At 58.5% G+C, this 57,671-nt stretch carries 51 protein-coding genes and 5 pseudogenes (1 of these 56 running past the window's edge); 31 read left to right on the top strand and 25 right to left on the bottom strand.

Annotated elements, in window-relative coordinates; all coding sequences use genetic code 11:
- The 6 genes from KW848_RS27775 to KW848_RS27750 form a co-directional block, all read left to right on the top strand.
- Positions 1-712, top strand: partial view of a glutamine synthetase family protein gene (locus KW848_RS27775; protein ID WP_218538705.1) — the 3' portion only. 620 nt of this gene lie to the left of the window's left edge; 712 of the gene's 1,332 nt are visible here — the last part of the coding sequence; the start codon falls outside the window, past its left edge; its stop codon occupies positions 710-712.
- Positions 696-1,448 carry an N-formylglutamate amidohydrolase gene (locus tag KW848_RS27770; RefSeq protein ID WP_218538704.1) on the top strand — a complete coding sequence of 251 codons (753 nt, stop codon included), beginning with the start codon at positions 696-698 and terminating at the stop codon, positions 1,446-1,448. Before KW848_RS27775 ends, KW848_RS27770 begins: the two co-directional genes overlap by 17 nt.
- 57 nt (positions 1,449-1,505) lie before the next feature.
- Positions 1,506-2,855, top strand: a complete 1,350-nt coding sequence (locus tag KW848_RS27765; RefSeq protein WP_218538703.1) for an APC family permease — start codon at positions 1,506-1,508, stop codon at positions 2,853-2,855.
- A 119-nt stretch (positions 2,856-2,974) separates the two neighbouring features.
- Positions 2,975-3,991, top strand: a complete 1,017-nt coding sequence (locus KW848_RS27760; RefSeq protein WP_111452080.1) for an arginine N-succinyltransferase — start codon at positions 2,975-2,977, stop codon at positions 3,989-3,991.
- A gap of 61 nt (positions 3,992-4,052) precedes the next feature.
- Positions 4,053-5,087 (top strand): arginine N-succinyltransferase, encoded by a 1,035-nt coding sequence (gene astA, locus KW848_RS27755; RefSeq protein WP_192407693.1) that lies wholly within the window; start codon positions 4,053-4,055, stop codon positions 5,085-5,087.
- Between the two features lie 130 nt (positions 5,088-5,217).
- Positions 5,218-6,087, top strand: coding sequence for an oxaloacetate decarboxylase (locus tag KW848_RS27750; protein WP_111452078.1), 870 nt, complete (start codon positions 5,218-5,220; stop codon positions 6,085-6,087).
- 150 nt (positions 6,088-6,237) lie between these two features.
- Here KW848_RS27750 and KW848_RS27745 read toward each other — a convergent pair whose 3' ends face one another.
- From KW848_RS27745 to KW848_RS27735, 3 genes are all read right to left on the bottom strand, one after another.
- Positions 6,238-6,540, bottom strand: a complete 303-nt coding sequence (locus KW848_RS27745; RefSeq protein WP_192407692.1) for a hypothetical protein — start codon at positions 6,538-6,540, stop codon at positions 6,238-6,240.
- A 403-nt stretch (positions 6,541-6,943) separates the two neighbouring features.
- Positions 6,944-8,185 (bottom strand): M20/M25/M40 family metallo-hydrolase, encoded by a 1,242-nt coding sequence (locus KW848_RS27740; RefSeq protein WP_218538702.1) that lies wholly within the window; start codon positions 8,183-8,185, stop codon positions 6,944-6,946.
- A gap of 208 nt (positions 8,186-8,393) precedes the next feature.
- On the bottom strand, positions 8,394-9,467 hold the full coding sequence (locus KW848_RS27735) for a diguanylate cyclase (RefSeq protein WP_218538701.1): 1,074 nt from the start codon (positions 9,465-9,467) through the stop codon (positions 8,394-8,396).
- A gap of 131 nt (positions 9,468-9,598) precedes the next feature.
- Here KW848_RS27735 and KW848_RS27730 point away from each other — a divergent pair.
- The 3 genes and pseudogenes from KW848_RS27730 to KW848_RS27720 all read left to right on the top strand — a co-directional run.
- Positions 9,599-9,961: pseudogene (locus KW848_RS27730) on the top strand (NAD(P)/FAD-dependent oxidoreductase); the annotation flags it as partial.
- A 22-nt stretch (positions 9,962-9,983) separates the two neighbouring features.
- The gene (locus KW848_RS27725; protein WP_111452074.1) at positions 9,984-10,940 is read left to right on the top strand and encodes an alpha/beta fold hydrolase; all 957 of its coding nucleotides are present in this window, start codon (positions 9,984-9,986) and stop codon (positions 10,938-10,940) included.
- Between the two features lie 110 nt (positions 10,941-11,050).
- The gene (locus KW848_RS27720) at positions 11,051-12,442 is read left to right on the top strand and encodes a VOC family protein (RefSeq protein WP_218538700.1); all 1,392 of its coding nucleotides are present in this window, start codon (positions 11,051-11,053) and stop codon (positions 12,440-12,442) included.
- A 153-nt stretch (positions 12,443-12,595) separates the two neighbouring features.
- Here KW848_RS27720 and KW848_RS27715 read toward each other — a convergent pair whose 3' ends face one another.
- Positions 12,596-13,273, bottom strand: coding sequence for a type 1 glutamine amidotransferase domain-containing protein (locus KW848_RS27715; protein WP_218538699.1), 678 nt, complete (start codon positions 13,271-13,273; stop codon positions 12,596-12,598).
- Between the two features lie 443 nt (positions 13,274-13,716).
- Between KW848_RS27715 and KW848_RS27710 the strand changes: the two genes are divergently transcribed.
- The 12 genes from KW848_RS27710 to KW848_RS27655 all read left to right on the top strand — a co-directional run bounded on the left by KW848_RS27710 (position 13,717) and on the right by KW848_RS27655 (position 25,508).
- Positions 13,717-14,232, top strand: coding sequence for an Hcp family type VI secretion system effector (locus tag KW848_RS27710; protein WP_054051032.1), 516 nt, complete (start codon positions 13,717-13,719; stop codon positions 14,230-14,232).
- Between the two features lie 131 nt (positions 14,233-14,363).
- Positions 14,364-16,406 (top strand): type VI secretion system tip protein TssI/VgrG, encoded by a 2,043-nt coding sequence (gene tssI / locus KW848_RS27705; RefSeq protein ID WP_218538698.1) that lies wholly within the window; start codon positions 14,364-14,366, stop codon positions 16,404-16,406.
- On the top strand, positions 16,396-17,136 hold the full coding sequence (locus tag KW848_RS27700; protein ID WP_218538697.1) for a DUF4123 domain-containing protein: 741 nt from the start codon (positions 16,396-16,398) through the stop codon (positions 17,134-17,136). Before tssI ends, KW848_RS27700 begins: the two co-directional genes overlap by 11 nt.
- Positions 17,133-22,028, top strand: a complete 4,896-nt coding sequence (locus tag KW848_RS27695; RefSeq protein ID WP_218538696.1) for a polymorphic toxin type 46 domain-containing protein — start codon at positions 17,133-17,135, stop codon at positions 22,026-22,028. The genes KW848_RS27700 and KW848_RS27695 overlap by 4 nt, the downstream gene beginning before the upstream one ends.
- Before the next feature lie 30 nt (positions 22,029-22,058).
- Positions 22,059-22,331, top strand: coding sequence for a hypothetical protein (locus KW848_RS27690; RefSeq protein WP_192407673.1), 273 nt, complete (start codon positions 22,059-22,061; stop codon positions 22,329-22,331).
- A gap of 35 nt (positions 22,332-22,366) precedes the next feature.
- Positions 22,367-22,726, top strand: coding sequence for a hypothetical protein (locus KW848_RS27685; RefSeq protein WP_218538755.1), 360 nt, complete (start codon positions 22,367-22,369; stop codon positions 22,724-22,726).
- 15 nt (positions 22,727-22,741) lie between these two features.
- Positions 22,742-23,059 carry an HNH endonuclease gene (locus KW848_RS27680; protein WP_223526298.1) on the top strand — a complete coding sequence of 106 codons (318 nt, stop codon included), beginning with the start codon at positions 22,742-22,744 and terminating at the stop codon, positions 23,057-23,059.
- Positions 23,060-23,073: 14 nt separating this feature from the next.
- Positions 23,074-23,409, top strand: a complete 336-nt coding sequence (locus tag KW848_RS27675) for a hypothetical protein (RefSeq protein WP_192407671.1) — start codon at positions 23,074-23,076, stop codon at positions 23,407-23,409.
- A gap of 108 nt (positions 23,410-23,517) precedes the next feature.
- Positions 23,518-23,988 carry a hypothetical protein gene (locus KW848_RS27670; protein WP_218538695.1) on the top strand — a complete coding sequence of 157 codons (471 nt, stop codon included), beginning with the start codon at positions 23,518-23,520 and terminating at the stop codon, positions 23,986-23,988.
- Positions 23,989-24,147: 159 nt separating this feature from the next.
- Positions 24,148-24,408, top strand: a complete 261-nt coding sequence (locus tag KW848_RS27665; protein ID WP_218538694.1) for a hypothetical protein — start codon at positions 24,148-24,150, stop codon at positions 24,406-24,408.
- Positions 24,409-24,505: 97 nt separating this feature from the next.
- Entirely contained in the window at positions 24,506-24,976 is a 471-nt protein-coding gene (locus tag KW848_RS27660) for a hypothetical protein (RefSeq protein WP_218538693.1), read from the top strand.
- Between the two features lie 61 nt (positions 24,977-25,037).
- Entirely contained in the window at positions 25,038-25,508 is a 471-nt protein-coding gene (locus tag KW848_RS27655; RefSeq protein ID WP_218538692.1) for a hypothetical protein, read from the top strand.
- Between the two features lie 445 nt (positions 25,509-25,953).
- On the opposite strand, the pseudogene KW848_RS31985 reads toward KW848_RS27655, so the two are convergent.
- The 14 genes and pseudogenes from KW848_RS31985 to KW848_RS27580 all read right to left on the bottom strand — a co-directional run.
- Positions 25,954-26,643: pseudogene (locus KW848_RS31985) on the bottom strand (VanW family protein); the annotation flags it as partial.
- Between the two features lie 317 nt (positions 26,644-26,960).
- Entirely contained in the window at positions 26,961-27,539 is a 579-nt protein-coding gene (locus tag KW848_RS27640; RefSeq protein ID WP_192407658.1) for a hypothetical protein, read from the bottom strand.
- Between the two features lie 120 nt (positions 27,540-27,659).
- Positions 27,660-27,902 carry a hypothetical protein gene (locus KW848_RS27635; RefSeq protein WP_111452063.1) on the bottom strand — a complete coding sequence of 81 codons (243 nt, stop codon included), beginning with the start codon at positions 27,900-27,902 and terminating at the stop codon, positions 27,660-27,662.
- 62 nt (positions 27,903-27,964) lie between these two features.
- The gene (locus KW848_RS27630) at positions 27,965-29,029 is read right to left on the bottom strand and encodes a lipocalin-like domain-containing protein (RefSeq protein ID WP_218538690.1); all 1,065 of its coding nucleotides are present in this window, start codon (positions 29,027-29,029) and stop codon (positions 27,965-27,967) included.
- Positions 29,019-31,490, bottom strand: coding sequence for an FtsX-like permease family protein (locus KW848_RS27625; RefSeq protein ID WP_218538689.1), 2,472 nt, complete (start codon positions 31,488-31,490; stop codon positions 29,019-29,021). Before KW848_RS27625 ends, KW848_RS27630 begins: the two co-directional genes overlap by 11 nt.
- A 1-nt stretch (position 31,491) precedes the next feature.
- Entirely contained in the window at positions 31,492-32,160 is a 669-nt protein-coding gene (locus tag KW848_RS27620; RefSeq protein WP_218538688.1) for an ABC transporter ATP-binding protein, read from the bottom strand.
- Between the two features lie 152 nt (positions 32,161-32,312).
- A complete protein-coding gene (locus KW848_RS27615; RefSeq protein ID WP_218538687.1) occupies positions 32,313-33,119 on the bottom strand; it encodes a bifunctional 2-polyprenyl-6-hydroxyphenol methylase/3-demethylubiquinol 3-O-methyltransferase UbiG in 807 nt (268 codons plus the stop codon).
- Between the two features lie 58 nt (positions 33,120-33,177).
- Positions 33,178-34,074 carry a LysR family transcriptional regulator gene (locus tag KW848_RS27610; protein WP_218538686.1) on the bottom strand — a complete coding sequence of 299 codons (897 nt, stop codon included), beginning with the start codon at positions 34,072-34,074 and terminating at the stop codon, positions 33,178-33,180.
- A 97-nt stretch (positions 34,075-34,171) separates the two neighbouring features.
- On the bottom strand, positions 34,172-34,798 hold the full coding sequence (gene ycaC, locus KW848_RS27605; RefSeq protein WP_008032694.1) for an isochorismate family cysteine hydrolase YcaC: 627 nt from the start codon (positions 34,796-34,798) through the stop codon (positions 34,172-34,174).
- A gap of 69 nt (positions 34,799-34,867) precedes the next feature.
- Complete coding sequence (locus KW848_RS27600) at positions 34,868-36,706, bottom strand: amidohydrolase (RefSeq protein ID WP_140684210.1); 1,839 nt, start codon at positions 36,704-36,706, stop codon at positions 34,868-34,870.
- Positions 36,706-37,296 (bottom strand): antibiotic biosynthesis monooxygenase, encoded by a 591-nt coding sequence (locus tag KW848_RS27595; RefSeq protein WP_218538685.1) that lies wholly within the window; start codon positions 37,294-37,296, stop codon positions 36,706-36,708. The genes KW848_RS27600 and KW848_RS27595 overlap by 1 nt, the downstream gene beginning before the upstream one ends.
- The gene (locus KW848_RS27590) at positions 37,289-37,705 is read right to left on the bottom strand and encodes a DoxX family protein (RefSeq protein ID WP_218538684.1); all 417 of its coding nucleotides are present in this window, start codon (positions 37,703-37,705) and stop codon (positions 37,289-37,291) included. Before KW848_RS27590 ends, KW848_RS27595 begins: the two co-directional genes overlap by 8 nt.
- 758 nt (positions 37,706-38,463) lie before the next feature.
- Positions 38,464-39,384: a LysR family transcriptional regulator gene (locus KW848_RS27585; protein ID WP_134104805.1), complete on the bottom strand. Its 921-nt coding sequence runs from the start codon at positions 39,382-39,384 to the stop codon at positions 38,464-38,466.
- 46 nt (positions 39,385-39,430) lie between these two features.
- Positions 39,431-40,414 carry an MBL fold metallo-hydrolase gene (locus KW848_RS27580; RefSeq protein WP_218538683.1) on the bottom strand — a complete coding sequence of 328 codons (984 nt, stop codon included), beginning with the start codon at positions 40,412-40,414 and terminating at the stop codon, positions 39,431-39,433.
- A 209-nt stretch (positions 40,415-40,623) separates the two neighbouring features.
- Here KW848_RS27580 and KW848_RS27575 point away from each other — a divergent pair, with 209 nt between their 5' ends.
- A complete protein-coding gene (locus KW848_RS27575) occupies positions 40,624-41,064 on the top strand; it encodes a helix-turn-helix domain-containing protein (protein ID WP_111452053.1) in 441 nt (146 codons plus the stop codon).
- 51 nt (positions 41,065-41,115) lie between these two features.
- Here KW848_RS27575 and KW848_RS27570 read toward each other — a convergent pair whose 3' ends face one another.
- Both KW848_RS27570 and KW848_RS27565 read right to left on the bottom strand, forming a co-directional pair.
- Positions 41,116-41,940: an alpha/beta fold hydrolase gene (locus KW848_RS27570; protein ID WP_218538682.1), complete on the bottom strand. Its 825-nt coding sequence runs from the start codon at positions 41,938-41,940 to the stop codon at positions 41,116-41,118.
- Positions 41,941-41,971: 31 nt separating this feature from the next.
- Positions 41,972-42,544: a flavodoxin family protein gene (locus KW848_RS27565; RefSeq protein WP_218538681.1), complete on the bottom strand. Its 573-nt coding sequence runs from the start codon at positions 42,542-42,544 to the stop codon at positions 41,972-41,974.
- A 412-nt stretch (positions 42,545-42,956) separates the two neighbouring features.
- Here KW848_RS27565 and KW848_RS27560 point away from each other — a divergent pair, with 412 nt between their 5' ends.
- A complete protein-coding gene (locus KW848_RS27560; protein ID WP_218538680.1) occupies positions 42,957-45,761 on the top strand; it encodes a winged helix-turn-helix domain-containing protein in 2,805 nt (934 codons plus the stop codon).
- Here the strand turns inward: KW848_RS27560 and KW848_RS27555 are convergent.
- The gene (locus KW848_RS27555) at positions 45,726-47,210 is read right to left on the bottom strand and encodes a winged helix-turn-helix domain-containing protein (RefSeq protein ID WP_218538679.1); all 1,485 of its coding nucleotides are present in this window, start codon (positions 47,208-47,210) and stop codon (positions 45,726-45,728) included. The genes KW848_RS27560 and KW848_RS27555 overlap by 36 nt on opposite strands.
- Positions 47,211-47,393: 183 nt before the next feature.
- Entirely contained in the window at positions 47,394-48,344 is a 951-nt protein-coding gene (locus KW848_RS27550) for a GlxA family transcriptional regulator (protein WP_192407636.1), read from the bottom strand.
- 362 nt (positions 48,345-48,706) lie between these two features.
- Between KW848_RS27550 and KW848_RS27545 the strand changes: the two genes are divergently transcribed.
- The 3 genes and pseudogenes from KW848_RS27545 (at position 48,707) to KW848_RS27535 (ending at position 50,887) form a co-directional block, all read left to right on the top strand.
- Positions 48,707-49,429 carry a pirin family protein gene (locus KW848_RS27545; protein WP_218538678.1) on the top strand — a complete coding sequence of 241 codons (723 nt, stop codon included), beginning with the start codon at positions 48,707-48,709 and terminating at the stop codon, positions 49,427-49,429.
- A 77-nt stretch (positions 49,430-49,506) separates the two neighbouring features.
- Positions 49,507-49,776: pseudogene (locus tag KW848_RS27540) on the top strand (YbfB/YjiJ family MFS transporter); the annotation flags it as partial.
- Positions 49,777-49,888: 112 nt separating this feature from the next.
- Entirely contained in the window at positions 49,889-50,887 is a 999-nt protein-coding gene (locus KW848_RS27535) for an NAD(P)H-quinone oxidoreductase (RefSeq protein WP_218538677.1), read from the top strand.
- On the opposite strand, the pseudogene KW848_RS27530 reads toward KW848_RS27535, so the two are convergent.
- Positions 50,888-51,118 (bottom strand): annotated as a pseudogene (locus KW848_RS27530) (2-deoxyribose-5-phosphate aldolase); the annotation flags it as partial. It abuts the gene before it with no gap.
- A 20-nt stretch (positions 51,119-51,138) separates the two neighbouring features.
- Here KW848_RS27530 and KW848_RS27525 point away from each other — a divergent pair.
- Positions 51,139-52,095: an alpha/beta hydrolase gene (locus KW848_RS27525; RefSeq protein ID WP_218538676.1), complete on the top strand. Its 957-nt coding sequence runs from the start codon at positions 51,139-51,141 to the stop codon at positions 52,093-52,095.
- 3 nt (positions 52,096-52,098) lie between these two features.
- Here KW848_RS27525 and KW848_RS27520 read toward each other — a convergent pair whose 3' ends face one another.
- Both KW848_RS27520 and KW848_RS27515 read right to left on the bottom strand, forming a co-directional pair.
- The gene (locus tag KW848_RS27520) at positions 52,099-53,913 is read right to left on the bottom strand and encodes an ABC transporter ATP-binding protein (protein ID WP_218538675.1); all 1,815 of its coding nucleotides are present in this window, start codon (positions 53,911-53,913) and stop codon (positions 52,099-52,101) included.
- Positions 53,910-54,929 (bottom strand): AraC family transcriptional regulator, encoded by a 1,020-nt coding sequence (locus KW848_RS27515; RefSeq protein ID WP_192407629.1) that lies wholly within the window; start codon positions 54,927-54,929, stop codon positions 53,910-53,912. Before KW848_RS27515 ends, KW848_RS27520 begins: the two co-directional genes overlap by 4 nt.
- Positions 54,930-55,094: 165 nt before the next feature.
- Here KW848_RS27515 and KW848_RS27510 point away from each other — a divergent pair, with 165 nt between their 5' ends.
- The 4 genes and pseudogenes from KW848_RS27510 to KW848_RS31980 form a co-directional block, all read left to right on the top strand.
- Positions 55,095-55,946 carry a 3-hydroxybutyryl-CoA dehydrogenase gene (locus KW848_RS27510; RefSeq protein WP_192407627.1) on the top strand — a complete coding sequence of 284 codons (852 nt, stop codon included), beginning with the start codon at positions 55,095-55,097 and terminating at the stop codon, positions 55,944-55,946.
- Positions 55,933-56,535, top strand: a complete 603-nt coding sequence (locus KW848_RS27505; protein ID WP_218538674.1) for a TetR/AcrR family transcriptional regulator — start codon at positions 55,933-55,935, stop codon at positions 56,533-56,535. Before KW848_RS27510 ends, KW848_RS27505 begins: the two co-directional genes overlap by 14 nt.
- 199 nt (positions 56,536-56,734) lie before the next feature.
- Positions 56,735-57,148 (top strand): VOC family protein, encoded by a 414-nt coding sequence (locus KW848_RS27500; RefSeq protein ID WP_134104782.1) that lies wholly within the window; start codon positions 56,735-56,737, stop codon positions 57,146-57,148.
- Between the two features lie 169 nt (positions 57,149-57,317).
- Positions 57,318-57,533, top strand: a pseudogene (locus tag KW848_RS31980) (hypothetical protein); the annotation flags it as partial.
- Positions 57,534-57,671 lie beyond the last annotated feature (138 nt).

Here is a 57,671-nt window from a genome sequence, read left to right as displayed (position 1 = left end):
AATCACCCGCGAGATCGCCCGGCAGATGGGCCTGGCGTTGAGCTTCGCGCCCAAGACCTCGGAGCATGCGGTGTGCAACGGCGTACACCTGCACGTCAGCCTGCTGGACCTGGCTGGCCAGCCAGTAATGTACGACGCCGGCACCACCAATGGCTTGTCGACCCTCGGCCAGCACTGGGCCGCCGGCATCCTGCATTACCTGCCCGCGCTTTGTGCGTTTACCGCGCCGACGCCGGTGTCCTACGAGCGTTTGCAGCCCCATCACTGGAGCGCGTCCTACGCGTGCCTCGGGCAACGCAACCGCGAAGCGGCGCTGCGAATCTGCCCGACGACAAGCCTTGGCGGCAAAACGGTGGCGTCGCAATACAACCTGGAATTTCGTGCCATGGACGCCACGTCCTCACCGCACCTGGCCATGGCCGCGCTGCTGATTGCCGGCCGGCTGGGCATCGAACAACGCCTGGCTTTAAACGCAATCACCGATGAAGTCCCCGACGCCCTGAACGAAGAACAACGCCAGGCGCGCGGCATCGTCGCCCTGCCCGCGTCCCTTGCCCAGGCCCTGGATTGCCTGCGCAACAGCGAGGCACTGATCGAGGCCCTGCCGAGCGCGTTGCTGGACACCTACTTCGCCCTTAAAGCCGAGGAACTGACGCTGACGGAACAGCTGTCGCCCGCCGAACGCTGTGAGCACTATGCGCGCCTGTACTGAATCGGCTGAGCTCGGTCTTTACACCGGGCCCGCGTACACCCTGAGTCGGGAAGACTCCGATCACCCGTTGATTCTGGTGTGCGAACACGCCAGCCGTTTTATTCCGGCCGGGTTAAATGACCTGGGCCTGAGTCACGAGGCAGCCCATGAGCACATCGCCTGGGACATCGGCGCCCTGGCGCTGGCCGAGGGCTTGTCCCGCGTATTGGGCGCAACCCTGTTGGCGGCCAATTATTCGCGCCTGTTGGTCGACCTCAACCGACCGCGCCAGGCCCCGGACAGCATTCCGGCGCAGAGCGAGATTTATCAGGTGCCGGGGAATCGGGACCTGGACGAAGCCACCCGCGAGCACCGTCGGCAATCCCTGTTCGAACCGTTTCACTCGCGTCTGACAGACTTGATCGATGTGCGTGTCGCTCAAGGACGCCCGGTGCGGGTGGTGGGGATTCACAGTTTCACGCCGGTCTATCACGGCCAGCCCCGCGTGCTTGAAGTTGGCGTGTTGTATAGAGAGGCCAAGGAATATGCCCAGCGTTTGATCGATGGCTTGAGTCAGCACCCACTGAAGGTTGCCGGTAATGAGCCGTACAAAATCAACCCGCTGGGCGACATGACCGTGCCGGTCCACGGTGATGCACGAGGCCTTGAATCAGTGTTGATCGAGGTGCGCAATGACCTGCTGCGCACGCCTGAAGGCGTCAATCGTTTTACCGACTACCTGGCGCCGCTGTTGTAAAACAATCGCTTCAAACTCGCAGCGTGTAGCTGTGTTCATATCAAGGAGAAGGGCTTCATGGAAATAGAAGAATTCGGCTACAAGCAAGAGTTGAAACGCAGCCTGTCACTGACCGACCTGGTGGTGTACGGGATGATCTTCATGATCCCCATCGCACCGTTCGGTGTTTATGGCTACGTCAACGCCGAGGCGCCAGGGCTGGTACCGCTGGCCTACATCATCGGCATGGTGGCGATGCTCTTCACGGCCCTGAGTTACGGCAGCATGGCTCGGGCCTTTCCGATTGCCGGTTCGGTTTATTCCTACGCGCAACGGGGCCTGAACCAGCACGTAGGGTTTATCGCCGGCTGGCTGATGCTCCTCGATTACCTGCTGATTCCGCCGCTGCTGTATGTGTACGCGGCCATGGCCCTGAATCATTTGTACCCGGACATTCCGAAGGTCGGTTTCATCCTGGCCTTCCTGGTCAGCGCGACCTTCGTCAACTTGCGGGGCATCACCTTCACCGCGCGAATGAACATCATCTTCCTGCTGGCGCAACTGGTGGTGCTGGGGATCTTCCTGTTCTACGCCTGGAACGCGCTGCACAGTGGTGGCGGTAACGGTCAGCTGACACTGGCGCCGTTGTACAACCCCGAGACATTCAACTTCGCCCTGCTGATGCAAGCGGTGTCGATTGCGGTGCTGTCGTTCCTCGGTTTCGATGCGATTTCCACCCTCGCCGAAGAGATCAAGGGTGACCCGGGCCGCAGCGTCGGCAAGGCCGCGCTGATCACGCTGGTGGTCATGGGCGTGATCTTCGTCGTGCAGACCTGGATTGCGACGGATCTGGCGGCCGGCATGGGTTTCAAATCGGCTGACACGGCTTTTTATGAAATCGCTGAACTCGCGGCCGGCAGCTGGCTGGCCACCCTGACCGCCGTGGCGACGGCGCTGGCCTGGGGTGTTGCGGTGGCAATCACCTCTCAAGCAGCGGTGTCTCGTCTACTGTTCGGCATGGCCCGGGACGGCAAGCTGCCAAAGGTGCTGGCCAAGGTTCATCCCAAACACAACACGCCGTACGTGAGCATCTACCTGGTGGCCGTGCTGTCGCTGGTGATCTGCTACCTGTTCATCAACTCGGTGGACACCCTCACCTCGCTGGTGAACTTCGGCGCACTGAGCGGTTTCATGTTGCTGCACCTGACGGTCATCAACTACTACTGGCGTCGGCAGAAATCCGGCCAGGTGATCCGTCACCTGATCTGCCCGGTGATCGGCTTCATCATCGTCGCGGCGATCATGTACAACATGGGCGTCGACGCACAGAAACTCGGCCTGATCTGGATTGCCCTGGGCCTGGCCTACCTGTTTGTACTCAACAAACTGGGCACCCGTGCGGTACTGCCCGACCCAAGCAATGGCTGACAAGAAATAGAGCGGCGTCTGACAAAAATTCAGGCGACCGCCGATTGAACGCGTGGAAACCGACAGTGATAGTCAGGTTCGGTGCCAACCACCGAACCCTTTGATACAGGAGTGCATCCATGCTGGTCTTACGCCCAGTCGAGTTAACCGACCTGCCCCAGTTGCAGCAACTGGCGCGCGACAGTCTGGTAGGCGTCACGTCCTTGCCGGACGACACCGAATGCCTGCGCGAGAAGATTCTCGACTCCTGCGCCTCATTCGAAAAAAACGTTGAGGGGCATGGCCCGGAGAACTACTTCTTCGTGCTGGAAGATCTGACCCGAGAACGCTTGGTGGGCTGCTCGGAGATCCTTGCCACCGCCGGTTTCAGCGAGCCGTTCTACAGTCTGCGCAACCGGCATTTCACCAGCGCCTCGCGGGAGCTGAACATCGAGCACGGCGTGCCCGCGCTGTCGTTGTGCCACGACCTCAGCGGCCATACCTTGCTGCGGGGTTTTCATATTGACGCAGCGCTGGTGCGCACACGGTTTTCAGAGTTGCTGTCCCGGGCGCGGCTATTGTTCATCGCCGCCCACTCACAGCGATTTTCCGAAGCCGTCATCACCGAGATCGTTGGCTTCAGCAGCGACGAAGGGCACTCGCCATTCTGGGATGCGGTGGGCAAGCATTTCTTCGACCTGCCCTATGTCGAGGCCGAACGACTTTGCGGCCTGGAAAGCCGAACCTTCCTCGCCGAACTGATGCCGCAATACCCGATCTACGTGCCGATGCTGCCCCAGGCGGCGCAGGACTGCATCGGCCGCATCCACCCCGATGGCCAGGAGGCGTTCGATATCCTCGAGCGCGAAGGCTTCGAAACCAACAGCTACATCGACCTGTTCGACGGCGGTCCGACGTTGTATGCGCGCACTCCCGGCATCCGTTCCATCGCCCAGAGCCAGACCGGCACGGCGAAACCGGGTGCGTCCATTGATGCCCGTGGCAGCTATCTGGTGAGCAACGATTCGCTGAAGGACTATCGCGCTATCGTCGCCGATCTGGATTACCAGGCCGGGCAACCTGTGGGGTTGAGCACCGAGATGTGCGCCGCCCTGAACGTGACCGAAGGCAGCCCGATCCGGCTGATCGCCCTGTGAGCATCACCCGGCCCCGCGCCCAACGACAACGCCCGAGCGGGCGTGCAGAAGGAGTTGCATCATGATTGTCCGCCCGGTTCACGTCACCGACCTGCCCGCCTTGCTGAACCTGGTGCACCAGGCCGGCCCCGGCTTCACCACCCTGCCGGCCAACGAGGAACGCCTGGCCCACCGGGTACGCTGGGCCCAACGAACCTTCGCCGAACAGGTCGAACGCGCCGATGCCGATTACCTCTTCGTGCTCGAAGACGACGATCAGCAACTGGTGGGCGTCAGTGCTCTGGTGGGCGCCGTGGGCCTGCGCGAGCCCTGGTACAACTACCGGGTCGGGCTCACGGTCAGTTCGTCACCGGACCTGGGTATCCGGCGACAGATTCCGACGTTGTTCCTGAACAATGAAATGACCGGTCAATCGGAGATTTGCTCGCTGTTTCTGCGACCCGATCAACGCCAGGGCAGTAACGGTCGATTGCTGTCGTTGGGGCGCTTGTTGTTTGTGGCCGAGTTTCCGCACCTGTTCGGCGACAAACTCATCGCCGAACTGCGTGGCAGCGCCGACGAACAAGGTTGTTCACCGTTCTGGGACAGCCTGGGCCGGCACTTCTTCAAGATGGATTTCAGCCACGCCGATCACTTGTCGGGGCTGGGCAGCAAGTCGTTCATCGCTGAACTGATGCCACGCCAACCGCTCTACACCTGCCTGCTCACCGAACAGGCCCAGGCCGTGATCGGCAAGGCGCACCCGAACACCGAACCGGCCCTGAAAATCCTCACCGCCGAAGGGTTTGCCCATAAGGGTTACATCGACATCTTCGACGCCGGCCCGGTGATTGAAGCCCCGGTCTCGAATATCCGCACCGTGCGCGACAGCCAACCGCTGGTGCTGGCCATCGGCACACCCGACGAGGAGGCCCCGGTGTGGCTGATCCACAACCGTCGCCTGGAAAACTGCCGCATCACCGCCGCCCAGGCCAGACAGGTGGGCAACAGCCTGATCGTCGACCGCCTCACCGCCAAACGCCTGCAACTGCAACCCGGCAACTCGGTGCGCGCTGTGCCACTGCTCAATCAACAGCAGCAGGCTGTTGCGGCGTGACCGACGGTTGCCCATCCGCCTCTGCAAATTCGTCATCATCCTTCCCCCGCTCGCGTGATAGCCTTTTGTTCCTTCGGCGTTGACACTTTTGCTCAAGCCCTTCCATTCCCATTTCAGTGGTGGAACTCATATGTCCAGGCTTTCTCATCAAGATTTACGCCGTAACTTTCGCGAGCTGTTCGCCTCCAACACCTGCTATCACACGGCGTCGGTCTTCGACCCGATGTCGGCCCGCATTGCCGCTGATCTGGGTTTTGAAGTGGGGATCCTGGGCGGTTCAGTCGCATCGTTGCAGGTACTGGGCGCCCCCGACTTTGCCTTGATCACCCTCAGCGAGTTTGCCGAGCAGGCCACTCGCATTGGTCGTGTTGCCCAACTGCCGGTCATCGCCGACGCCGACCATGGCTACGGCAACGCGCTGAACGTCATGCGCACCATCGTCGAACTCGAACGCGCCGGTGTGGCCGCCCTGACCATCGAAGACACGTTGCTGCCCGCCCAGTTCGGCCGCAAGTCCACCGACCTGATCGGGGTGGCGGAAGGCGCCGGCAAGATTCGTGCGGCACTGGAAGCCCGGGTCGATTCGGAAATGGCAATCATCGCCCGCACCAACGCCGGGATCCTGCCGGTGCAGGAAGTCATCAGCCGTACCTGTCATTACCAGCAGGCCGGTGCGGACGGGATTTGCATGGTGGGCGTGCGAGACTTCGACCACCTCGAACAAATCGCCGAGCACCTGAGCGTGCCGCTGATGCTGGTCACCTACGGCAACCCGTTGCTTCGCGACGACAAACGCCTGGCCGAACTGGGCGTGCGGGTCACCATCGATGGTCACGGCGCGTACTTCGCCGCGATCAAGGCCACGTATGACAGCCTGCGGGAACAACGGCAGTTCTTTACTCAGGCGTCGGACCTGAATGCGACCGAGTTGACTCATACCTATACGCAGCCTGAGGAATACATCCGTTGGGCGGAAGAGTTTATGAGCGTGAAGGAGTAGCGGTTCAGCAGATGTCGAAGTAGTGACTGCAATGGCCCCTTCGCGAGCAAGCCCGCTCCCACAGGGATTTGGGGTGAACACAAGATTCGTGAACACCACCAATCCAATGTGGGAGCGAGCCTGCTCGCGATAGCGTCAGATGCCACACCACTAAACTACGGTCTTGAACTCCCGCTCCCGCTGCAACGCCCGCGCCTGAACCACATTCAGCATCGCGCAGCCTTCGCGCATCAGCAGATGAACCGCCCGGGTAACGCGTGTCAAATCACAATCGGAAATGTCCTTGAGGTTCAGGCTGGTCAAGGTGTCCGCCAGATCGCGAACCACGGTGAAGCGATGCGCAGCGCACGCGGCGATGTCGCTGAGTTCTTTGTGAGTGTTGATGAAGAGCACCGGGGTTTCGGCGTCGTAGGTGTCGATGGGGAGGTAACGAGGCATGACTTGGTCGAACATTGATGTAACTCCAGGTTGAGCTACCACCGTTCGCGGCCAAGCGAATGTAAGGTGGCAGCCGTGTGCGGGTTGGCCGACCGGTACCTGAAAGACCCGGCACACCCGAGAGTGTCCCGCGCACAGCCGCCATAAAACGTTTTGGCGCTGTTGCGTTTCAGATAATCGACCGGCCAAGGTCGTTCGCGGTGTTTTCCGCGAGCCCGAACTATAGGGGTCGAAGCCGAAACGCGGCAACAGGGTACGTCGTAGGAAACGTCTTGGAAAGTTGTGCGCCACAAGTTGATCGTTCCCACGCTCTGCGTGGGAATGCAGCCCGGGACGCTCCGCGTCCCATCCAAAGCCGAACGCGGAGCGTCCGTTGAGGCATTCCCACGCGGGAGCGTGGGAACGATCAGCGGTGAGATTAGCGTTTGGCCAACTCCATAATCATCCGCGACAACAAGTAAATCCGCGGCGCCACGCTCTCTACCTCCGCGTATTCCTCTGGCGTATGAATATTCCCGCCAACAATCCCGAACCCATCCAGCGTCGGCGTACCCACCCCCGCTGACAGACTGGCATCCGCCGCCCCACCGCTGCCTTCTTCCGTCAACTTACGGCCAATCTCCCCGTAAATCCCCTGAGCCATGGCCATCAACCGATCCGATTCCGGCGTTTGCGGCATCGGCGGCAATCCGCGCTGAAGGGTGGTGGTGACTTCGGTGTCAGTAATCAGCTTGTCTTTCGAAACCCGCGCCAGGTCCTTCTCGATCCGGTCAAACTCTTCCGGCACCGCCGCCCGCACGTCTGCCTTGGCGGTGGCTTGATCCGGAATGACATTGGTGCGGTCGCCGGCCTTGAGTACGGTGAAGTTGATGGTGGTTTTCTTCTCTGCGTCGCCCAGTTTGCCGAGCTGCAAAATCTGGTGCGCCGCTTCCATGGCGGCGTTGCGTCCCAGCTCCGGCGCGACACCGGCATGAGCCGCCTTACCCTTGACCTCGACCACGGCGGTGGCACTGCCTTTGCGCCACACCACCAGGCCATCCGCCGGACGGCCCGGTTCGAGGTTGAGGGTGACGTCGTGGGCCTTGGCGGTTTTCTTGATCAGGTCGGTGGCGATGTCCGAGCCGGTTTCTTCGCTGGCGTCGAGCAGGAAGGTGATTTGCGCGTAGTCCTTGAAGTCGAGGTTTTTCAGGACTTTCAGCGCATAGATCCCGGCAACGATGCCGCCCTTGTCATCCATCACGCCCGGCCCGTAGGCGCGGCCGTCCTTGATGTGGAACGGACGCTCGGCGGCCGAACCTTCCTTGAAGACGGTGTCCATGTGCGCCATCAGCAGGATTTTCGCCTTGCCGGTGCCTTTCAGGGTCGCGATCACATGGCTGCTTTTGTCCGGGGTATTGGGCACAAGCTCGATGGTCGCGCCGAGTTTTTTCAGTTCGTCGATGGCGATGTCACTGACTTTCGTCAGGCCCGGTTCATAGCCGGAACCGGAGTCGATGTTCACCAAACGCTCCAGTAACTTCAGGGCTTCGCCCTTGTACTGTTCGGAATCGGCGAGGACTTGTTTGTGCGGTTCAGCGAAAACGGCGGGAGCGAAAGCGCCGAGGGCGAAGGTCAGGCCAAGGCTGGTGGCCAGCAGGGAGCGAGGGAGTTTGAACGTCATGAATCGATCCTTGTTTCGTGTCGGGAGGTGAAAAACACCCTACCTGACTACGGCGCAAGGCTCTAGACCGAATGCGACACTGAGCGTTCGGCTTTGGACCGAGTTGAAGCCATCGCGGGCAAGCCTTGCTCCTACAGGTCAACGTGATTTTGTAGGAGCCGAGCTTGCTCGCGATGGCGGAATGTCAGGCGACATTACTGGTGATGGATCACACCGAATCAAGTAATGGGTGATGCGGTTTGCTATCGCTGCAACAGATGACGCGGTTGCGACCGCTGGCTTTGGCTTCGTAGAGCGCCTGGTCGGCGTCGTTGAGCCACAGGGTCGCGTCGGTGTGGGCCGGGTTGAAGGCGGCCAGGCCGATGCTCAGGCTGACTGTCAGCGCCGGGCTCTGCTCGTAGCCCAAGGTGGCGAAGCGATCACGCAGGGCATCCATGGCGGCGGCAGCGCTCGTGAGCGGAAGGTCCGGGAGGATCACGCAGAATTCGTCGCCACCGTAGCGCCCGGCAACATCCGCCGCGCGCAGGTTCTGCTTGAGCATTTTGCTCAACTGGCGCAGCACGATGTCCCCGGCAACGTGGCCGTAGGTGTCGTTGATGGATTTGAAATGGTCGATGTCGATCAGCGCAATCGCCCCGCCCTGCTGCTGACGTTTGCAACGCTGGAATTCGATTTCCAGTTGATCCTTCCAGGCGCCGTGGTTCAGCAGGCCGGTGAGGCTGTCGGTGCGGCTCAGGGCCAGCAATTCACGCTTTTGTCGGCCGAGGGTGTGAGCCTGGCGGAAGCAGATCCAGCCCAATGCCAGCGGATACAAACACATCAAGGGCAAACAGGCATACATCTGCAGTTGGCTGGTTTGCGGGACGAAGGCGGGGGAGAAAATCAGCAGTCCGACGCCCATCCCGAGAACTTGCGCCACGGTTCCTGCCAACAGGAAACGCAAACCGCCAATGGCCACATTGTTCATCGCCATCATGGCCAGGGTCGTCGCGCCGGGCAGCGGATTGAAGTGCATGGCGGCGACCCAAAAGCCGCCGAGAAAGGCGTCCACCAGCAGGTTTCGGTGTTCGGCGTGATAAGGCACTGGCGCGCGGCGCGCCCATTGATAGGCCAGGTGCGGCCAGAGTACGGCGTTGAGCAGCATCGCCACCCAGACCCACGGTGCAGGGTTGAGTGGATACATCGCCGCGCTCACGAGAAACAGCCCCAAGGCTAAACCCAGGATTCGCGATGTATAGAGCCTCCTGGCCAGTGAAAGTCCTTTTCCTCCCGTTTTTCCCATAGAGGCCTCTGCGCCACTGAGACGGAACCTGAAAACACAAGGGGTCAAGTGTGGTGAGAGTCTATCAGGGAAGCGGCAAATAGCCATCACCGGCGGGCGGCCTGAATACCAAGGCATAGCCATGAGGCGGGCGAGCAATGTTTGGCATCAGCCTGCCGGACTTCCCCAACCTGTTTATCGTCACCGGCCCCAACACCGGCATCGGCCATACCTCGGCGCTGTTCATCATCGAGCCCCAGATGAACTACATTCTCGATTGCATCCGCACGTTAAAAGAACACGGTTTGCGCAGCATCGAAGTACGCCCCGAAGCAGAACGTACCTACACTGAAATGATCCACCGGGAGATGGAACGCACAGTATGGAAGTCCGGGGGCTGCCACAGTTGGTATCAAAGCAAGAGCGGTCATGTGATTGCGATGTTTCCGGGGTTCAGTTTCAGCTATCACCGGTTGACCAGGGCGCTGAAACCCGCTGATCACATTCTGTCCTGATCACGTAAAAGGAAGATGCCTGATGCTTTTGTTGGTTGTCGCAATCGCCGTTTTCGTGGCCTGGAGCTGGTTGAGTTACCCGGCCATCGGTCATTGGCTCTATGACTTGAACATGTCGGTAGAGGCGAAGCTGTATGGGCTGCACAAAATTGTCGTGCCGATCGCCGAAATGACTGTTTCGACCTGGCAAGGCGGGCCGTACGAAGCATCCAGCAGCGTGCTGATGCTCCACGGCTACAGCGCCGACAAAAATGTCTGGCTGCGTTTTGCCCGGCACTTTGTGGGCAATTATCGGGTGATCATCCCCGACATCGCCGGCCATGGCGAAACCGGCTTCAAGGCGGGCGGCGGCTACGACATTCCCTTGCAGGCCAAGCGAATGATCCAGTTGCTCGATGTCTGCGGCGTCGAAAAAGTCCATGTGATCGGCAACTCGATGGGCGGTTACATGGCAGCGTGGCTGGCGGCCACGTACCCGGATCGCATTGTTTCGGTGGCCCTGATCGACCCCGCAGGTGTCACCGCCCCCGAAGCCAGCGACCTGGAGCGGCATTTGGCCAAGGGCCACAACCCGTTCCTGATTCATTCACGGGAAGAATTCCAGCGCTTCTACGCCATGACCATGGCCGAACCGCCGTGGGTACCCAAGGTGGTGCTGGACGCCATCGCGCAACGCTATGAACAGAGTCGCGATGAGCTGGAAGAAATCTTCAGGGATTTACGCGCCAGCCCGCCGATGGAGCCGAAACTGCCCGACATCAAGTGCCAGGCGTTGTTGCTGTGGGGGCACAAGGACCGCTTGATCGATGTCAGCAGCGTGGCGATCTGGAGCAAAGGCATCGCCGATCTGCGAGTGGAAGTCTGGGACCACACCGGCCATATGCCGATGGTGGAACAACCGACGAACACGGCGCGGCTGTATCGGGAATTTTTGGCATCGCTGCGCTCGGAAAGCCCTCAGGATCAACGGCTGCACTGAACATGCAGTCCTTTGCAGAATGAAGTCCGTAAGATTCTTCGTTTGTCGGCGCCGCGCAAGGCTGCGATCTTTTCCCGCATCCTTTACGTCACCGCACCAGGAATTCTTTCATGAGTCACCCGAACTTCGTCAGCCCTGACCTGATCCGCCAACGCTTTTCCAAAGCGATGTCCGACATGTACCGCGAAGAAGTGCCGCTGTACGGCGCGCTGATGGAACTGGTGGAACAGACCAACCGTCACGTGCTTGCCAGCGATCCACACATCGCCCGACAGTTGAGCAGCACCGGTGAAATCCAGCGCCTGGACCTGGAGCGGCATGGCGCGATCCGTGTCGGCACCGCCGATGAACTGGCCACCCTCGCCCGGTTGTTTGCGGTAATGGGCATGCAACCGGTGGGTTATTACGACCTGACCCCGGCCGGCGTGCCGGTACACTCCACGGCTTTTCGCGCGGTGCATGAGGCGGCGTTGCAGGTCAGCCCGTTCCGGGTATTCACCTCCCTGCTGCGCCTGGAACTGATCGAAGACCTGGAACTGCGAGCGTTCGCTCAGTCGGTGCTGGATAAGCGTTCGATCTTCACGCCCACCGCGCTGACCCTCATCGAGCGCGCCGAAACCCAGGGCGGCCTTACCGAACAGGAGGCCCGGGACTTCGTCGAGCAGGCGCTGGAAACGTTCCGCTGGCATCACACCGCCACCGTGACCGCCGAGCAGTACCGCAAGCTCAGCGCCCAGCATCGCCTGATCGCCGACGTAGTGGCGTTCACCGGCCCGCATATCAACCACCTGACGCCGCGCACCCTGGACATCGACATCGTCCAGGCGCAAATGCCTGCCCACGGCATCACCCCCAAAGCGGTGATCGAAGGCCCGCCCCGCCGTCAGTGCCCGATCCTGCTGCGTCAGACCAGTTTCAAGGCGCTGGATGAGCCTGTCGCCTTCACCGATCAAACCCAGACTCACGGCAGCCACAGCGCCCGATTCGGCGAGATCGAGCAACGCGGCGCGGCGCTCACCCCCAAAGGCCGGGCGCTTTACGACCGATTGCTCAACGCTGCCCGGGATGAATTGAAAGACTTCCCCAATGAGGCCAATGCCGCACGTTACAACGCGCTGATGGCGCAGCACTTTGCAGAATTCCCTGACACCATTGAGGGCATGCGCCGAGAGGAACTGGCGTACTTTCGCTACTTCGTGACGGAAAAAGGGTTGGCAGCCGATGAGTTGAAATCGTGGTCGCTGGAGGATCTGCTCAACGGCGGGTATTTGCGGGTTGAACCGTTGGTGTACGAAGATTTCCTGCCAGTCAGCGCAGCGGGGATTTTTCAGTCGAACCTGGGGGATGCGGCGCAAACCCACTATGGCGTGCAATCGAACCGGCAGGTGTTCGAGAAAGCGTTGGGGCGATCGACGATTGATGAGTTGGCATTGTATGCCGAGACACAGCGACGCTCGATCGAGGAATGCCGCGAGGCAATGGGATTGTCGAGTCTGGCTTGACCTTGTGGCGAGGGAGCTTGCTCCCGCTTGAGTGCGCAGCACTCACAAAAATCTGCAATCGTTCGCAGAAATCGGGGCCGCTGCGCAGCCCAGCGGGAGCAAGCTCCCTCGCCACATGAAAGTGTCCGGCCAATATTTTGGCCGTTCAGGGATTTAAGCCAGCTTCGCCAACAATGCCTCAGCGGCCGCCTCGGACGACGCCGGATTCTGACCGGTAATCAGCAAACCATCAGTGAGCACATAACTCGCCCAGTCAGCCCCTTTGGAATAGACGCCACCCTTCTCCTTAAGCATGTCCTCCACCAAAAACGGCACAACCTTCGTCAGTTGCACAGCCTCTTCTTCAGTATTGGTAAAGCCCGTCACGCGCTTGCCTTTGACCAGCGGCTGGCCGTCCGCGCCCTTGACGTGACGCAGCACACCCGGTGCGTGGCAGACGGCCGCGACCGGTTTGCCTGCCTTGTAAAACGCCTCGATCAGAGCGATCGAGATTTTGTCTTCGGCTAAATCCCACAGCGGGCCATGGCCGCCGGGATAGAAAACCGCGTCGTAATCTTCAGCTCTCGCACTGCTCAGCAGAGCGGTAGACGCCAATGCGGACTGGGCGGCGGAGTCTTTGCGAAAGCGCTCGGTGGCTGCGGTTTGCGCGTCCGGCTCGTCGCTTTTTGGGTCCAGCGGTGGTTGACCACCCTTGGGTGAGGCCAGGGTTAACTGAGCGCCGGCGTCTTTAAAGGCAAAGTACGGTGCGGCAAACTCCTCCAGCCAAAAGCCGGTTTTCTTACCCGTGTCACCCAATTGATCGTGTGACGTTAGAACCATCAGGATTTTCATTTCGTTCTCCTTGAGTTCGCAGATGTTCATTCATCTCGGCGCTGAGTTTGACCTCCAGGCTGCAGCATTCGTTGCACCTGTCACCCTAGCGGTTCTGCTACCGTTTTTCGGCAAATCAGACGATGGGTCACCGAGTGATGGCTAACCGCCTTGATGCGCAAGAAGTTGCGCACTCATCGCTGCGAAAGCCCTTCCCGGGTGACTGATCGCCCGGCCTGTCTGGCCCCCAGCCAAGTGCGCAAGAAGTTGCGCAGTACTGCGCAACTTCTTGCGCACATTCACAGGCGATCGCCGTCGAACATTCTCCACGGGGTCGAAAAAATCTCTTAACCACATGATTTATATAGTGTTAACCGTTTCTGGCACGGACCTTGATAACAGTCAGGCACCCACCGGGCGATACCGCCTCCCGGGCACCCTAACTTTTAGCAAGGAGCACATCCATGGCTACACCAGCGTACATGTCCGTCACTGGCGAGAAACAAGGTCTGATCACTGCCGGCGCGTTCACCGCCGACTCGGTTGGCAACACCTACCAGGAAGGTCACGAAGACCAGGTCATGGTTCAGGCTTTCAGCCACGACGTGATCATCCCGCGTGACCCACAGTCCGGCCAACCGACCGGTCAGCGCGTTCACAAGCCAGTCGTGATCACCAAGGTCTACGACAAGGCTTCGCCACTGCTGCAAGCCGCGCTGACCTCCGGCGAGCGCATGAGCGAAATCGTTATCCAGTGGTACCGCACTTCGGCTCAAGGTACCCAAGAGCATTACTACACCACCAAACTGGAAGACGCGATCATCGTCGCCATCAACAACAAAATGCACAACTGCCAAGATCCGTCGAACTCGCACTTCACCCACCTGGAAGAAGTACAGTTCACCTACCGCAAAATCACCTGGACCCACGAAGTATCCGGTACTTCGGGTTCCGATGACTGGCGTCAGCCGGTCGCCTAAGTCAGGCCGACCGTCACAAGCATCGGCCAGCTCTGCTGGTCGATGTTGTTTCCGCCCTTCCAGAATTTTGCGTCTGCTGATTCCTTTTTCCGGTCTTGGCGAACGCCGCAGCACTGCACGAGGAACAAGGGATGTTCGCGCCGGCCAATCAAACTCACTTTGCCCTGACCATCGAAGGTCTTTCCAGCGACTTCCAGGTTTTTTCCCTGCAAGGTCGGGAAGCCATCAGCCAGCCTTTTGTGTTTGAGGTGGAGCTGGTCAGTGAACAGCCGTCCCTGGACCTCGAGACCCTGCTGCACAAACCGGCCTTTTTGCAGCTCTCACCTGACGGCAGCGGCATTCATGGCCAGATCTACCGCGCCGCCCAGGGTGATTCCGGCAAGCGCCTGACCCGCTACGCGGTGACCCTGCGCCCGCAACTGTCTTACCTGGCGCACCGCATCAACCAACGCATCTTCCAGAACCTTAACGTGCCGAAAATCATCGGCAGCGTCCTCGAAGAGCACGGCATCCAAAGCAATGCCTACGAATTCAAAGTCGGGGCGATTTATCCGGAGCGCATTTACTGCGTTCAGTACGACGAATCGGACCTGCAGTTCGTCCAGCGTCTGTGCGAGGAAGAAGGTATCCACTACCACTTTCAGCACAGCGCCACCGCCCACAAGCTGGTGTTCGGCGATGACCAGACGGTGTTCCCGAAACTCGCGCCCGTGGCCTACCAGCAAGACTCCGGCATGGTCGCCAACGACCCGGTGATCAAGCGTTTCGACCTGCGCCTGGAAACCCGCACCAGCCGCACCACCCGCCGCGACTACGACTTCGAAAAACCACGCCTGACGCTGGAAAGCGAAAACCGTGGCGACGCCCTGCCCGACCTCGAAGACTACGACTACCCCGGCCGCTTCATCGACCGCGAACGCGGCAAGCACTTGGCCAAACGCGCCCTCGAACGTCACCGCAGCGACTTCCAGCTCGCCGAAGGCAAAAGCGATCAGCCGTTGCTGGTCAGTGGCCACTTCCTGGCCCTGACCCAACACCCTAAAGCCAAATGGAACGACCTGTGGCTGCTCACCGAAATCCTCCACGAAGGCAAACAGCCGCAAGTGCTGGAAGAATCGGTCACCAGCAGCACCACCAACCTGAAAGACGATTTCCACCAGGGCTACCGCAACCGCTTCCAGGCCACCCCGTGGGACGTACCAAACCGTCCGCCCCTGACGCAAAAGAAGCCGCGCATCCTCGGCAGCCAGAGCGCCGTGGTCACCGGACCAAAAGGTGAAGAGATCCACTGCGACCAATACGGTCGCGTCAAAGTGCAATTCCACTGGGACCGCGAAGGCCAGGCCGACGACAAGACCAGCTGCTGGCTGCGCGTCTCCTCCGCCTGGGCCGGCGCCCACTACGGTGGCATTGCCATCCCGCGCATCGGCATGGAAGTGCTCGTCAGCTTCCTCGAAGGCGACCCCGACCAACCGCTGATCAGCGGCTGCCTGTACCACAAGGAAAACGTCGTCCCGTACGCCCTGCCGGCGAACAAGACCCGCAGCACCTTCAAAACCCTGAGCTCCCCCGGTGGCGGCGGTTACAACGAACTGCGTATCGAAGACAAAAAGGGCCAGGAACAAATCTTCCTGCACGCCCAACGCGACTGGGACGAAAACGTCGAGCACGACCAGAAAATCCGCGTCGGCAACGAACGCCACGACACCGTCGAGCAAAACAGCTACAGCGAATTCAAAGCCGAAGAACACCACACCGTCTACGCCGACCGCAAAGTCGAAACCCGCGCCAACGACCACCTCACCGTGGGCGTCAACCAGCACATCAAAGTCGGCACCGGCCAGTTCATCGAAGCCGGCCAGGAAATCCACCTGAGCAGCGGCATGAAAGTCGTGCTCGAAGCCGGCAGCGAACTGACCCTCAAGGGCGGCGGCAGCTTCATCAAGATTGATGGCAGCGGTGTGACGTTGAGCGGGCCGGTGATCAACATGAACTCCGGCGGGAGTCCCGGTAGCGGGACTGGCGCGGCACCGTTGATGCCCGGCGTGCTGAAACAGGCGGATGCGGACAAGGCCGGCGCGGTCCTGACCCCGGCGCAGATCAATACGCTCAAACGCAACGCGCCGTTCTGTGAAGAGTGCGAGAAATGCAAGGCAGGTGCTTGTGCGATCTGATCTTTTGACCCCGCAGAATTGGCTGGCTGAACGGCCGTTGCAGGTTAATGAACGACTTTATTTGATTGTCAGTGCGGCTAGCGATGCCGAGCCACTGAAGGCCTTCTACCAGCAGGAGATGGCGCCTGAACTGATCCCGATCTGGAGCGGCACGCCGTACGCCGATTGGCAGCCAGTGATGCCCTACCTCGCCGAATTGAAGTCCAACGCCGGTTTCCTTCAGTGGATTGCTGAAACCGACGCTCAGGATTGGGGCTGGCTGGCGGTGTCCACCAGCACGCCGGACGTGGTGTTCGAACATCTTCGCAGTTTGACTCAAGTGCATATGCCCGATGGCACCGAGGTGTTTTTTCGGTTCTGGGACGGGCGACATATTTTCCCGATTCTTGAAGGATTGGGTGCTGGCGCGGGTGAAATTTTGCCGGTGTTTGACCGCTACCTGATCAATGGCCAGACACTGGAAGTGGGACCGAGGGGAGTGCCACCGGCCAAAGCCTGGCCGTGGTGGGAGGTGCCGCAGAAGTTAGTCGACACGCTGGCGAAAAAAGACCACACCACCGTCGTCGACAACCTGATGCAGTGGCTGGGAGAGGACTGCCCGGAACTGTTCTTCGCCTTCCCCGAAAGCAACTTGCGCCACAAGGTCGAGCGCTTCGTGCGCCAACAATCCAATACAGAAGATATGGCAGAGCGTCTTGCTGCTGAGCTGACAAAGGAAGTCACGTCATGAATACCCCGATTGGTACCTTGGTCCTGCGCGTGCTGGACGCCAAAACCCCTGACGTGAATCTGATTCTCAAAGACTTCAAAAATTGCCTGAGTGATTACAAGGACTGGGCAGACGGTTTCCTGACCGGCTGGGCATTGGATGTCGACCAGACCTTCAAAGTCGGCAATGAAGTCAGCGTGACCAAACGCAAGACCAAAACCGGTAAGGTCGAGACCTATGCGACCTGCCCTCTGGTAGGCGACTTCACGCTGATCCACATGTTCGAGTCGGCGCGCTTCGTACCGATTGGCAACACGCCAGTGAAACTGGAACCCGTCACCAAAGGCACTTTCTACGACGACGTTACCGGCCCCGTCATTGAAACAACGATCGGCCCGAGCGGCATCCAGGTGATTAACGGCTGCAAGAAAGGCCAAATGTACCGCATCACCTTTTTCCCAAACGTATCCCAAAGCAATGTCAAAGCGTTGTACGACTCCTACCAGGGCGTGATCGGCAATCTCAATGGTTGGTTGCAAAGTGAATGGTCGGGCAAGTTTCAGCCTCAGTGGGCCAGTTACTCGGCTGCTGACCGTGCGGGCCGCTCTGTCATTCTGTTAAAACGAGCGATGGATGGCCTGGAAAAAGCGCTGCTCAGGCTGTGGGATGACATCAAAAGCCTGTTCGAACTGCTCGCACACCCAAAGGAAAACCTCGAAAAGCTGCGCAAGTACCTGTCGGATGTCGAGATCGACAAGCTCTATGCCGCGTCCAAGGAATCCATTGCTTCGGGTCTGTTGATCCTCAGTGACGAACCATTAATGTTCATTTACGTCTCGGCGATTGTGGCGTGGGTCGGCATGCTGCCACCGCAAGTCATCGTCGACGTGGTGACAGCCATTGCGTCGGAATTCCTGATCAACGTGGTGTTGGGTATTTGCCTCACTGGAGGTGCAGGTATTGCGGTGCGGGTGGGGACCAAAGCCCTGTCCACGGTCAAATCCGGTACAGCGATCAAGTACCTTGAAGAGCTGGCCGCGAAACTGATGACCCTGAGCGGCAAGCACAGCCTGCCAGCACACGCCGAAGTGTCGAAGCCGTTGATTGCCAGCGCCAAAAATGTGCCGATGAAGCCAGCCAAAACGGCGGCGATCAAAATCGACGAGGCTGCCGCCAACGGTTCTAAAAGTCAGGTGCCGAAAACCACGGATACGCCAAAGCAGGAAGTGAAAGACGCCTCTTCGTTTCCGCGTGGCAAGAAAGAAAAACAGACCACCCTCGCACCAAAGGAAAAGGTCGACGACGCTTCTACTCAGTCAAAAACACCTGACGACAAAAGCGCCACCTGTGCCAAGAAAACCTGCACCAATGGTTGCCCGGTATCAATGGTCACTGGCGAAGAACTGCTGACCCTGACCGACGGCGAACTCGGCGGTCTGCTGCCCTTCAGTTGGACACGCCTTTATCGCACCAGCGCCGCGGAAATCGACTGCGGCCTCGGCTACGGCTGGAGCCACGCCCTCGCGCAACGCGTCGACATCAACGGCGACGAGGTGATCTGGACCGACCACGAAAACCGCGTCACCACATTCCCGTTGCCAAGTGTGCAGCGCCCGGCGATCACCAACAGCCTGTCGGAAGCGGCGATTTTCCTCGGTGAGGATCCCTCCGAACTGATCCTCACCCAAGCCGGTGAACGCACCCAGTTCTACCATTTCCGCTACAACACCCAAGGCGCGACGCTGATTGCCATCAGTGACGATTATGGCAATCGCCTGCACATTACTCGTGACATCCACGGTCGAATCAAACGTGTCGATAACGGTGCCGGTCGCGCCCTCCTCGTGCGTTACGATCGAAAGCACATCGTCGCCATCGACTATCAACAGTTCAGCCCGGCAGACAATCTGGAAGATGCCTGGAGCACCATCCAGACGTTGGTCACCTATGGCTACGATGCCCAGCACCGTCTGATCGAAGCCAAAAACGCCGCTGGTGAAGCCGAGCGTTATGCCTACAACGACCAAAACGTCATTCTCGAGCGGCAACTGGCTGGTGGCGCCAGCTACTACTGGGAATGGGAAAAAGAAGGCAAGTCGGCACGCTGCATCCGTCACTGGGCAAGCTTCTCGCAGATGGACGCGCACTACGCTTGGGATGACAAGGGCAGCGTCACGGTTACCAACGCCGACGGCAGTGAAGAGGTCTACACCCACGACGATAAGGCTCGACTGGTCGCAAAAGTCGACCCGGATGGCGCCGAACACCTGAAGGCCTATGATGACAAGGGTCGCCTGATCGCCGAAAAAGACCCACTCGGCGCCGTCACCGAATACCAGTACAACGAAGCCGGCCGACTGGTCGCGGTTATTCCACCGGAAGATACACCGACTACCTACGAGTACTACCGTGGCTTCGTCCGCGTGGTGAACCGCGGTCCGGCGAGCTGGAAATACTGGCGCAACGACCAAGGCGACATCACCGAACAAATCGACCCGGACGGCAATTCGACCCATTACAGCTACAACCGCCAGGGCCGCCTGCTGGAAATCCGTCATCCCGACGGCAGCCGTCATCAGCTGGGTTGGAATAATCTCGGCCAACTGCTCGAAGAACAGCTGCCTGACGGTGGTCAGCGCAAGTACCGCTATGACGCGCTAGGTCGGCAAATCACTCGCCAGGACGAAAGCGGCGCGATCACTCAATACCAATGGGACGCGGCGAACCGTCTCGCGCAAATCACCCTGCCCGGTGGCGCAACCCGTGGATTCACCTACAACGCGTACGGCAAAGTCACCGCCGAACGTGATGAGCTAGGCCGCGTCACCCGCTTCGAATACGCCGATAACCTGCACCTGGTCAGCCGTCGCATCAACCCGGATGGCAGCCAGCTGCGCTATCGCTACGACAACTCGCGCCTGCTGCTCAGCGAGATCGAAAACCAACGTGGCGAGCACTACCACCTCAACTATTACCCTAATGGTCTCATCCAGCAGGAAACCGGTTTCGACGGTCGACGTACCGCCTACGAATACGACCTCAACGGCCAGTTGCTGAAAAAAACCGAGTTCGGCGACGACGGCAGTGAGCTGGTCACTGAGTACCAACGCGACACCGCTGGCCGCTTGCTGGTGAAAACCCTGGCCGATGGCGAGAAAATTCACTACAGCTATGACGCCCTCGGTCGCCTTGTGAACGTCGACGACGGCCACTGGCCCCTCGCCTACGAGTACGACCTGCAAGATCGCCTGATCACCGAGCACCAAGGCTGGGGCACCCTACGGTACGAGTACGACCAACTCGGCCAGCTCAGCCATTGCCGCCTACCTGACGGCAGCAAACTCGACTATCGCCACCAATCCGGCGGCCGCCTGAGCAGCATCGACCTCAATGGCTCGCGCCTGACCACCCACCAATTCAGAGCCGGTCGCGAACAGCAGCGTCAACAGGGTCTGTTGCTCAGCCAATACCAGTACGACGAACAAGGTCGATTGCAAGCTCACAGCGTCAGTCAGCAAGATCGCAACCTGTTCCAGCGCCGATATGCCTACGACGCCAACGGCAACCTCGCCGGCATCGATGACAGTCGCAAAGGTAATCGCAGCTTCCACTACGACCCGCTTGACCGCCTGATCAACGTCCGCGGCACCACCCCGGAAAGCTTTGCCCACGACCCAGCGGGCAACCTCCTGGGTCAAGGCGACCAGCCAACCACGAACCTGGCCAACGTAAAAGGCAACCGCCTGCTAATGCAAGGCGACCGCCATTACGACTACGACGCCTACGGAAATCAGATCCGCGAACGCCGCGGCACCGGGCAAAAACTTGTCACCGAGTACCGTTACGATTGCCAACACCGCCTCATCGGGGTCAGCCTTCCCGGCGGTAGCGTCGCAAGCTATAAGTACGACGCCTTCGGCCGTCGAATCGCCAAAACCGTCGACGGCCAAACCACAGAGTTCCTGTGGCAAGGCGAACGCCTCATCGCCGAAAGCGCGAGCAATCTCTATCGCAGCTACATCTATGAGCCGGGTACCTTCCGTCCTTTGGCGATGCTCGATGGCGAAGGCCCACTCAAAGCCGAGCCGTTCTACTACCAACTCGACCACCTTGGCACCCCGCAGGAACTCACCGACTACAGCGGCGAGATCATGTGGTCGGCGAAATACCGCGCCTACGGTAACCTCGCCACCCTCGACATTGCTGAAATCGACAACCCGCTACGCTTCCAGGGTCAGTACTTCGATACGGAAACGGGCTTACATTACAACCGGCATCGCTATTACAATCCGTGTACTGGCCGCTTCTTGACGCCGGATCCGATCAAGCTCGCAGGTGGGTTAAATAACTACCAGTACGTGCCTAACCCTACGGGGTGGGTGGATCCGTTGGGTTTGAGCTGCGTTCCCAGCAACTGCCCAGATGACAGGCGAGCTGAACTTAATCAAAAGTACGGTCGGACAGGGGATATCAATAACGATATCAACGCTCGTGGAAGAAAAGAGACCGCTACAGAGTTCTATCGAACACAAGGTTTTGAAGAGACAAGCATTCCGGGCCACTTGAACGGTATCGATTTTAATCAACCAGTAAATGTAGAGACGTTGAATCGAGGAAAAACCGTTTATCAATTTCAATCACCCGGCGCTCCACAAGGCAACTACTACTCTCTGAACCCTGCTACAACCCCATCAGAGCTTGGCATTGGTCCACTAGGAGATAATCGTGCAGCGGGCACGGTAGAACTAAAACTACAAGGTATTTATCGAACGACCGAAAAAACGCGCGTATTGAAATCGACAGCCAAACCGATAGATGATACTTGGTCTGTGAAAGGTATCACGCAACCGTCATCAGGGGGCGGCACTCAAGTCTTTAGCAGCGCTAAAGGAAACTTCGAAAAAACCCAATAATTTATCTGATACACATCTAGGAGGTCACGAATGAAGCAATCCGATTTATATGACGTGGCAAGCCGTTGCGGCTGTACAGTAATGGTATTTTCGGACCATCCAGATTTTTTTTCTTCCTGGTCACTAAGCGTCAGAAAAGATGAAAAAAAATACATGATAGAACACGACGGCAGAGACGGCTGGTTAATGTTCTATCAAGAAAACGAACCAAATAAATTCAAAGAGATCGACAAGAGAATATCTCACGCGATGAACGATAACGAAAAACTGCAACAGTGCGAGATTTGGCTGGCAAGTATTTAACGAATTATGCCAAAAACAACGACTAGGAAAACAGGGTGACAGAGGAACTGAGCAACTCAGCAACTCAGCAACTCAGCAACTCAGCAACTCAGCAACTCAGCAACTCAGCAACTCAGCAACTCAGCAACTCAGCAACTCAGCTTACAAGAAAAGGTACAAGAAAAAGGGGACAGATTTATTTTCTACGCAACCACAAAAATAAATCCGTCCCCTTTTGGTCGAAGGAAAACCAAATGAACACCAAAAAAATAATTGAGCTTGGCGGAACAATCACATTTGATGATATATCCCACCTGAATCAACTTATTGACATATCAATGATTGTTAATTATTTAAGAAAAAGGGGACAGATTTATTTTCTACGTAATCTCGAAAATAAATCTGTCCCCTTTTAGTTAGAAAACCTGTATTTGAAGAGTGACAAGGTACAGTTCAACAGAGCTAACAAAGACTTGATCAAAAAACTGAATGACGATCCAGCGTTTCGAAAGAATATGTATCGACGAAACCCTGAGCTCAAAACCTGGGTCGACGATCCAAAGCGAAACATGGGCTCCAGCCCTACAGGTTACACTTGGCACCACAACGAAAAACCCGGATTGTTGCAGCTTGTCCATAGAGCGGACCATGCAGGTGAACACTCTGTATACCACCCAACTGGAAAAGGTGGGCGAGATATATGGGGTGGTGGTAGAGAAGGCCGAGAAGGGAAAATCAAAACAGAATAATTGGAGCACTAACTGTGCAATACAAACAAACCATCAAGCTTGCCGATCTAATCGATTTATTAAAAACACAGCAGAAAACTCTTACCTATTGTGTTTATGGAAAAGGATCATCGGACCAAGCGACCCTGGAAACCGACTGCGTGATTGATGAATACTCAGAGATCACCGATGACGACGAAGAGATTTTCCCAGAGAGCATTACTCAAAATAATCTCGAGTTTTGGTTTACCGATGAGCTTTTGGAAGATGTTACATTCAACGCACTGAAGCAAAAAAAATCTGCAACAAATGAGGAAATACTAAAAGCCATAAAACATTATAATGAGCGCGACAGCTTTATGGACCTATAAACAAACAAAGCAACAAACAAAGGGGACAGATTTATTTTTTCACGCAATCGCGGAAATAAATCTGCCCCCTTTGGGTTAAAGCCAATTTGAGGACTAGGAAAAACCTCAATGAAAACCAAATTTCAGATCGCACTAGAAAACAATGAGCCCTCGGAGTTTTTCAAGGGTCAAGGACAATATTTTTCCCGAGATCCTGATTGGGGAGATCACCTCTATATAAACAACTGGCAAGGTCAGTGCGGATATCTAAAATCTGAAGAAAACCCAAATAAAATACTACTTGACGTATTCAGCAAGTACTTAACATCACTACAGAGCCGCTACGAAGATGCGGATTCTTTGCTGTTAAATATAAGCTGTTACTATCTAATGCGAAATGATACATCGTTCATGTCCGAAGACAGCTTTGACTTAATAGCGAGCCTTAGTGAAAGAAACAAAAAAATAATCGGCGAGCTGTTCAGACTTCTACGTAGAGAGTACGCCAACCAAAATGCTGGCAAGCCTGTGATTAGCCTCGACCAATTCCTGTCTGAAATAAAGACAAATGGTTGCCAATTTGATCTAGAAAAACTGTAGCTGACATCAAGGAAAAAGTGGAAGAAAAACTAGGACAGATATATTTTCGAAACAGAAAAAGCAGGAAAGAGGGGACTAATTTATTTTCATAGAAAATAAATTAGTCTGCTCTTTTCTCGCCAAAACTAGGACATCACCGCTAAACTCATAGAAAAAATAATGGAATTCAATGATGTATTTTTCAGTAAAAGGGAACGATTCTCTGTCGGCATTGAAGAATCAGGGAAGCTCTACGTTTCGATACCCGTCAGTAACCGAATGATTGACTATGAAGAGTATTTCGAAATTGACAAGAGCACCTTTGATACATATATAAAAGACCCAGCTTCAGCACTGTCATTTGTCGAACGCTGCCGAAACCGAGAAGTAGACCATCTATTGATAATTCAGCCAGGAATTGATCGTGGCGTCGCTACCTAGAACCGACCAAAAAGGGACACCCATTAGCCTTGACTTGAGACTGGCTAATGGGTGTCCCTTTTGGGTTGAGCAAACTTGATGACTGGGAACACCTTCAATGATCAGCAATTTCGAAAAAGCGCTAAACAGAGATGAATTCCCGGAATACTTCAGAGGTAGTGGCATTTACTTTACGAAAGACCCCGACTGGGGAACCCAGCTACACGTCATTAATTGGCAAGGCCTTTGCGGGTTTCTCAAAACACAAAAAAATCCAGTTGCCACTCTGAAAAGCGCATTCGAAAAACACCTAAAAACCATCACAAACGGTATGGATGATGCAAACGACCTGCTGGAAAACATAGGATGTTACTACTACATGCGAAAAAAAATCCCAACCTTATCTGAAAACGGATTTGATCTGATTCGCGACTTATCAAACAATGAAAAACAAATAATTTCCAACTGCATGGAATTTCTGTATCAAGAGATTTATAAATCTAATAACGCACAGGATATTGAAACTTACAATCGACGCATAACAAAGCTTGCCAACGATGGTAGACCAAATAATTTCAGAAACCTGTAATCATAAAAATCGAACACCACAAGGCATTACGAATGTGGGTTAAAGGAGATTAAGAGGAACAATGAAAACCACGTTCGAAATCGCCTTAGATCAGCATGAGATTTCCGAATTTTTCAAAGGGAATGGCATCTATTTCGCAAGGGGGTCCGAATGGGGCGACCATCTATACATTAGCAACTGGCAGGAAATGTGCGGCGTACTCAAAATCCAAAACGCGCCACAGAGCCTACTGACAACTATATTTCAAGAATACGTTCGATACCTGGTTGAAAACTACGAAGATGCTGAAGGGCTATTCTCCAACATAGCAGCCTATTACATAGCAAGAAGCATGTTTCAATTTTTATCGGCCGACAACTACGACCTAATTGAGAGCCTTGAGACAAAAGACAAAGTAAACATAGGCCGCCTATTTAGACTCTTAAGAACAGAGTACGACAGAAAAAACAGAGACTTACCAAACTACTCATTCGATCAAGAAATTAAAAATTTAAAAAGAAACGGCTGCACCATCGAACTCGAGGATCTTTAGAAAAAAGGGAACAAGGGAACAAGGGAACAGACTTGTTTTCTACACAATCACGAGGAATCTGTCTCCTTTTAGTTCAGTTATGCCCCCTATTGGTCCTTCAACCAGCGCTTTCACCCCGGACAGGAGTCCACCGCATGCCTTACCTCAATCTGCAAAACGCTGTTCAACGTGCCGGGTTCACCGCCACGACGGTTACGATGAAAGCATTTCGATGTACGAACAACCTGCCTTCAAACGCGCGCGTCAGTATATAAGCGTGACAGGCAAGCATATTTATCTGACGTTCCCATTCACCAAGGATGAGGATTTCCCCAAGGTCTGGGAGGAATACCTGCTGATTCGGAGACGACAACTGGATGAGCATTATTTCCGGAACTGAACCGTCAATATTGTTGCAATACTGCCGCTACAATCTCAGCGAGCAGTTTTGACAGGCGTAACACGTTCAAGTCAGCAAACTTTCCTCAACCTCATACTTAACCACCACCCGATTCTTATAAAGCCGCTCGCTCTTCAACACCTGACTCTCCTGCCCCCTTGCTCCTGACCTCCCGCCATATCTCGTTCTCCCGAAAAACCCGCCCACCGTCTCGCACAAACCGATGCCTAAGTTGATAAACGTGATACCGAAACTCTCTCGCCTGATCGCACAACAACTCCCCCTCCAACTGTTGCTCGGCGACATTGAGCTTTAACTGAAAATGGCGATCGGTCGAGTTATGCAGCACCAGGTCAATGTAGTTGTAAAAGATCGCAGCCCCGGAGCCGAATGGCAGTACCCGCCCCTCGTCAGGAAAGGGATCGAAGCTGTGGTTTGACCGCTCAACCACCACCAAAGGTGAGTGAATCGCCATCCAGTGAATCAGGTTGCTCAGTTGGCAGATCCCGCCGCGATGCTGCTGCGGGCTTCACCAAATGACAGCTCCATGCCTTCGACATAACCACGTTTGCGGGTGGGCCGACCCACGAGGCGGCAAAATGAAAAATATTCGCCAGGACGGATGACGACGTCGTCGATCGAAGCAACGGCCAGTTTCAGGTTGATGACTTTGTTGTGCTGCAGGGCAAGATCGGAGTTGCCGAGTGTGCGGCTCAGTTTGGAGGTGTGCTTGAGGTAGCGGAATGGCAAACGGGAGGCGGTGTTCAGGGGAACAACGTATTGCTGCATGTGCGTACCGCACTTCGAGAAGGTGTTCGCCCAGTGTAATGGCCTGGCAATCCATGCACCGGTAAAGAGCCCTGACACTGGGCGAACGGGAAGTATTTTAATTGAAGTTTTCGAATATGTCCGCGTATATGAACATGAAATTTATCGAAACAACTTTCGATTAAATGTCGGGCCAAATACTATTTTACAGACCAGCAAACTCACCAGTTAGACCATTAAAATTGATTGTTCTTATACATAAAAATTGTACGAGAACAATCAACATATAGAGCTAATACTCAACTTCAGTGCTTGCTGGTCACTTTCAACATGTCGGTATAGGTCACAACGACACTCTGTCCAACTTTCAGGTCTTTCAATTTCGCTTGAACTTCGGGCCTTACGACGTCAACGGTCTTGGACTGGCCGGCGGGGTTTTTGAGGGTTACCCGATTGTTCTTCACGTCGATTTTGGTGATTTGCAGTTGGACCTGCACCTGACGGTAGGCTTCGCCGCCCGGGTTGTCGCTGCCGGGGGCTGCGCGGACTTCGCCAGCGCGTTCGACACTGCCTGGCAGGCCTTTGTCGATATCGGTGTCGAGGTAGGCAGCGACAGAGCGGGTAACCTTGATATCGACTTGGTCGCCGACTTTAAGTTTGCCGAGGTTTTTGGCCTTGTCGGTCAATTGCACATGGACCTGACGACCTTCCGGCCCCTCCAGGACGACCTGATGCTTGGCAGCATCGACCGAGACAACTTTGGTGGTGACCTGATCCGCCTCCACAACGGCAGACAGCGGGATGTCCGCAGCCATGGCGCTAAGACTGGCGGCAGACAGCAGGGTCGCAAGGGTGATGGCTTTGGTCAGTGCGTGAAGTTTCATAAGCGGTACATTCCCTGTGAATTGGAGGCAGCAACGAGCGCTGAACCACCGTCCAGCGTCCTCTGCGCAGATGAGCATAGACGCTGATGAGGGAGTGTTCGCAGTTTCTTGGAGAACGCCTCAAGCCTCGGGATCGTCAACCTCCTGGGCGACGTTCACGGCAGGCGAGTCTTTATGGGACTGATCGGCCCTGGCCTTCAAGGCTTGCCATTGTTCCAGGTCGATGGCGCCCTGCCCCAGCAAGTCGTCGGCCACTCGCAGCAGTTCGGCGTAATGGGCGTCGGGGGATTGTTGCCAGTAGGCCTGGTCTTCGAACAGACGCTGCCACGAATCAAGGTCGGGCGGTTTCAGGTCTTCACTCATGGCGGGCTCCTGTGAACGGGCTTCTAGAATTAGGAGGCCATCGCTCTGCCGAGAGTTCCGACTCAATACCCGGTCATTTCCAGATACCCCTGCCCACCCTGGCTGCCGCTCAATTGCACCGGTCCTTCCCAATAGGGAATGCGCAAAGCCATCCACGCATTGGGGTTGAGCGCGCTGATCGTGATGTCGAGGTGTTTGTCGGGGATTTTGATCGACCAGCGTATCGGCATCGAACGCCCGGCGACGTTGGCGGTGTCTTGCGGTGTGAGGCTGATGTCGGCGGCGTGCAGTCGCTGCGTCTGGCCCTGAGCGTCGATCCAGGTGCCGGTGAGGTAAGGCGCGCCGTCCTTCTGCCGCATGCGGTAGAGCATCACCTGCTCGCCGCTGTCCAGATGCAGGGAAAACCAGTCCCAGCCCGTCTGGTTGGCGGTCAGGGGCTGGCTGCTCCATTCCCGGTCGAGCCAGGCCGGGCCGCTGACTTGATAGGTTTTGCCGTCGATTTCCAGCGTGCCGCGAGCCTGAAAAAACGGCTGGCTGTAGTAGTACGACGCCTGCCCTTGTTCGGATTTCTGACTGAAGCCTTTGTCGCCCTGAAGCACCAAAGGACGCGTGGAGCTCAGCCGCAGTTGATAGCCAAAATGCTTGTCCCGGGCGCTGAGTTGAAGATCCGCCATAGGGTCGGAACCCTGACTGCTGAAACGCCAATCATCGATCCACGCGTTGAACGGTGCGAGGCTCACACCAGCCTGACCAACGCCACCACGGGCGTAGCGCTCGGCAGCGTGATGCACTGTCGCCGACGTCACGGCCGCATGGCCAAGCCAGATAATTTGATTACCCCAACCGGCCACTTCGGGCGTCGCTTTCAAGGCGCTGCGAAACAGCGTCCACTGCGCGCCGAACTCGCGCCCCTGATCGTCCTTGAGGTTGGCGGTGACGTACCACCATTCGATCCGAAAACCGTCATGAGGACCGTGATCCGCCGGAAAGCTGAACACCCGACCGGGCACCACCGGCGTAAACGCGGTGGCCTGATGACCCCGCCCCGCGAAGCCTTTCTCAACAGGCGCCGAGTTATCGCAGCCGCTCAATAATGCCAGTAGCAACACACCGACCTTAATCTTCATGAGCAAACGTCCTCAGCAGATCCGCCGGTTGCGTGCGGTACAGCGAATACAGCGGCCACGCCGACGCCAACAAAGTCGCCAACAGCGCCAGCCCCATCAACTGCAACAGCTGCAGCGGAAACACCCGCAATGGCAAGCGCCAGCCGAAGGCCTGAACGTTGATCACCGTGTCCAGGCACCACGCCAGCGCGATCCCCAACGGTAACGCCAGCACCAGGGTCAGCACCGCCAGCAACCAGGTCTGGCCAAGATTGAGCAGCATCAATTGCCGACGAGTCACGCCGAGCGCCCATAGGGGGGCAAGTTGCCCGAGGCGGCTCTGGCTTTGGGTCAACAGGCTGATGAACAGCGCCACGCCCGCCACGCAGAGGGTCAGGCTGTTCAGTGCGGCGGTCGCGGCAAAGGTGCGTTCGAACACTTGCGTGGACCAACCCTTGAGCCGGGCCTGGTCGACGATTCGGCTATCCTCCAGCGTAAAGCGGGTTTGCAGCGCGGTCAGGAAAGCGGGGATCAACGTCGGATCGATGCGCAGGTTGAAACGGCTCGGTGTCAGCTGCGGCCAGCCGCGCAGCAGATGCTTGACGTTGACCAGAATGTGGCCTTTTGGATTGCCGTAATCGGCGTAGATGCCGACGATCCGTGGCGACCATGCGCCGTTCGGAGTGGGAATCGTCAAGTGATCGCCAAGGCGCACCTTCAGCCGACGGGCGAGTTGCTCACTGAGCATCAGTGCGTCGTCCTTGGCCAGTCGGTCCCAAGGGTTGTCGCCCAAGGCTTCCAGCAGCGGCCAATGCTGGCGATACGTCGGGTGATCGATCACGCCGAAGACGTCCGCCGGCCAGCCTTGCAACTGGATCGATACTTGCCAGCTGGGCAGCACCGCCGTGAGTTCGGGTTGCTGCTTGAGCCAGGTTTGCAGTTCTCTGGCCTGGGCCGGATTTTGCGGATTAACGTACAGTTCGGCGGTCAGGCGTTGTTCGAGCCAATCGCTGAAGGTCTGACGAAAACCGGCCGTCATGCTCCCCGCTCCAATGTTCGCCGCCAGTGCCAACAACAGCGCCATCAGCGCCAGGCTCAGGGCCGGCAGTTGCTGACGGCAGTCGGCGAGAAACCATTGGCCGAGTACCGAGCGACTGCGATGCAGCACCCGGTTCAACACCCAGTTAAGCACCACGGGCAACGCCAGCGCAGCGCCGATCAACAGCGCCGCCATCAGCACAAAGCCGCTGCTCAGGCTGTCGCCAAAGATCAAGGCCAGCACTGCGATCACCGCGGCGATCACGGCAACCCAACCCTGACGCCGCAACCAGCGCGCGTGAGCCTGATGCCAGGCCTGCGGATCGGCCAAGGCCAGTAAAGGCAGGCGCGCAGCCCGCAACAAACTGTTGGCCCCCGCCAACAACGCGCCCAACAGACTCAGGCCGACGCCGCTGAGCCACCACCACGGACTGAGGCTCAACTGCCCCGCCACTTCGGCGCCGTACAACCCGCGCAGACTCGCGGCGACGTCCGGCAACAGCACGCTGGCCAGCAGGTAGCCGCTGGCGACGCCGACCAATCCGCCGATCAATGCCAACCCACCCAATTCAACCGCCAGACCGGCAATCAGCAACCGTGCACTGACGCCGCAGGCACGCAGGGTTCTGAGCAAGCCACGGCGTTGTTCCAGCGCCAGGCCGATCGCGGCGTGGACGATGAACAGGCCGACCACGAATGACAGAAACCCCAGCGCATCGAGGTTCAGGTGAAAGCTTTCGGTGAGGCGCGACAAATTGTTCTCTTCGCCACTGGTCTTGAGCTGCAGCTGTCCTTTGAATTGATCAGGCAGGGTCGCGGTGAAATCCTTCGGCAGCAGCAGGCGTGACAGCTGATCCGGCAAGCCGAGAATCTGCTGGGCGAAGCCAATGTCCACTAACAACACACCGGGGGCCATATCGGGTTGGGCATGCAGCGGCGGCAAGGCCTGACCACTCAATGTCAGCGGGCGTTCGCCCTCGTGCAGACCCAGAGTCTGCAACGTCTGCGGCGAAATCCAGGTACTGCCCGGCGGGCTGAAAAACTCGACAACCTGCTCAATCGGCAACGCCTGCCCAGCCACGGAAGAACCGGCTGGCAGCGACACCGGCTCGATGCCCATCAACTGCAAGCGCTGGTCGTCATGCCCCTTGAGCGTCACCCGACCTTGCAGGACTGGCGACACCGGCCAACCCGCCCGGCGCAGGTCGACAAACACTTGCTGGGAGAAGGTCGCGCCGCTGGGCGCACTGAGGCTGGCCTGGGGTTCGCCGCCAATCAACTGACTGGCCCGGGCATAGCTTTCGCGCGCCTGGCTGTTCAGCGCCTGCACGCCGGTCAGCAGGCTGGTGGCGAGCCAAAGTCCGGTCAGCACACTGAAAAATTGCACCGGGTGTTGCCGCCAATGACTGAGCAGCGCCCGCAGCGTTTCGCGAAAGACCCGCACCTCAGCGCTCGTCCGCGCCAGCCAGACGACCACCGTGGAGCACCACTTTTTCGGCCAGCCGCGCGGCAACCCGCGAGCTGTGGGTGACCATCAACAAGGTGGTAGGACTGTCGTCGAGCAACTCCAGCAACAACTTCAAGACTTCATCGCTGGTGGCTTCATCGAGGCTGCCGGTCGGTTCGTCAGCCAGCAGCAGTTTTGGCTGCGACGCCAGGGCACGGCCCAGCGCGACCCGTTGCTGCTGGCCACCGGACAGCTGTTCCGGATAACGCTGCAGCAAATCAGCCAAGCCCAGACGTTGCACCAGATGCGCCTGCCAGCGCGAATCATGGCGCCCCGCCAGTCGTGCCTGGAACGCCAGATTGTCCTCCACTCGCAAACTGCCGATCAGGTTGAACTGCTGAAACACCAGGCCGATTTCGGTCCGCCGCCAGTTCGCCAGTTGCCCTTCGCTCATCTGCTCCAGCCGATGTTCGCCGCTGCGGATGCTGCCGCGATCGACCTTGTCCAGCCCGGCAATCAGGTGCAGCAAAGTGCTTTTGCCACTGCCCGACTCCCCCATCAATGCCAGGCTGCTGCCGGGTTTCAAGGTGAGGTCGACACCTTGCAGAACCGCTAATGGGCCCTGGGGAGTGGCGTAGCTTTTGAAGACGCCTTGGACCGAAAGCATGGGGAAAACCGTTCGATGTGCGTGGAGCAAGGATAGCGGACGGTAGCGACACCGCGAATAGGCATCATCAAGGCCTGCATCGCTCGGAAAGCGATGTCCTGAGACCGAGTTGCGGCCATCGCGGGTTTAGCACATAGCTTTATGCCTGGAACCTATCGCTTCACCGCCACCCACGTAAAACACAACGGCAGCTGCACCGTCTGCTGCTCATACCGATCATAGAGTTCCTCGCGATTGGAATGCGGGTACTCCTTGAAGTGGCTGATCTGCAATCCCGCCTCGATGGCGCCGGTGAAGATGGCGCCCAGGGTGTGGACGAACCAGTAGGACGTCGAGGCCTGCTGTTCGATCTTGCCTTCGTAGACGATCGGCTGGTCCTGCACAAAAGGTTCGCTGCGAAAGTACGAGCTGTCCGGCCGATACGGATCGGCCGACTCGGGGTCGAACATTTCCAGGAAGGGGTGGGTTTCGTACACCACCAGGCTGCCGCCGGGCTTGAGGGTTTGTGCGACATGGCGGAAAAATTCAGCGATGTCCGGCATCCAGTTCAACACGCCGATGGTGATCAGGGCCACGTCGAAACGTCCATGAAGTTCTGTCGGCAAGTGATGGATGTCTGCCTCGATGAACTCAGGCGCATGGGGCGAGCGTGACGCCAGTTCCCGCGCCTGATCGAGGAACGCCTCGGACTGGTCGACGCCTGTGACGCTGCGGGCACCCAGCGCAAACAACGACAGGCTTTCGCGGCCGTTGTTGCAGCCCAGTTGCACCACGTCTTTGCCGTCGACACCGACCTGTTCCAGTAACCCTCGGAGGGTGTCGTCCAAGCAGCAAAAATCACTACAACCAACCGCCGTCAAACGGGACTGCCATTCGGGGGTGTCCTTGTGGTGTCGGGCGGAGTCATTCCAGGCATCGCGGTTGCTGGCGATGGCTTTTTCTTTTGTCGGCATTTCCATTGCGCGCTCCAGACTGGGGTCTTTCATTAATTGCGTGCTGACACTATAACCAACCGCGCTACAACCCACCCTCAGTCTGATCCAGCCGTTCACGCAAAAACTCGATCAACGCCTGCACCGGTCGCGATGCTTGACGGTGCTGCGGATAGACCGCCGACAACGTCAGCGGCTCGGAACGAAATGCTTCCAGCACCGGCACCAGCCTGCCGTCCTTCAACGCCGAACCCACAATGAAAATCGGCAAGTAAGTAATCCCCATGCCGGCGATCGCCGCGTCCCTGAGCAGTTCACCATTGTTCACCCGCATCCGCCCGGTGACATTGACCACCAACGGCTTGCCCTGCCCTTCGAAACGCCATTGCACCTGACGACCATGGCCGTAAGGCAGGCAGTCATGCGCGTGCAAGTCTTCGGGTTTGAGCGGCGTGCCGCGCTCGGCCAGGTAAGCCGGGCTGGCGCAGTACACCCGCTGGATGGAGCCGATGCGTCGGGCGATCAGCGTCGAATCCTCCAGAACGCCGATGCGCAGCGCCAGGTCATAACCCTCACTGAGCAAATCCACCGGTCGATCACTGAGATCGACCTCCACCGTGACATCGCGATAACGCTGCAAAAACACCGGCAGCAAACAGCCCAAACGCACCACTGCAAACGACAATGGCGCGCTTATGCGAATAGTGCCGCGGGGCTCAGTGGTCTGACCGGCGATGCCCTGCTCTACTTGCTCGACTTCGCCCAGCAGACGCAAGGCTGACTCGTAATAACTCTGCCCCAGTGGTGTCACGTCCAGTCGCCGAGTGGAGCGATTAAGCAGCCGCACACCCAGACGCTCTTCGAGTTGCATCAACCGCCGGCTGACGAACTGCTTGGACAGGCCCAATTGATCGGCCGCCGCGGTGAAGCTGCCGGAGTCCATGACCTGGCAAAAAATACGCATATCTTCGAACGGGTTCATTGTCACGCTCTGATTGACAGTCAGACACTGTATAGCCGCTTTTTGTCTCAAACGAAAATGCCCGCACATTGGCGGGCATTTTTCATTGTGGCGGGACTTACTTCGACGTCAGCACCGAGTAGCTGTTCATCAAATTGCGGTAGTTCGGAATGCGCGGCGACAGCAGGTTCGCCAGGCCTTCCATGTCGTTGCGCCAGTCGCCCTGCAGCTCGCAGGCCACCGAGAACCAGTTCACCAGTTGAGCACCGGCCGCCGCCATGCGCGCCCAGGCCGCTTGTTGCACGGTTTCGTTGAAGGTACCCGAGGCGTCGGTCACGACGAACACTTCAAACCCTTCAGCCAACGCCGACAGCGTCGGGAACGTCACGCAAACGTCGGTGACGACACCGGCGATGATCAGTTGCTTGCGGCCAGTGGCTTTAACGGCCTTGACGAAATCTTCGTTGTCCCACGCGTTGATCTGGCCTGGACGCGGGATGTACGGCGCGTCCGGGAACTGCTCTTTCAACTCGGGAACCATCGGGCCGTTCGGACCGTTTTCGAAGCTGGTGGTCAGGATGGTCGGCAGCTTGAAGAACTTGGCCACATCGCCCAGTGCCAGTACGTTGTTCTTGAATTCGTTCGGCGAGAAATCCTGGACCAGCGAGATCAGGCCCGTCTGGTGGTCGACCAACAGGACAACGGCGTCATCTTTGTTCAGGCGTTTGTACGGAACGTTGCTCATGTGAAACTCCTCGTTGGATGGGTGTTACATGCGGCGCCGACGTGCAGGGCCGGCGCTTTTCTGCGATCGTCAGAACGCGAAGCACGAGCAGCCGAACGCGCCCCAGAAACCCGCGAAATCGCTGACCGGCGCATTCGACAAACGCGCCTTTTCATGGCTATGGGAATGCACGCCGCACGGCCCGCTGCAATGGTGAACCTGCGCTTGCATCGGCGAGGTCGGACGCCAGTGCCCCGGCACTTTCACCACCGGCGACCAGTCCGGCAGCACCGGCACGCTGGCCGGTCCGAGTTTTTCAAAGTCACCGGCGGCGTACACCACCTTGCCGCCGACCACGGTCAACACCGACTCGATCCACTTGATCGCTTCTTCGTCGACGCTGAAAAAATCCGCGCTCAGGGCCGCGACGTCAGCCAGTTGGCCGACTTTGATCATGCCTTTCTTGCCCTGCTCGGAAGAGAACCAGGCGCTGCCGTGGGTGAACAGCTCCAGTGCGGTTTGACGAGACAAGCCCTCGGCATGCAATTCCAGGCCACCGACCGTACGGCCGCTGACCATCCAGTACAGCGAAGTCCAGGGGTTGTAGCTGGACACTCGCGTGGCATCGGTGCCGGCGCCGACCGGTACACCTTCGGCCAGCATGCGTTTGATCGGCGGGGTCGCTTCGGCGGCTTTGGCGCCGTAACGCTCGACGAAATATTCGCCTTGGAACGCCATGCGGTCCTGGATCGCGATGCCGCCACCCAGCGCCCTCACCCGCTCAATGTTCTGCGGGGTGATGGTTTCGGCATGGTCGAAAAACCATGGCAAACCGTTGAACGGAATGTCGCGGTTAACCTTCTCGAACACGTCGAGCATGCGGCTGATGGATTCGTTGTACGTGGCGTGCAAACGGAACGGCCAGCGCTGCTCGACCAAGTGGCGCACCACCGGCTCCAGCTCGTCTTCCATGGTTTGTGGCAGGTCCGGACGCGGTTCGAGGAAGTCCTCGAAATCCGCCGCTGAAAACACCAGCATTTCCCCGGCGCCGTTGTGCCGCAGGTAATCGTCGCCCTGATGCAGGGTCACGCTGCTGGTCCAATTCTTGAAATCGGTCAGCTCTTCCTTGGGCTTCTGGGTGAACAGGTTGTAGGCGATGCGAACAGTCAGCTGCTGGTCCTTGGCCAACTGCTCGATCACCTGATAATCGTCCGGATAATTCTGGAAACCGCCGCCGGCATCGATGGCGCTGGTCAGGCCGAGACGGTTGAGTTCGCGCATGAATTGACGGGTCGAGTTGACCTGATATTCCAGCGGCAACTTCGGCCCCTTCGCCAGGGTCGAGTAGAGAATCATCGCGTTAGGACGGGCGACCAGCATGCCGGTCGGTTCACCGTTGGCATCGCGCACAATCTCGCCACCCGGCGGGTTCGGCGTGTTGCGGGTGTAACCGGCCACGCGCAACGCGGCACGGTTGAGCAAGGCGCGGTCGTACAAATGCAGGACAAATACCGGTGTATCCGGCGCGGCCTGATTGAGTTCTTCGAGGGTCGGCATGCGCTTTTCAGCGAACTGGAATTCGTTCCAGCCGCCGACCACGCGCACCCATTGCGGCGTGGGTGTGCGGTCGGCCTGATCCTTGAGCATGCGCAGGGCATCGGCCAGCGACGGCACCCCTTCCCAGCGCAATTCGAGGTTGTAGTTCAGACCGCCACGGATCAGGTGCAAGTGCGAGTCGTTGAGGCCGGGAATGACGCAGCGACCCTTGAGATCGATGACCTGCGTACCCGAACCGCGCAGGGCCATGGCTTCGGCGTCGGTGCCGACCGCGACGAAACGACCATTGCTGATCGCTACGGCGCTGGCGCGTGGGTTTTCACGGTCAACCGTATGAAATTGGCCATTGAACAAAATCAGATCGGCGTTCATCACTTTTCCTTGGGCTGAGTGGAAGAGGACAGCCAGGGCGCGAACAATCGCGTCGCCATTGGCATGAACAGGTACACCACCGACACGACGATGGTCAGCGTGATCAGGAACGTCGCGACCACGTAATTGGACAGGAAGGTATTGAGCTGCAGCAGCGGGCCCCAGATCAGCGGCACCAGCAAGGTGTGCGGCAAAATCACCAACAACGTCACCACGGCCTGCTTCCATCGCGGCGGTGGTGGCGAAGCGGCGTCGGCTTGCGGCGCGAACCAGAATTCGTTGACCGGATTGACCTCGGTCTGGTCGCCGTCAGCGAGCATCGGCGTGGCTTCGTTGACCAGTTCCAGCCGTTGCGGTGAATCGAGCCAGCGCTGCATCGATTCGGTGGTGCAAAAGCGCAGCACGCAGGTGTACAGGTCAAGTCCGGCGCTCTTGCCGCGAATCACATCGACGCCCAAGTGCCCTTCCTGCTGCCCGGCAATACTGACAATGTTGCGCAACCAGGCTTCGTAGGGCACTTCAAAACCCGCCTTGATCCTGTGCTTGATTACCAGGGTCACGACTTCCTCGAAACGATTGGATTCAGGCATAACGCAAAGCTCCGGCGAATCGGACATTGAGCGCCAGCCGTCCCGGCCCGGCGATAAGAACGCTAGTGAACAGAATCAACAGCAGCCAACCGAACTGCCCTTCATCAAGACTCCATTGCGCATGCACCACCAGCAGCGCGATCAGCAACACCGCTAAAATCGGCAGACACGCCAGACGTACCAGCACCCCGGCGATGATCAGCAACGGGCACAGCACCTCGGCAAAAATCGCCAGCATCAGCGTGGCGTTCGCGCCCAAGTGGAAAGGGTCTTCGATGACTTGCAGTTGAGCGGTGTAGTTAAGCAGTTTCGGCAAACCGTGCACCCACAGCAGAAACAAACCACCGCTGCCCCGCAAAAACAGCAGTCCGAGATCCTGGGCCCGCTCATCCCATCGCGACGTATTCATGGGCTACCTGCACGAATGAAAAACCACCGGCGCTCATGCGCCGGGACTTGGTTTGATAGTGCCGGTCTGAGGTCGGGAAAAATTGGATGTGTGTGCTCTTTTGTGGATGAGCCCGGCGGTACGATCCACCGCAGATCCCTTGTGTGCGAGCCTGTTCGCGATAGCGGTGGGCCAGGCAAAATCAATGCTCGATGACACATCGCCTTCGCGAGCGGACTCCCACAGTTGGACAGGGGACATCAGGATATAAACAGGTCGGCTGTCAGGCCGCCTTCGCGAGCAAGCCCGCTCCCACAATGGAGCGGCGTACGCCTTTCGCTTCTCACCACTCAACAGGCCGAGCGTTAGCTCGCCTGCAGCTCTTGATCTTGATCCACCCGCCCCTTCGGCAGGCTGAGTGGAGGTGTTCATCTGGGGGATAGGCGCGCAGCGCCGTTCGACGAAGTCGAACACATCGAGAGGAGGTCGAAGCGAAGCCGACCGGAGGCGATGCCCCCAGATGAATACCGGAACGAAGGAACGCCGAGCCTAGGCGAGGGGCCGGACGCTTGGGGCGAGCCTTTTTGGGTACTTTTTTGGCGTTTGAAAAAAGTGCCTCGCCGTAAGGGCGAAACCGCCAGCCGCCGTTACCGCAGAAATGGATATGTACACCTGAAAGAGATTGGTCGGCTATCAGGCCGCCATCGCGAGCAAGCCCGCTCCCACAGTTGGACTGGGTACTTCAGGATATAAACAGGTCGGCCCGGAGGCCGCCACGGTCAAGCCGAAATCGGCAAAGGCCTGGACATGAACTCACTGATCCGCGACCGCAACCACCGCTCCGCCGGATCGTTGTCATGCACCCCACTCCAGGCCATCGAAAGTTGCGCCGCTTCAATCGGAAACGGCGGGTCTTCGGCCCGCAACGCACACCCCTCGACCAACGCACATGCGGCGTAATCCGGCACGGTGGCGATCATCTCGGTCCCGGCCAGCAACGCCCGCAACCCACTGAACTGCGGAACGCCCAACACCACCCGCCGACTGCGTCCGATCTTCGCGAGATCAAGATCAATGTTGCCGCTCAAATCCCCCGAAAACGACACCATCGCATGCGGTCGTTCACAGTATTCATCCAGCGACAGCGCCCCCGGTCGTTTGTCACCACGCAGCACCTTGCATGGAATATCCCGCAACGTCTTGCGCTTGGCATTGGCCGGCAGATCCGTGGTGTAACTCACTCCCACTGAAATCTCCCCAGACGCCAGCAACGCCGGCATCAGCAGATAATTCGCCCGCCGCACGACCACAATGATCCCTGGCGCCTCTTCCCGGAGCTGGCTCAACAAGGGCGGAAACAAGCCAAACTCGGCGTCGTCCGACAGCCCAATGCGAAACACATCGCAGCTTGTAGCGGGATCGAATTCTTTAGCTCGGCTCACGGCCCCGGAAATCACATCCATCGCCGGTTGCAGCTCCTTGAGAATCGCCAGTGCCCGCCCTGTCGGCTCCATCCCGCGGCCGTTGCGCAACAGCAGCGGATCGTCGAACAGATCCCGTAACCGTCCCAGCGCGGCACTCACCGCCGGCTGCCCCATGAACAGTTTTTCAGCCACACGGGTGAGGTTCTTTTCGAACATCAACGCTTCGAAAATCACTAACAGGTTCATGTCGACGCGGCGCAGATCGTTACGGTTCACAGGCAGATTCCCCTTGTGTGTTCAGCCAGGCACTTAGCGTTGGAATTTACTCGATCAGCGGTACGTTGGCCGCACGTTTGTAAGGACCGTACTCCACCGGTACCCATTGGAAATGCTTGCCCTCTGCCGCGATATGGCCGATGCCGGGAAACGGCAAATGCGCCGCTGTTACCCAGATTTTGCTCGCCGCCGCATCACTGAAAACCCTGGCGCGGCTCTTGATCGCTTGCTGACTGTTGACGTCAAAGCCGATCGACACTTCAGGGTGTTCGAACTGCACCGCCAGGTTATGCACCAGATCCCCCATGAACAGAATGCTCTGACCCTGCGAGGTGAAGCGGTACGTGGTGCTGCCCGGCGTATGGCCGGTCTCGATAACCGCCTCCACACCCGGTACGGGCGACTGACCGGCATCGAACGTCTTGAAGCGACCTGCCGCGACGTAGGCCGCGGTCGAATCCTGGGCGATTTTGAAATACGGCTTGGCACCCTCGGGCGCCTTGCCGAAGGCTTGAGGATCGAGCCAGTAGTCAGCTTCTGCCTTTGCCGCGTAAACAGTGGCGTTGGCGAAAACCGGTTTCTGCTGGCCGTCGACCAGTCCGCAGACATGGTCCAAATGCAGGTGGGTCAACAAAACCGTATCGACCTGCGCCGGCTCATAACCGGCGGCTTTCATATTGTCTGACAGCATCCCGGCGGTAGCACCAATGCACTGGCCGGCACCGGTATCGACGAGGATCAATTGCTTGCCAGTGTTGATCAAAAAGGCATTGAACGCGGTTTGTACGCCCGGCGTTTCAATCGAACGGCGAGCCAGCAGCGCGCGGATCTGACTTTGAGTCAGGCCTTTGAGCAGTTTGGGCGACAGATCGTTGTAGCCATCGAACAACGCCGTCACCTCGTAATCGCCCACCGCCAACCGGTAATAACCCGGCACTTGCGCGCCGACTTGCGCCGGTGCCTGAGCCGAGGAAATGCCGGACGCCAGCGCTGCCGCGAGCCCCAACGCGCAAACCAGAGAATGTTGCATGCCACCACCTTGGTCGAGTCAGAAGAGCGGCCACGCACAACGCCGCCAGATAACGTCGATTTTGCACGGCTGGCACCCGCAGAAATTGCAGCAATGTGCTGAGTTAGCGCTGTTGGTTACCAACCGCACATCGACGGAATTAACAACGTTTAACTCGCCTGCCAGAGCCCTGCGACCAAAAATGAAGCTCACCGACAAGGACATCTGTCATGGCTCATTCTCAGCAAAACGTCGTCCGCGAGACGACCACTGAAACGCGAAAGAAAACGACCGGCGGCCTGACTCCGTGGCGCGAAAGCCTGGTCAAGCAACTGATCCTCGAGCGCCTTGGTGAAACCGTTGAAGTGACCGAACTGGCCCGCGCCTGCGCCCTTTCGCGCAGCCATTTCTCCCGCGCGTTCAAGTGCAGCACCGGGCTCTCGCCTCAGGACTGGATTCGCAACCAGCGCATCGCCCGCGCCAAGCAATTGATCCAGAACACTGACCTGACGCTGACGCAAATCAGTCTCGAATGCGGCTTCTGCGATCAAGCGCATTTCTGCCACATCTTCACTCGCAATGAAGGCATCACTCCATTTGCATGGCGTTGCCGCACCGTGCGCTCCCCGGCCCACCGCCCCGCCTGCACCGCTCAACTTCACGCGCAATAAACCCGCTACAAAGCTTCCATGGCATAGGATCGGGGGGCCAGGGATTAACGCTTAGTCCTTCAAAAACGCCAGCAGATCGGCGTTGAGCTGATCCTTGTGGGTATCAGTCAAGCCATGGGGGGCGCCGGGGTAGATCTTCAACGTAGATCCTTTCACCAGTTTTGCAGACGCAATACCCGACGCTTCTATCGGCACCACCTGGTCAGCATCGCCATGCACCACCAGCGTCGGAATGTCGAACTTCTTCAGGTCTTCGGTGAAGTCGGTTTCGGAGAACGCCTTGATGCAGTCATAAGCGTTCTTGTGGCCGGAGGTCATGCCTTGCATCCAGAACCAGTCGATCATGCCCTGGGATGGCTTGGCGTCTGGTTTGTTGAAGCCGAAGAACGGACCGCTGGCGAGGTCGATATAAAGCTGCGAACGGTCGGCCAGAGATGCCTTGCGAATGCCGTCAAACACCTCGATCGGCAGGCCGCCAGGGTTGGCTTCAGTCTTGAGCATCAGCGGCGGCACCGAAGAAATCAGCCCGGCCCTGGCTACCCGCCCGGTACCGTGGCGACCAATGTAGCGCGCCACTTCACCGCCGCCGGTGGAGAAGCCGAACAGCACGGCATCTTTGAGGTCCAGCCACTCGATCAACTGCGCCAGATCATCGGCGTAGGTGTCCATGTCGTTGCCGGTCCACGGCTGGCTGGAGCGCCCATGACCGCGGCGATCATGGGCAATCACCCGGTAGCCTTTGGCAGCCAGGAAGATCATCTGCGACTCCCAGCTGTCGGCGTTCAACGGCCAGCCGTGGCTGAAGACAATAGGCTGACCGGTGCCCCAGTCCTTGTAATAAATCTCGGTGCCGTCTCGGGTCGTGAACGTACTCATGTGTTGTCTCCTTAGTGAGTGTTGGGGTGAATCAAACCGGTGAGTGGCTCATGCGTTCAGCCAGCCGCGCCACTCGCTCGCCCAGATGGGCGGCGGTGCGGCGGTCTTCGGGGGGCGGTGCGCGTTCGGGGGACTGTTCGACATTCGACTGCGCCATGGCGCCCAGCGAGCTGCCCAGGCGATTCATTTGCCCATCGAACACGCCCGTGCTCGAACGCGCCGGCAGCAGGTCGAGGCCAACCCAGATCATTGAATGCTGCGCGGCGAACACTGCCATCTGCAGCAAAGTGTTGAGTTTGTCGCCGCACAGGCAGCCGGAATTGGTGAAGCCGGCCGCCAGTTTGTCGCGCCAGGGTTGGGCCAGGTAGAACGCCGCCGTGGCGTCCATGAACCCCTTGAAGGGTGCCGAGGCGCTACCCATGTAGGTCGGCGCGCCGAAGATGATTGCGTCGGCGTTGTGCAAATGGTCCCAGTGCCGGTCCACGTCCTCGACCGAAATCAGCCGGCAGGTACTGCCGTGCCTTTCCACGCCTTGGGCCACGGCTTCGGCCATGACACGGGTGTGCCCGTAGCCACTGTGATAGACCACCACCACGTTGCTCATTCCGACGTCCTCATGACATGTTTAATCCCTTTGTTCCACGGCAGCCCTTCTGTGGGAGCGAGCCTGCTCGCGAAAACGTTGTATCAGTCACCCACGATGTTGAATGTGCCCGCCGCCTTCGCGAGCAGGCTCGCTCCCACAGACCGGTGGCCGTTGAAGATGCAGAGTTTTGAGCGTAGACCGGACGCAGGACGAGTTAAACGTTGTTAATTTTCCCTGGCGCGCCAAAAGCCTCAGCGATACCTTCAAGACCGTCGCGCCCAATAATTACGGAACCCATGAACAAGGGCGGAGAACCAGCAGTCCAGGCAGACACCGCAGAGTCATCCGGCCAGCGCATTGCGTTGCCGTAAAAACCTGACGAATATGCTCTAAAACCGCGTATCAGACGGCTGCAAGCAGGAGTGACACGTTGACCCTTCCCCCCGACCAAGCCATCCATTTCGGCCCCTACCGGATCTATCCCGGACAACGTCTGGTCATGGAGGCCGACCAGCCCCTGCGCCTGGGTCGACGTGCCATGGACATTCTGTTGATCCTTTTGGAACACGCCGGGGAGGTGGTCAGCAAACAAACACTGATCGCCAGGGTCTGGCCGAAAAACGTGGTGGAAGACATCAACCTGCGGGTGCACATGGCCGCCTTGCGCAAGGCCCTCGGCGACGGACAGGCCGGCCAGCGTTACATCATCACCGTGGCGCAGCGCGGGTACAGCTTTGTGGCGCCGTATTCGCTCGAGCACATCGAGCACCCTCCAGGGAGCGCAGCATACGTGCCGAGTGGCCACAATCTGCCCGTTCGTCGAACCCGCATGATCGGCCGCCAGTCTCTCGTCGATAGCCTGATGGTCCAGCTGTCACGCCAGCGTTTCATTACTCTGGTCGGGCCCGGCGGGATCGGCAAAACCACCGTGGCCCTGCGTGTCGCCGAACAACTGATCGGGCGCTACCGGGATGGCATTCGCCTGCTGGACCTGGCGCCGATCAATGATCCGTCGATGATCACCGTTCACCTGGCGACATTGCTCGAACTGTCCTTGCACGACGCCGAGCCGATGAGCGGCCTCGCCGCGTTTTTGCGCGACCGGCAGATGCTGCTGGTGATCGACAACTGCGAACACCTGGTCGACGCCATCGCATTGCTGAGCGAGAGCCTCCTGCGCGCCGCGCCAGAGGTGCACATTCTGGCCACCAGCCGTGAGAGCTTGCGGGCCGAAGGTGAATGTGTCCAACGCCTGGAGTCGCTGGACTGCCCTCCCCCCATTGCCGTGCCAGACCGCACTCAGGCCCTGACCTTTTCCGCCCTGCAGTTGTTCGTCGAACGGGCGATGGCCAGCCACGACAGCTTCGAACTGACCGATGACGAGCTGCCGCTGGCAATTGAAATCTGCCGGCGTCTGGACGGTATTCCATTGGCGATCGAATTGGCGGCCGCGCAAGTCAACAGCCTCGGATTGAGCGGATTACTGACCCAGCTCCAAGGCAGTTTTCGCCTGCTCACCCAGGGTTGCCAGACCACACTGGGCCGACACCAAACCTTGCGCGCCACACTGGACTGGAGCTTCGAGCTGCTCAATGCCTGCGAACAAGCCTGCTTGCGCCGACTGGGTGTGTTCAGGGGCGGGTTCACCCTGGAATCGGCGGCGGCGGTGATCGTCGGCGAACACATCGAACCGCAAGCAGTGTTTGGCTCGATCACGCAACTGGTGGCCAAATCGCTGCTGAACGTGGAGGTGGGTGACGAAGAGGTGTTTTACCGATTGCTCGACACTACCCGCAGCTATGCCCTGGAGAAACTCGACCAGGCCGCCGACCTGCCCGATACCCGGGAACGTCACGCCAAGCGCTGCCTGGCGTTGATGAATCAGGCCCAGCACGACTGGGAGCTGATCCCGACAGGTACATGGATCGAGCGTTATACCCGCGGTCTGGAAGACATTCGTTCGGCCCTCGACTGGTGCTTTAACGCGCAAGGACCGCAGGCATTGGCGATCCGCCTGACGGCAGCTTCCACACCGCTGTGGCAGGAACTGTCGCTGCTCAAAGAGCACGGCCTCTACGTGCGCAGGGCGCTGGCCCTGCTCGATGCAACGTCCGATCCCTGCCCGCAGCTGAAAATAGCCCTGCATCTCGCCCTCGGCAGTTCTTGCTATCACACTCAGATGAGCACGGCTGAAACCATCGAGGCTTTCGTCAGCGCCAGAACCCTGGCCAAGCAATGCAACGATTTGGCTGGTCAGTTGCGGGCGGTGTCCGGGCACATGGCGGTCAACCTCTGTTGCGCCAATTATCAATTGGCCCTGGAACAGAGCCGGCAATTCGATCGATTGGGGCTGCACGGCGATGCAGTGTTGTCCCTCAGCATGCATCGCTTGCGGGTGCTGGCGTTGCACTTTGCCGGGGACCAACAGCAGGCGCGGATCAATGCCGAGCAGGTGCTTCAGCGCATGGCCCAGAGCGGCCACCTCAACCGCTTCACCTACGGTTTTGGCGTGCACTACGATCAGAGCGTCGCCGCCTTGACGATTCTGGCGCGCATCCTCTGGTTGCAGGGGCAACCGGAACAAGCCTGGCACACCGCCCGGCAAGCGCTGGACATTGCGACCCAGATCAACCACGGCACGTCCATCTGCTACACCCTGGCGCTGGCCGGTTGCCCGATCGCTCACTACAACGGCGATACCCGAACGGCTCGTGAACTCTTGCGCCAGCTGCTGGAACAAGCACAGAAACACTCGGTGCTGCTGTTCTACACCTGGGCCCGACACTATGCGCAGGTGATCGACAGCGCCGAGGCGCACTTGCCTCTTCAGCCAGGCGTGGGGCTGATCAAGGACATCATGGTCACGCTGGATGGCAGTTTCGTCGATGACGCCCTGTTGCAACGGGCCGACACCGGTACGGCTGGCTGGAGCACGGCGGAAGTACTGCGGGCCCGGGCTGATGCGCTGCTGGCCGAGGATTGCCCACTGAAAACCGAAGCGGCCGAGGCCGTGCTGATCAGGGCATTGAACGTGGCGAAACATCAGGGCGCCCTGGCTTGGGAACTGCGCAGCGCCACCTCGCTGGCGCAACTTTGGCAGCGTCAGGGCCTGTATCAGCAAGCTCATGAGCTGCTGGCGCCGATCTACAATCGGTTCACCGAGGGATTTTCTACACCGGACCTGAGCAAAGTCCGTCGACTACTCGAGGAGCTCAATGGGCAACTGCACGCCTGAGACCCAGCGCGCCCGGCTGATGTAATGCGAATAGCGCTGCTCAAACGCCCGCAGGTGGCCGTTGTGTTCGAGCTTCTCAAGGGCATAGGTGCGCGTGGTGTTGAGAAAGCGATAACGGGTCGTGCCGTTGACCTGATCCATCGAGAGCAACGATTTGGCGACCAATCGCGTCACCAGCGCCGCCAGTTGATCGGGCTTCAGCTCCGCGCAACTGCACACGCCAATCGCGGCATCGAGGGTGAATGACATTTTGAACACCGACAAGCGCTGCAACACGGTTTGTTCCGGCAGGCTCAGCCGTTCATAGCTCCAGTCCAGGGCAGCTTTGAGCGTCTGATGTCGGGGCACCGCCGTACGCCGGCCTTGGGTCAGCAGCTGAAGACAGTTATCCAGCTGAGCTTGCAAACCGACCAACGCCAGCGCATGGATCTGCGCCGCAGCCAGTTCGATGGCCAGTGGCAAACCGTCGAGCCGCCGACAGATTTCACGGACCGCCTTGAGGTCTTGTTCGCGCAAGGCAAACCCTTGTTGACGGGTTCGGGCACGGCTGACGAACAGCTGCACCGCCGAATACCCCATGGCTTCGGCGACACTGTGCAACGCCGACGCGGGCGGCACCGCCAGAGACGGTACACGCTGAACCGTTTCCCCTCCTGCCTGTAAAGGCTCGCGGCTGGTCACCAGAATGGACAGCCGAGGCGCCGACATCAGCAAATCCTCGACCAGGGTTCGACAGCGTTCCAGCAGGTGTTCGCAGTTGTCCAGCACCAGCAACGCGTGCCAGTTTGCCAGCACCTCCAGCGTCGTGCCGATCTCCCGTTCAAGGGTCTGGGTCAGATGATCGACCACTCGCGCGGGGTCATCGACAGATGCGAAATCAACCAGCCAAACCCCCTCTTCATAGTGCTGCAACAACAGTTCGGCGACACGCAATGCCACCGTGGTCTTGCCGACGCCACCGGGGCCGACCAGCGTCATGAAACGCCGGACCGGCAACTGTCGGACCAGACTGCCGACCAGCGAATCCCGACCGGTCACCGGCGTGAGTCGTGCGGGCAGGTTGTGCTGATGTTTTTGCACGGTCTCGATCAAGAGCCGCGTGCCCCCGGACGCGGGCTGCACCGGGGCGATAAAACTGTAACCGCGCTGGGGAATGTTGACGATGTAGCGCTGGCCATTCTGCCCGTCGCCAAGCGCCCGACGCAGGGCGGCAATGTGCACGCGCAGGTTGATTTCCTCGACCACGGACGTCGGCCAGACGTGAGCAATCAGTTCGTCCTTGCTGACCACGTTGCCGGCGCGCTCGACCAACACCTGGAGGATATCCAGCGCCCGACCGCCCATGCGCAGCGGTCGATCACCTTCGAGGATCAGCCGTTGCCGCAGATGGAATGCATAGGGGCCGAATCGCAGCACCGCATCGCTGTTTAAATCTCTGAGGCTGTTCATGCACATTCACGTGCTGAAACCTGGCCCGGCTCACAGTGCAGCAACATCCCTTGCACCCGCCTTCCAGGTTCCCGCACCTCCATTGCAAAGCGTTCAGGGTATCTTGGCAGGCATCAGTGACGGTACAACTGCCACGGAGGGAGCGTCACAGCCATCACGGTGCGCATAACGGACAAGAAGGCTCTAGCTGAACTGCTCACGGTATTGGGTCGGCGTCAAACCAAGCTTTTCACTGAACAGAAAACGCATGTGCCGTACGCTGCCGAAGCCACTTTTGAACGCCACTGTCTTGAGTGGCAAGTCGCTGGTTTCCAGCAGATTCCTGGCGCTGTCGATACGCGCACTTTGCAGAAATTCCATGGGCGTCATGTTCACTTCCCGAGCAAACATCCGGGCGAAGTGCCGCGCACTCATGTTCGCGAGGCTGGCCATGCGTTCGATGCTGAATGCTTCATCGAGGTGTTCGAGCACAAAGTTCTGCACACGAGTGATCGGTGTTTCCTGCGGTGCGACAGCAGCCATCAACGGGCTGAATTGCGCCTGCCCACCCTGCCGCTTCATGACCACCAGCAATACCTTGGCGACGTCCTGGGCGACTTTCTTGCCATGGTCTTCGGTGACCACCGACAGTGCCAGGTCGATGCCGGCAGTGACGCCGCCGGAAGTGATGAGGTTGCGGTCCTGCACGTAAATCTGATCGGTTTCGACGGTAGCCTTCGGGAAGCCTTTGATCAGTCGTTCGGTGTAATGCCAGTGGGTGGTCACGCGATAACCGTCCAGCAAACCGGCATGCCCCAGCACGAACGCACCGGTGCAGATCGAGCCATATCGCTCGGCGCGACCGACCGCGGCTTTGAGCCAACACAACAACGGTGGATGTTTTTCGTTGTAGGCACCCGGACCGCCCGGCACCAGCAACAGGTCATACGCCTGATCCGCCTGATCAATGTGCAAATCGGCCTGGACGCTGACGCCGTTGGAGGCACGCAGTGCGCCATGCTCGGTGCCGATGGTCGACAGTTCGTAACGATCATCCGGTGCCAGATATCGATTGGCGATGGAAAACACTTCCATCGGGCCTGCCATGTCCAGCAGGAGAAAGTCCGGGAACAACACAATAGCCACGGTTTTCATGGGTTCAAAATCACTGAAGTCAAAAGAAAATCCATCTGCCAAACACCACCCCCCTGTGGGAGCGGGCTTGCTCGCGAAAGCGGTGTATCAGTCACCCACAATATTGAATGTGACGCCGCTTTCGTCGGATCGCCGCCCGGAGACAAGCCCGCTCCCACAGGGTTTGGTGTCGGTATCAGAAGAATGCTGTGCATTATGGCCAAATGTGGCATCGGCGTCGGAGAAGAATACGTGATCGCCTGCCGATCACTGTCAACCTCAACAGGACAGTATTTCAATTTCCACCTACTTATTGCACCAACCCGTAACCATTAACCTTCTCCTCACTCGGACGAATCAACGTCCCCACAGGAGATTTCATCATGCTGACCCTTCGCAAAGCTTCGGATCGCGGCGCGGCCAATCACGGTTGGTTGAAGTCGTTCCATACCTTTTCCTTCGCCAACTATCGCAACCCGAAAGAGCAGGGTTTTTCCGACCTGCTGGTGATCAACGATGACCGGGTTGCCGCCGGTAAAGGTTTCGGCCAGCACCCACACCGCGACATGGAGATTTTCTCTTATGTGCTCGAAGGTGCTTTGGAACACAAAGACACCCTGGGCACTGGCTCGGTGATCCGCCCCGGCGACGTGCAGTTGATGAGCGCCGGCAGCGGCGTGGCGCACAGCGAATACAACCACTCGACCACCCGGCCGGTGCACTTCCTGCAAATCTGGATCGTGCCGGACATCAGCGGCGCCAAACCGCGCTATCAGCAAGAGCATTTCAGCCCGCAAAAGAAACGCGGCCGTCTGCAACTGATCATCTCCCCCGACGGGGCGAAAGGCTCGCTGAAGGTGCGTCAGGACGCACGGGTGTATGCGGCGCTGATCGACGGTAAGGAAAGCGCTGCGCTGGAATTGGCCACCAACCGCTATGCCTATGTGCATGTGGCCCGCGGCAATGTCGAGCTCAACGGCGTGCCGTTGCAGGAAGGCGATGGCGTGCGGGTTCGCGATGAACAGGTGCTGACCTTGAGCAATGGCGTCGATGCCGAGGTATTGATCTTTGACCTGCGGCCGCAAGAACTGCCGGAAATGCCATAAAGATCAAGAGATCGCAGCCTCGTTTCACTCGACAGCTCCTACAGGGATTCGTGCAGTGCTGGCCCTGCGGGCGGTGACGGGTTCACGAACTGGTCCCACAGCATCATCAACAGCAACTTGCCTGGAGCCGCGCGACGGTTTCATTCGCTACGTTTCAGGCTATCGCCGGGTATGCGTATTCGGCGTTGTTCAACGCCAGCGGCGGCGATCACGCGTTATTGTTTGTCATTGCAGCCGGCGCCATTGTGGTAGCACTGTTACTGGAACAGGTCATGCGCTTGCTGAACAGATCAAACAATGTGGGAGCCTGCTCGCGAAGACGGCGTCGCATTCAACAAAGTAGGTGACTGACACACCGCATTCGCGAGCAGGCTCCCACAGGGATCAGTGCATTGGATTGAATCATTCGTTCACTCATGCGATCCCATTTACAGATGACTTTCTCAACAGGACGCCGACATGAATCTGCCCCAAACCATGACCCTGATTGAAATCACCGAACCCGGTGGTCCGGAGGTTTTAAAGCCGCGCCAGGAACCGGTCCCCACCGCAGGTGCAGGCGAAGTGCTGATTCTCGTGCACGCTGCCGGGGTCAACCGTCCCGATGTGATTCAACGCGCCGGCAAGTACCCGATGAAACCCGGCATGAGCCCGATTCCCGGTCTGGAAGTGGCCGGTGAAGTGGTGGCGATCGGCGCTGGCGTCAACGAATTCATCGTCGGCGATAATGTCTGTGCACTGACCAACGGCGGCGGTTACGCACAATATTGCGTTGCACCGGCCAGCCAGACGTTGCCGATTCCTGAAGGGATGGATTGGGTGCACGCCGCGGCGGTGCCAGAAACTTTCTTCACCGTGTGGGCCAATCTGTTCGACATGGGCGGCGCCAGCAAAGGCCAGCGCGCATTAATTCACGGCGGCACCAGCGGCATCGGCACCACCGCGTTGATGTTGTGTCGCGAATTCGGCATCAAGGCTTTCGCCACGGCGGGCAGTGAGGAGAAGTGTGCGGCGATCCGCACGTTGGGGGCCGAGGCGATCAACTATCGCGATCAGGACTTCGTCCAGGTCATCCAGGAAAGAACCGCCGGCAAGGGCGTCAATGTCATCCTCGACATCATGGGCGGTTCGTACCTGAATCAGAATATCGCGGCGTTGGGTATGGACGGTCGGCTGGTGATGCTGGGCTTTCTCGGTGGCGCCCACGCCAAAGACGTCGACCTGCTGGCGATCCTGGGCAAACGCGCGACGATCACTGGCTCACTGATGCGCGCGCGCACCCGCGAAGAAAAAGCCTCGATCGCCGAACAGTTGCACGAGTACGTCTGGCCCGTACTCGCCGCCGGGCGTTGCCTGCCGATGATCGACAAGGTCTATCCATTGACCGACGCGTCGCTGGCTCATGCCCGGATGGAAGCGGGTGATCACATCGGCAAGATTGTCTTGCGGGTGGACTGATCAGTAGCCCTCACCCGCCGCCAGGGCGCCGCTGATGATCGCGATGCCCGAGCTGGTGCCCAGTCGCGTGGCACCGGCCTCGATCATCGCCAGCGCAGTCGGGTCATCGCGTAGGCCACCGGAAGCCTTGACCCCAATAAGCGCGCCGACGGTGCGGCGTCGGGCCATACATACGACTGTCGAATTTATTCCTGCCTTCGCCACGCTTCTGTTAAAACCCGAACTTTCCTTTTGATCCTCCGGGCCACCGCATGTTTTCCAATCTGATGAGCCGCTTGGGCCGACGCTGGCTGCCGCTGCTGTGCATGGCCGTGCTAATCGTCGGCTTGCCGGTGAGCTGCGGCGTGCTCAAGTACACAGAACGCGAGTTGCTGTTCCGCATCGAGCCGGGCAACGCTGGTTGGTATCGTGGTCTGCCGCAGGACGTTCAGGAATTCGACATCAAGCCCGCCAGTTTCAAGGCCGGGCAAAGCCTGCATGCCTGGTGGTGGCCGGCCGCGCGTCGCGATGCGCCGTCGATCCTCTACCTGCATGGCGTGCGCTGGAACCTGACGGGCCAGGCGTTCCGCATCGAGCAATTGCGCGCCATGGGCTATTCGGTGCTGGCCATCGACTACCGCGGGTTTGGCCAGAGCAAGGGGGATCTGCCGTCGGAAGCCAGTGTTTATGAGGATGCGCGAGCCGCTTGGGAGCGCTTCACCCAGATGCAACCGGACGCCAACAAGCGCCTGATCTACGGCCATTCCCTGGGTGGCGCGGTGGCTATCGACCTGGCGGCAGACCTGGCCGCACAGGCGAAAAAGGTGCATGGCGTGGTGCCGGTGCGCGGTCTGGTAATCGAATCCACTTTCACCTCGCTGGGCGATGCCGTGGCGCAAGTGGCCGACAGCAACCTGCCAGTGAAATGGTTGCCGGTGCGCTGGCTGCTGTCGCAGAAATTCGATTCCATCGACAAGATTGTCGACATCAACATGCCGTTGCTGGTGGTCCATGGCCTGGCCGACCCGTTCATGCCCTCGCGGTTCAGCCAGCAGTTGTTCAATGCCGCCAACGAACCCAAGCACCTGTTATTGGTGCCCGGTGGTACACACAACAACAGCATGAGCCAGGGCGGTACCCAGTATCGCCAGGCACTCGACGGCTTGATGAAAACAAAACCGACACAAATGGCCGGGCCGGCCGTGGTTCGGGTCTCCCGGGAGTCTTGAGGTCTATCGGTAACCGCGGGCCTGCAAATCAAACAACTGCGCATAGCGCCCGCCCGCGGCCACCAGACTGTCGTGATCGCCCCGCTCAAGGATCGCTCCCTGGTCCAGCACAATGATGTGGTCCGCATTGCGCACGCTGGAAAACCGGTGAGAGATCAGCAACGTCATCCGGCCTTCGGTGTGCTCACTGAAGTGCTCGAATACCGCCGCTTCCGCCGCCGGGTCGAGTGCAGAGGTCGGCTCATCCAGAATCAGGATATCGGCGTTGCGCCGCATGTAGGCGCGCGACAACGCGATCTTCTGCCATTGCCCGCCGGACAACTCCTGCCCCCCGGCAAACCACCGCCCCAACTGAGTGGCATACCCTCGATCCAGCCCCTCGATAAAGGGCGCGGCCATGCCCTCGGCGGCGGCCTCCTGCCAGCGCTGTTCATCGTTGAACGCCAGGGTGTCACCGACGCCGATGTTCTCGCCGACGGAGAATTGGTAGCGGATGTAGTCCTGAAAAATCACCCCGATGCGCCGTCGCAGCACGTCTTCTTCCCACGCTTGCAGATCGCTGCCGTCCAGCAGGATACGGCCCTGATCAGGACGGTACAGCCGCGTCAGCAATTTGATCAGCGTGGTCTTGCCCGAACCGTTCTCCCCCACCAGCGCCACACTGTGGCCGGGCACAAGGTGAAGATCGATGCCTTCCAACGCAGCGCGACTGGCGCCCGGATAACGAAAGCCGACGTTTTCGAAACGCAGGCCATCGCCGGGCACCGCCCCCACGGTGAGGTTGCCGGTATCCGCCACGACAGGCTCGGCCAGGTATTCATAAAGACTGGAGAGGTAAAGGCCATCCTCGTAGAGACCGCTGATAGCACTCAAGCTGCTGCTGACTGCCGTCTGCCCCTGCTTGAATAACACCAGGTACATGGTCATCTGCCCGAGGCTGATGTTGCCATGGACGGTATCAACCACGACCCAGGCATAGGCCAGATAAAACGCGCCGGTGCCCAGTAGACCGAGGACAAATCCCCAGCCATCCCGACGTAGCGTCAGGCGCCGGTCTTCGGCATAGAGCCGTGCGAACGTGTCGCGATAACGCTTCAACAGCAGCGGCGCGAAGCCGAACAGTTTGACCTCTTTAATGTAGCCCTCGTGAGAGAGCAGCGTTTCGATGTAATTCTGTTGTCGACTCTCCGGCGCGCGACGGGTGAACAATCGAAAAGCATCGCCGGAAAAATGTGCTTCGGCGAAGAACACCGGCAACGCGCCGACCACCAGCAGTACCAGCGCCCAGGGCGAAAAATGCACCAGCAACACACCGAAGCTGATCAACACAATCAGGTTCTGGATCAGCCCCAACGACTTCATCACCAGTGCCAACGGCCGGGTCGATGCTTCGCGGCGCACTCGAACCAGTTTGTCGTAGAACTCGGAATTCTCGAACTGCACCAGCGATAACGTCTGGGCCTTCTCCAGAATCATCGTATTGACCTTCTGCCCCAACTGCACCCGCAATAGCGATTGCTGAACCGACAGCGCCCGCTGAGTCCCGGACAGCAATGCGAGCACGCCCGCTTCAAACAGCACATAACGCACGACCGGCCACAACGGCGCACTGCCCTGTTGTGCGTGCAACTGCATGGCCGTGACGACCGCATCGACAATGCGTTGTCCCAACCAGGCAGCCAGTGCCGGGAGTACACCGGCAATCAACGTCGCCAGCACCAATCCCAGAAACAGCCCGCGAGACGTTGCCCAGACCAGTAGCAAGGCGCGTCTCGCCTGGTCGAGTAACGAGGTGAAACGATCGAGAACAGGGTTCACTCCGTGATCCCCCCCTGATACCTCGCCCGATACCGTCCCGGACTTTCCCCCGTCCACTTCTTGAACGCCCGGTGAAACGCGCTAGGCTCCTGAAAGCCAAGCTGCTCGGCAATGTCACTGATGCTCGCACGACTGTGACGCAATTGCTCAAACGCAACGCCACGCCGCACCTCGTCCTTGATCTCCTGATACGAACACCCTTCCCGCTCCAGTTTTCGGCGAAAGGTGCTGGGGCTCAGGTGCTGTTCCAGGGCGAAGGCCTGCAAGGTCGGCCATTGGCTGTAATGGCTGTTACGCAGGCGCTGATGGACCTGCGACGCCAGGCCGTGCTGATTACGAAAACGGATCACCAGCCATTGCGGCGCGGTGCGCAAAAACACTTTCAGTGAGGCCAGATCCTGAACCACCGGCAGACGCAAATAGTGGCTGGCGAATTCGATTTCGGTGCGCTCGGCGCCAAAGGTCAGGTTGGGTCCCCAGAGTAAACGGTCATCGCTGAGCGACACTCGCTCATGGCGAAAATCTGCGCGGTCGATGGGGATGCGCCGCCCACCCAGCCAGCAGAGCAGACTGATCATCAATACCAGAAACGTCTCCTCGCCCAAACGACTGACGTCGCTGTTTGGCGAGTGATTCTGCAGGCTGATCACTGCACGTTTCCCGCGCACCGTCAGCGTGCCGCGAAAGTCGTGGAGGAATAGTGCGAAATTGGCCAGGCACTGGCGCATGGCTTTGTGCAGGTCAGGTTCCTGAATCAATGCCCGACAGATCAGGGCGAAACCGCCCGGCGGCATGCCATGGGAGTCGAGCCCGAAGAACTCATCGTTGAGCTCGCGGATCTGAATCAACCACAACGCGGCAAACGCACTCGCCGGTACACGCGCGGTGGGCTGCTCCATCAACGCCGGATCGATGCCGGCCTGTTCAAGCGCAGCCCTCTGACGTTGCGGATTGTTTCCCAGCCCATGGATCATTGCCTGCACGAAGTAGGCGGAAACCGAGTCCTTTTCCCGCATGTGAACGCTTCTCTCCCCATCACCCGAATGGCAAAAAACACCAGTGCCGTTGAACAGTTTCGGCATAGGACAACCGCCCTGCCGGCTCTAGACTCGCGGCCAATAGTACGCCTTCGGCCACTACGGCGGCCAAGGTATCGCGGGATTTGATCGGAAGGACAGAACATGAATCTGCAAAACATTGGCGTGATCGGCGCAGGCACCATGGGCAATGGCATTGCGCAAGTCTGCGCCTTGGCCGGTTTTAACGTGACCTTGCTCGACATCTCCGAGAGCGCCCTGCAAAAGGCCGTCGCAACCGTCAGTAAAAACCTCGATCGACAGATCGCCAAGGAAACGCTGACGCAAGAGCAAAAGCTCGCCGCCCTCGACAAGATCCGCACCAGCACCGACTACAGCAACCTGCAGAACGTGCAACTGGTGATCGAAGCCGCGACCGAAAACCTCGAACTGAAACTGCGCGTGCTGCAACAGATTGCCGCGCAGGTAAGCGATCATTGCGTGATTGCCTCCAACACGTCTTCGCTGTCCATCACCCAACTCGCGGCCAGCGTGAGCCAGCCTGAGCGCTTCATCGGTCTGCACTTCTTCAACCCCGTGCCGGTGATGGGTCTGATCGAAGTGATTCGCGGTTTGCAAACCAGCGACGCCACCCACGCCCTGGCGCTGGACATGGCGACCACTCTCGGTAAAACCGCGATCACCGCGGGCAACCGTCCGGGTTTCGTGGTCAACCGGATTCTGGTGCCGATGATCAACGAAGCGATCCTGGTGTTTCAGGAAGGCCTGGCCAGCGCCGAAGATATCGACGCCGGCATGCGCCTGGGCTGCAATCAGCCGATAGGGCCGTTGGCGTTGGCGGACCTGATCGGCCTGGACACCGTGCTGGCGATCCTCGAAGCCTTCTACGACGGCTTCAACGATAGCAAGTACCGCCCTGCTCCACTGCTCAAGGAAATGGTCGCCGCCGGTTACCTGGGGCGCAAAACGGGGCGTGGCTTCCATGCCTATGCCTGAGCGTTGCTCGCGCTTTGCCGAGTATCGGGACAAGGTGCTGGAGCTGTTCGCCTGCAAAGGTTTCGGACAGGTCGGCATGCGTGAGCTCGCGACCTGCCTGGGGCTCGCTCCCGGCTCGTTGTATCACCATTACCCCAGCAAACAGCACTTGCTGCTCGACCTGATCGAAGAGTTCTACGAAGAACTGTTGGCAACCCTAGGGCGGATCGAGCAAAAGGCGCCGGCAAAACGTGAAAAACTCCACGCCCTTATCCGAGCGCATTTGAACCTGCATCAGGAGATGCCCTGGCATTTTCGTCTGGCGGAGCGTGACAGCGGCTGCCTGAATGAAGAACAACAGGAACGGGTTCGGCAACTGCGCGAGCAATACGAGCGCCGACTGCTGCTGATGCTCGGAACAAGGCCTCGTCTCAGCGAGCAGGCGCAACTTGCCACCGGGCACGCCATCGCCAATTTGCTGAACAGCGCGCCCAGCTGGTTGGCGCAGCACACGCTGAGTGAGGCGGAGCGAGATGAGCTGTTGGAAAACCTGGTCAGTGGTGCCATCGAGCGTTTGCTGCGCCCCTCGGTTTCACGCGCAGTAGCTTGAGGGCCCTGGACGATATTTCCGTGATCGTGGATCGACACCTAGGCGCAGGAAGCCATAAGCCACGTCGCTTCAATAGAAAAAACATCTAAACAATTCCCGCCAATCACGACATCTAACGCTTTGCTAATGGGAGCCCAATCACTGCGGAGCTGGAGGTGAATTCAGCCTCCCTCCGCTTCTTCGTTACCGGGAGCAAAGCATGAAAATCAATCCCTACCTGATCTTCAATGGCGACTGCAAAGCCGCTTTCACCTTCTATGCCCAAAGCCTGCCAGGCCAAATCGAAGTCATGATGACCTTCGGCGAAAGCCCCGCGCGCGAGCACTTTCCGGCGGACTACCACAACCTGATCATCCACACCCGCCTGCTGGTGGGCGATCAGGCGATCATGGGCTCGGACACAACACCTGATCGCCCTACTGACGAAATGAGCGGCTGTTCGGTTTCACTGAATGTCGACAGCATTGCGGAGGCTGAACGGATCTTCGCTGCATTGTCGGAAGACGGCAGCGTTCAAATGCCACTAGAAGCGACGTTCTGGGCAGCACGTTTCGGGATGCTGGTTGATCGGTTTGGGGTGTCGTGGATGGTGAACTGCGAAAAGGATCAGTAAAACTCACTTTCTCAAGGCATGAAAAAAGCCCAACCTGAAAGGTTGGGCTTCTGGCAACTGCCGGACTGTCTGCTACCGTCAACACGCTACCTCGTACAGCCGCGGATTGTTCGGAGGAACCCCACTGCCTGCCCAGGACGTGCCTTAGTCCACTCGCCTCAAACTGTCACTGCTCATCGACGCGAGAGTCGAGCCTGCTCCTCCCATCACTCAGGTAGAAGAAAAACTACGCGAAGAGTCCGCCAAGCTCGGCGGCGATGCCGTGGTTGTGGTCTACGACCATATCCAATCGGTGGGCGCCTATGTCAACGGTCCACTGTGGGCTCGCGACGTAAAAACCATCGAAGGTCGGAAACTCAAAGGGATTGTGATCAAGTACCGGTGATGTCCGTTCGCACTTTCCTGCGGACAAAACAAAACCCCTACCTGCATACGCAGATAGGGGTTTCGGAATTTAATCTTGACGATGACCTACTCTCACATGGGGAAACCCCACACTACCATCGGCGATGCATCGTTTCAC

This window comes from Pseudomonas sp. PDM25, from assembly GCF_019219045.1.
In the GTDB taxonomy this organism is placed as follows: domain Bacteria; phylum Pseudomonadota; class Gammaproteobacteria; order Pseudomonadales; family Pseudomonadaceae; genus Aquipseudomonas.
The sequence above is the reverse complement of the archived record's forward strand: the minus strand, read 5'-3'. Positions and strand labels throughout refer to the sequence as shown.

Excerpts from the sequence above, each read along its gene's own strand:
- KW848_RS27770 (WP_218538704.1), top strand. The coding sequence starts at position 696 with ATGCGCGCCTGTACTGAATCGGCTGAGCTCGGTCTTTACACCGGGCCC.
- KW848_RS27765 (WP_218538703.1), top strand. The coding sequence starts at position 1,506 with ATGGAAATAGAAGAATTCGGCTACAAGCAAGAGTTGAAACGCAGCCTG.
- KW848_RS27760 (WP_111452080.1), top strand. The coding sequence starts at position 2,975 with ATGCTGGTCTTACGCCCAGTCGAGTTAACCGACCTGCCCCAGTTGCAG.
- astA (WP_192407693.1), top strand. The coding sequence starts at position 4,053 with ATGATTGTCCGCCCGGTTCACGTCACCGACCTGCCCGCCTTGCTGAAC.
- KW848_RS27750 (WP_111452078.1), top strand. The coding sequence starts at position 5,218 with ATGTCCAGGCTTTCTCATCAAGATTTACGCCGTAACTTTCGCGAGCTG.
- KW848_RS27745 (WP_192407692.1), bottom strand. The coding sequence starts at position 6,540 with ATGTTCGACCAAGTCATGCCTCGTTACCTCCCCATCGACACCTACGAC.
- KW848_RS27740 (WP_218538702.1), bottom strand. The coding sequence starts at position 8,185 with ATGACGTTCAAACTCCCTCGCTCCCTGCTGGCCACCAGCCTTGGCCTG.
- KW848_RS27735 (WP_218538701.1), bottom strand. The coding sequence starts at position 9,467 with ATGGGAAAAACGGGAGGAAAAGGACTTTCACTGGCCAGGAGGCTCTAT.
- KW848_RS27725 (WP_111452074.1), top strand. The coding sequence starts at position 9,984 with ATGCTTTTGTTGGTTGTCGCAATCGCCGTTTTCGTGGCCTGGAGCTGG.
- KW848_RS27720 (WP_218538700.1), top strand. The coding sequence starts at position 11,051 with ATGAGTCACCCGAACTTCGTCAGCCCTGACCTGATCCGCCAACGCTTT.
- KW848_RS27715 (WP_218538699.1), bottom strand. The coding sequence starts at position 13,273 with ATGAAAATCCTGATGGTTCTAACGTCACACGATCAATTGGGTGACACG.
- KW848_RS27710 (WP_054051032.1), top strand. The coding sequence starts at position 13,717 with ATGGCTACACCAGCGTACATGTCCGTCACTGGCGAGAAACAAGGTCTG.
- tssI (WP_218538698.1), top strand. The coding sequence starts at position 14,364 with ATGTTCGCGCCGGCCAATCAAACTCACTTTGCCCTGACCATCGAAGGT.
- KW848_RS27695 (WP_218538696.1), top strand. The coding sequence starts at position 17,133 with ATGAATACCCCGATTGGTACCTTGGTCCTGCGCGTGCTGGACGCCAAA.
- KW848_RS27690 (WP_192407673.1), top strand. The coding sequence starts at position 22,059 with ATGAAGCAATCCGATTTATATGACGTGGCAAGCCGTTGCGGCTGTACA.
- KW848_RS27670 (WP_218538695.1), top strand. The coding sequence starts at position 23,518 with ATGAAAACCAAATTTCAGATCGCACTAGAAAACAATGAGCCCTCGGAG.
- KW848_RS27665 (WP_218538694.1), top strand. The coding sequence starts at position 24,148 with ATGGAATTCAATGATGTATTTTTCAGTAAAAGGGAACGATTCTCTGTC.
- KW848_RS27660 (WP_218538693.1), top strand. The coding sequence starts at position 24,506 with ATGATCAGCAATTTCGAAAAAGCGCTAAACAGAGATGAATTCCCGGAA.
- KW848_RS27655 (WP_218538692.1), top strand. The coding sequence starts at position 25,038 with ATGAAAACCACGTTCGAAATCGCCTTAGATCAGCATGAGATTTCCGAA.
- KW848_RS27640 (WP_192407658.1), bottom strand. The coding sequence starts at position 27,539 with ATGAAACTTCACGCACTGACCAAAGCCATCACCCTTGCGACCCTGCTG.
- KW848_RS27635 (WP_111452063.1), bottom strand. The coding sequence starts at position 27,902 with ATGAGTGAAGACCTGAAACCGCCCGACCTTGATTCGTGGCAGCGTCTG.
- KW848_RS27630 (WP_218538690.1), bottom strand. The coding sequence starts at position 29,029 with ATGAAGATTAAGGTCGGTGTGTTGCTACTGGCATTATTGAGCGGCTGC.
- KW848_RS27620 (WP_218538688.1), bottom strand. The coding sequence starts at position 32,160 with ATGCTTTCGGTCCAAGGCGTCTTCAAAAGCTACGCCACTCCCCAGGGC.
- KW848_RS27615 (WP_218538687.1), bottom strand. The coding sequence starts at position 33,119 with ATGGAAATGCCGACAAAAGAAAAAGCCATCGCCAGCAACCGCGATGCC.
- KW848_RS27610 (WP_218538686.1), bottom strand. The coding sequence starts at position 34,074 with ATGAACCCGTTCGAAGATATGCGTATTTTTTGCCAGGTCATGGACTCC.
- ycaC (WP_008032694.1), bottom strand. The coding sequence starts at position 34,798 with ATGAGCAACGTTCCGTACAAACGCCTGAACAAAGATGACGCCGTTGTC.
- KW848_RS27600 (WP_140684210.1), bottom strand. The coding sequence starts at position 36,706 with ATGAACGCCGATCTGATTTTGTTCAATGGCCAATTTCATACGGTTGAC.
- KW848_RS27595 (WP_218538685.1), bottom strand. The coding sequence starts at position 37,296 with ATGCCTGAATCCAATCGTTTCGAGGAAGTCGTGACCCTGGTAATCAAG.
- KW848_RS27590 (WP_218538684.1), bottom strand. The coding sequence starts at position 37,705 with ATGAATACGTCGCGATGGGATGAGCGGGCCCAGGATCTCGGACTGCTG.
- KW848_RS27580 (WP_218538683.1), bottom strand. The coding sequence starts at position 40,414 with ATGCAACATTCTCTGGTTTGCGCGTTGGGGCTCGCGGCAGCGCTGGCG.
- KW848_RS27575 (WP_111452053.1), top strand. The coding sequence starts at position 40,624 with ATGGCTCATTCTCAGCAAAACGTCGTCCGCGAGACGACCACTGAAACG.
- KW848_RS27570 (WP_218538682.1), bottom strand. The coding sequence starts at position 41,940 with ATGAGTACGTTCACGACCCGAGACGGCACCGAGATTTATTACAAGGAC.
- KW848_RS27565 (WP_218538681.1), bottom strand. The coding sequence starts at position 42,544 with ATGAGCAACGTGGTGGTGGTCTATCACAGTGGCTACGGGCACACCCGT.
- KW848_RS27555 (WP_218538679.1), bottom strand. The coding sequence starts at position 47,210 with ATGAACAGCCTCAGAGATTTAAACAGCGATGCGGTGCTGCGATTCGGC.
- KW848_RS27550 (WP_192407636.1), bottom strand. The coding sequence starts at position 48,344 with ATGAAAACCGTGGCTATTGTGTTGTTCCCGGACTTTCTCCTGCTGGAC.
- KW848_RS27545 (WP_218538678.1), top strand. The coding sequence starts at position 48,707 with ATGCTGACCCTTCGCAAAGCTTCGGATCGCGGCGCGGCCAATCACGGT.
- KW848_RS27535 (WP_218538677.1), top strand. The coding sequence starts at position 49,889 with ATGAATCTGCCCCAAACCATGACCCTGATTGAAATCACCGAACCCGGT.
- KW848_RS27525 (WP_218538676.1), top strand. The coding sequence starts at position 51,139 with ATGTTTTCCAATCTGATGAGCCGCTTGGGCCGACGCTGGCTGCCGCTG.
- KW848_RS27515 (WP_192407629.1), bottom strand. The coding sequence starts at position 54,929 with ATGCGGGAAAAGGACTCGGTTTCCGCCTACTTCGTGCAGGCAATGATC.
- KW848_RS27510 (WP_192407627.1), top strand. The coding sequence starts at position 55,095 with ATGAATCTGCAAAACATTGGCGTGATCGGCGCAGGCACCATGGGCAAT.
- KW848_RS27505 (WP_218538674.1), top strand. The coding sequence starts at position 55,933 with ATGCCTATGCCTGAGCGTTGCTCGCGCTTTGCCGAGTATCGGGACAAG.
- KW848_RS27500 (WP_134104782.1), top strand. The coding sequence starts at position 56,735 with ATGAAAATCAATCCCTACCTGATCTTCAATGGCGACTGCAAAGCCGCT.